We start from the raw sequence: 45806 nt of genomic DNA on the forward strand, positions 1-45806 counted from the left end.
GAAAGTGATCTGGAACCGTGGTGTAGTTGGCCTAACATGCCTGCCTGTCACGCAGGAGATCGCGGGTTCGAATCCCGTCGGTTCCGCCATTCTTATATGCTTCAGGGATGAGAATCCGGATTTGGGTTCGTCGGAGCATACACTTCGAGAGCATCTGCTTCGCAGTCTCGAACGAAGTGAGAGTATCCCGTCGGTTCCGCCATCTTTACAAGCTACTTTACACCTTGCCGGTGTAGCTCAACTGGTAGAGCAACTGACTTGTAATCAGTAGGTTGGGGGTTCAAGTCCTCTCGCCGGCACCATTTTAGTATTTTGCAAATCAAGGCTTGTAGAGTGTATAATATATACTTTGATGGAAATACTGAAATACTCATGCATTATTCATTTTACTTTATGGCGATCGTGGCGAAGTGGTTAACGCACCGGTTTGTGGATCCGGCATTCGGGGGTTCAATTCCCCTCGATCGCCCCATAGTTTCTTATTGGGGATTAGCCAAGCGGTAAGGCAACGGACTTTGACTCCGTCATGCATAGGTTCAAATCCTATATCCCCAGCCATTTACTATGAGTCATTAGCTCAGCTGGTAGAGCACCTGACTTTTAATCAGGGTGTCGAAGGTTCGAATCCTTCATGACTCACTTTCATATTTTGCGGTCGTGGCGGAATTGGCAGACGCGCACGGTTCAGGTCCGTGTGGGCTAACCCCCCGTGGAGGTTCGAGTCCTCTCGACCGCACCATATATTTGCGGAAGTGGCTCAGCGGTAGAGCATCGCCTTGCCAAGGCGAGGGTCGCGGGTTCGATTCCCGTCTTCCGCTCCAAATATATGCGCCCTTAGCTCAGCTGGATAGAGCGTTTGACTACGAATCAAAAGGCCGGGAGTTCGAATCTCTCAGGGCGCGCCATTATTTCCTTTCATATCGGGATGTAGCTCAGCTTGGTAGAGCACCTGGTTTGGGACCAGGGGGTCGCATGTTCAAATCGTGTCATCCCGATTTTTTGTTTTGCGGGTGTAGTTCAATGGTAGAACTTTAGCCTTCCAAGCTAATAGCGTGGGTTCGATTCCCATCACCCGCTTATTCAATACGGTGAAAGCCTTGCAAATAGCAGGGCTTTTTTATTTTATACTGGCATATCCGCTAACTTTGTTTGAGGAGCTTTTTGGAGGAGAGCTATAGGGCTCGGAACAAAACAGATTCATATATTGATCGGTGAAAGAGCCCCTTTTCTATTTTGCGTAGAAAAGGGGCTCTTTCATCTTTAATGGGTTGCTTCGAAAACAATTTAACAACTTTCGCCGTCCTGGGTCAATACCGTTCCAGAATGGTTTGTGTTTTCAGGCCATCGGCTGGGATCAGCCAGTTCTTGTTCTGGAGCAACTGCATCAACTGGCTGCGCAGACCAGATACAGCGGAGGTGTCAGCTGTCTTGAATGAAACCTCGACGACATTCTCGGTGCCTGTACCTGCTGCATTACGAATAGGCCAGACTTCAAGGGTAAGCTCCTGACCGTTCCATGTGCCTTCGTACCGCTGGAAGGTAATTGGGCCGTAGGCGCGAGCCTGTGACAGCTGTTGTTTGCCCCAGTTGGAGGCAGACCAGTTTTTTAATTTACCGGGGAGCTTGTCCAGCAGCAGGTTCAAAGCATCTTTTTCGGAAGGCAGCTGTGTTCCTGATGTTTTTGTATCTACTTTTTTTGTATTGGAGAAGCTCAGGGTTTGTTTGCCATATCCCCAGTCAATCTCGGCCTCATAGTTGTCATCCGATTGATCGAAGCCCTCCTGGTTCGCAAGCGTCAGCGCTGCATTAATATCTCCGTTAACGACAGGGTAACGTTTTTTGTAAGCCAGCTCGTAGTTGTTCTTGTCGTCCTTTTTGCGAAAACGAACATTCCATCCTGCTGCATCCAGTCCGAGAGCATTTGTGTCAAAGTACTCCACATTGATGTTTCGTGCTGTAGCGCCCAAACCAAGGGTCTGGATCACTTCGCTGCGGGGTGTACCATCGTTGTTTAATACAACCTCCGGCTTCGCCAGGAACTTCACTTCATAAGCAGGAACAGCATTGGCAGCAGCCAAAGCCGCCGGCGCCTCCAGAAATGTCAGTCCACTTCCCAGGGTGACGATGCTCAGCATCAACGAGGCGGTTACTTTTTTCCACTTTTTCAAAACCATTCACTCTCCTAATCTGGATTAACGTACAGACCCCACTTTACCTTCCGATGATCTGAGTGCGATTAACGGGGAGTGCACATTACGTTAACCCTGCATAGAGTTATTGAATGGACAGTTACAGTTTATATAGGTTCAACCGATAGGCTCTTGCTGAAGAGAGAAGGATTTCATACCGACCACTTCCTGAAGCACCTCTTTGAAACGGTTCATCTGAACCGAGGGAAGGCGGTCCTTGTTGTGCACCATGTAGATATGGCGCGGCGCCTGCTCTCCCGGGATGGGAAGCACCTGAATGATGCCTTGCCGCTCCTCCCACTGCACTGCCATCCGTGACATAAAGGAGATATGCCCGCCGATTAATACAAGCTGTTTAATCGCTTCGAGAGAATCCATCTCTACTGTACTCCTTAGCCTGACCTCGTGCTGCGTTAGCCAGTGGTTGGTTAGTCTGCGGGTACTGGATTCATCGCCGTGTAATGCAAAAGGAATGGATGCGATATCTTCAGGTTCTACAGAATCTCTATGTGCCAGTCCATGCTGCGGGGAGCAGATGAGCACAAGATCATCTTTGCAAAGTGTTTCTGCGTGAAGAATAGGCCCAACAAACGGCTCGGACGAGAGGATACCCAGATCCAGCTGATGCTGAATGACCATCTGTCTGATCACCGGAGCTGGCTTAACAGACAGCACAATTCGAATGCCGGGAAACTCTTGGGAAAACGTATGAAGCATAGCGGGCAGCAGATACGTAGCTGGAACATAACTTGCTCCAATATGAAGCGTGCCCCGGTACAGGCTGTCGTATTCCTTGACAACGCGGCGAGCCTCCTGGGTCAAGGCGTTGATTTTGACACAATAATGAAGCAAGGCTTGTCCGGCTTCGGTCAGAAATGTTTTTCCACTGCGGGATTCGAATAAACGGACCCCCATCTCTTCCTCCAGCGACTTCATATGAAAGGTAACGGTAGGCTGCTTGATGCCCAGGATATCGGCCACACTTGTCATATGATGATGTTTGTCGATCAGCTCTACAATTTGCAATTTGATCAGGTTCAACCTCTCCACACTCCTTAGTTCTTAAACTTCCCGGTATTTGTAATGATCGGCTGCTTTCGAAGAAAAATCGCATCGTATCTATCTATAGATTTAATCTATGAACATCAACAGAATTCATCTAAAAAGTTAATTTCCATTTTACAAACATGACAAACAACTCGCGAAAGCGGACGTTAGACTGAGAACAGTGCTAGAGAGACGCACATGAGGTAAGTAGAAGAGAGCAGCAAATGAGATTAGTACAAGAGGACAGGCAGGGATGCTTATGAAGCTGGAGTTAACGGGGATTCAAAAATCATTTCATCAAACGCCTGCACTACTGCCCACCAATCTGACGCTTGAACACGGAAAATTCACCACTTTGCTTGGCCCTTCGGGCTGTGGCAAAACGACACTGCTTCGCATGATTGCCGGGCTGGAACAGCCGGATGCGGGGGAGATTCGTGCGGATGGGGAGTACTTCTACTCTGCGGCAAAGCGGATCGATACGCCGACACACAAGCGTAATCTGGGCATGGTGTTTCAGGATTTTGCATTATGGCCGCATATGACGGTATATGAAAATGTAGCCTTCGGCCTGAAGGCCGGTAAACAGAAGTCCGATCTGCGGCAAAAGGTGAATGAAGCGCTCGGCATGGTTCGCCTGCAAGGCATGGAGGAGCGGTATCCACATCAGCTGTCGGGTGGACAACAGCAGCGGGTTGCTTTTGCCAGAGCAGTAGCTGTGAAGCCGGGTGTCATTCTGTTTGATGAGCCGCTGAGTGCACTGGATGCCGTGCTTCGGGAAGAGATGCGGATAGAGATGATGTCACTGGTGCGCGATATGGGATTGACTGCCTTGTATGTGACGCATGATCAGATCGAAGCGATGTCGATGTCGGATGAGATTGTGGTGATGCAGAAGGGACGGATTTTGCAAAAAGGGTCCCCGGAAACGATCTACTCAGCGCCGAGTGATGCTTTTGTCGCCTCGTTTATCGGAAAGTCCAACTGGCTCACGCCTGATGAATCTATGGTTCGGCCGGAACATGTGACCTGGAACAAAACAGGCCATGACGATCTGGGTTATTCCGGAGTTGTACTCAGCGTTAGCTATGTAGGCGAACGTTACGAGGTGCGTGTGCAGATCGAAGGATTGGGTATGTGGACAGCATATGCGAACCAAAGAGTACGCGTCGGGGAAAGCGTGCAGCTCTATGTATCGCCAGAACGAATCTGCCGGATGTATGATCAGCAGCAGCCTGGTCGTTCAGAGCTGGATCAACCGCATGATATGAATCAGGGTCCGGGTGGAAAACAGCGAGAAGTGATTGCCGCCGCCAACTAAAACGAAAGGTTGTTGTCACAGGTAACTAACGGGTGAAGTGGCCTAATGAATATAAAATGAGCTCGACACACTTGGAGCTTGTTCTAATATTTTTTAAACGAACTAAATAACAAACTGAAGGAGATGGCATAAACATGTTCGGTATGAAATCACGTAAAAAGAGTGCAACACTTCTATTAACAGCCGTAATGAGTCTCAGCCTGTTTGGATGCAGCACAGGGAACAATACGACGGGGAACGCGGCTCAGCCTGCGGGGGAAGGAAATGCAGCAGCGGCAGCGGAGTCTCCAACTAAAGCAGCAGGAGGCAAACTGGTATTGTACAGTGCAGGCCCGCAGAAGCTGGCGGACAATATCGTGAACGGGTTTACTGACAAGACAGGCATTGAAGTGGAGATGTTCCAGGGCACGACGGGTAAAATTCTAGCCCGTATGGAAGCAGAGAAAGCAAATCCGGTTGCTGACGTTGTTATCCTTGCATCTCTGCCTTCGGCACAGGCACTCAAAGCAGATGGCCTCACCCTTCCCTACCCGGAAGCCGCGAATGCGGACAAGCTGAACAAGGATTGGTCGGATGCGGATGGCAACTATTTTAGCAGCAGTGCATCGGCACTGGGCATTGTATACAACAGCAAACTTGTGACTACACCACCCAAGAGCTGGGCTGATCTGGCAACACCGACTTGGAAAGATGCCGTGAACATTCCCGATCCGACATTGTCAGGCTCCGCGCTCGACTTCATTACAGGTTACCTGAGTGCCAATGGTGAAAAGGGATGGGATTTGCTGAACGCCTATAAAGCGAACGGTGTAGCCATGGCTGGAGCGAATCAGGAAGCACTTGATCCCGTAATCACGGGTGCGAAAAGCATCGTAGCAGCAGGTGTGGACTATATGGCCTATTCCGCCAAAGCCAAAGGGGAACCGCTGGATATCGTATACCCTGAAGAAGGTACAGTGATTAGCCCAAGACCGGCAGCGATTCTGAAATCCAGTCCAAATGTAGAGAATGCCAAAGCATTTATTGACTACCTGTTGTCGGATGAGGCACAGAAGCTGGTTACAGATGCGTACCTGATTCCAGGCCGCGAAGATATCGAAGCAACAAACCGTGCCAATGTGAAGGATATTCCACAGCTGAAAGTGGATTGGGCTTGGATGAGCGAGCATGGGGATGAGATTGCAGCACGTTTCTCCGAAACTTTTAAATAAGTGAATAAAAAATACAGAAACGGTAGGCAACAGGTGATTCTGCTGTCTTGACGTGGAAAGTCATGTGAGGTGAGCGTAGTGAAACCTGTTGTAGCGGACAATAACCGTATATTTCGCAGAGTGGGAGTGGTGTTGGCGCTCTTTCTGCTGACGATTAGCATCGGGGTGCCGTTGTTACTCATCTTCTGGCAAAGCGTGTACCCGAACGGGCAGTGGGACTGGATGGCTCCGATTCGTACGATTACTGGGCATCATCTGTCCGGTGTGCTGTTGAACTCTGTCTGGCTTGGCATCTGCGTAGTGGCGGTCACAACGCTACTCGCACTGCCGCTCGCCTGGATGATGTCCAAAACCCGGATGGGGGAGCATCGCTGGGTCGATGTTATTCTGATGATTCCGTTCATGACCCCGCCGTATATCGGCTCCATGGGCTGGATTCTGTTTATGCAAAAGGGAGGATATCTGCAGCAGTGGGTGCCTTCATCCGCTAACTGGAGTGAGCTGTTCTTCAGCTTCTGGGGCATGGTGATGATTATGAGTCTGCACCTGTTCCCATTCCTGTATTTGCTGTTGCGGGATGCATTGATCCGCATCGGCGGGAATCTGGAAGAAGCGGGAGCCGTGCATGGTGCACATGCAGGATATCGGTTCAGACGTATTATTTTACCCCTGCTGTTGTCGTCTTACGGGATGGGCATCATGCTTGTTTTTGTTAAAACGATTGCGGAATTCGGCACACCTGCGACTTTTGGGCGCAAAATTGGTTATTATGTCATGACTTCTGAAATTCACAAATATATCTCCAGCTGGCCGATTGATTTCGGGAAGGCTACTTCGCTGGCATCGGTGCTGCTGTCCGTCTGTCTGGCGATGTGGTACATGCAGTCGGCGATCAGCCGCAAGTTCACGTATCGTCTGGTGGGTGGCAAAGGACAGCGTTCGAAACGTTATTCCTTGCGCGGCTGGGCAGGCTGGGTATGTGGTGCATATCTCGCTGTTCTTCTGATTCTGTCAATCGGCATCCCGTATTTCTCCATTATTGCCGCTTCTACGATGAAGCTGCGGGGAGCCGGGCTTGGGCTGGACAATCTCACACTGGAGCACTACCGCGAGCTGTTATCCTGGGGTTCAGTGAGCATGAAGGCGATCGGAAACAGTCTGGGGTTGTCACTAGCTGCTTCCACGGTGGCAGTGATTATAGGCACCGGTTTTGCGTTAGCCATTGGCAAGTCATCTTCGTTCATGCAGCGGGTCATTGATCTGTTCAGTCTGTTGCCCAACACCGTGCCAGGCATTGTTATGGTGGTCGGTCTGATTCTGTTCTGGAACTCGCCGTGGATGCCCGTGACGCTCTATAACACGTACGGTATGGTGGTACTGACCTATGTTGTGCTTTTCCTGCCGTACACCGTTCAATATGTAAAATCAAGCTTTACCCAGATCGACGGCACATTGTTTCAGGCGGGCCAGGTGTTTAGTGGTAAGCCACTGTACATTTTGCGGCGCATTCTCGTTCCACTGATTCTGCCCGGTATGCTGGCGGGCTGGATGATGACGTTTACGATTGCGACCAGGGAACTGGTCGGCTCGCTCCTGATTCTTCCGCCGTCAATGCAGACGTCGGCGACGTATATTTTTGCCCAATTTGAACAGGGTCAGGTGTCGCTTGGTATGGCAATGGCTGTCGTAACCGTAGGTATGACGGTGCTGATGCTGCTGGGGATTGAGATGTTGAATTCGAAGAGAAAGTGGAATGCATCATGATCAAACTGAACGTATGGGGCGGTGCGGGCGAGCACGGACGTTCCGCCTATTTGCTTAGCGGGAGCCGCTATCGGCTGCTGCTGGATTGTGGTGTAAAAAAAGAGGGCAACGGCGAATATCCGCTTATCGAACCGGAGGTTGTGCCACAGCTGAATGCGGTGCTGCTGTCTCATGCTCATGAGGATCATTCCGTGGCTATTCCTTTGCTCTATAAGCTGGGTTATCAAGGAGAAGTGTGGACCACACGCGAGACTCAAGAGCAGTTGACAACGTATTTTCGAGCGTGGAGAAGCCATATGGAACGTGCAGGTCATATACTGCCTTATGATGAGTCCGATGAGCAGCGTATTCGCTATCGATTTCTGGAGGATGAGGCGGAACGTGGCTGCTGGTTTGAATTGTTGCCGGGTTTATTTGCAATATGGGGCCGCAGCGGGCATCTGGCTGGTTCGGTCTGGTTCGGACTGGAGATGGAAGGCAAGCGCATAGTGTATTCTGGCGACTACACTTTGGAGTCTATGCTGCTTCAGGCGGACGATGTGGCTATAGGTTTCAGACAGACAGATCGGGAGCGAATTCCTTCCCTGCCCTCAGCACAGCTTGATCTGGCCATCATAGATGCTGCCTATGGCACGGACCGGGACACACAGGCAGACAAGCTCCGGCAGCTGGAGCAGGTCATTTCCAAGACACTTCGCTGCGGAGGCAAGGTGCTTCTGCCTGTGCCAGCAGTAGGCCGAGGACAGGAGATGATTCTTTGGGCGCGGCAGCACTTTTCCGATGTGCCTCTGGTTGTGGAGCAGAAGCTTGTAGAAGGCATGAAGCAGCTGCAAAGGGGCTCTGACTGGCTTAAAAAGCAGGGGGAGCGAGCAATAGGAGGCATGCCTGCTGAGAAAATTTCAGAGTTTCTAGGTGGAGAAGGCTGGAATAAGGTGGGCACTGCTGAAGAGCGCTCGAAATGCCTGAAGACGTACGGAGCCTCGTTATGGTTTATCCCGGATGGCATGATGCAGTCCTCGCTCGCACGCTGGTATCATGGAGAGTGGGCAACTAATGCGAATAATCTGATTCTGCTTACTGGACATACGGCTGGAGGTACATTTGCCCATCAACTGCTTGAAAACCCGCGGCAGTATGGTATGTGCAGCGTCAAAAAAGTTCGCTACAAGGTGCATCAAGGCTGGCAGGATGTAGAGCATATGTTAAACCGGATATCTGCCCGACATAACGTGCTTGTGCATACGGATCTGGCCGAGACAGAACGGCTGAGCCAAGGTCTGCTGGGTGGACTTTTTCGACCAGAAGCAGACATTGATCTGCTATCTCCTGGCGATGAATTAATCTTTTGAAGGTTAGCTTGAAAAGGAAGAGGTCCTTGCCTGAACGCAAGAACCTCTTTTTTATGTTCTCGGGTTTCACTTGTTGCTCCCGAACCTACAGTAGGAATTTTGGATGATTGCTATTTCGTTTCGCACGATCCGGCATGTTCTACAATTATATTCCACTCTTCATTTTCAAAAAGGATGTTGTTTTTATCCTCGAGTTCGCCGATCCGCACTTCAAGGATGACCATCCTGGTTTCAGCGAGAATAGAATAGACGCTCTCCGAAGTGATCGTGAACTGATTGCCGATTGTCACCTGGGTGACCTGTCCGTTAATAAGCAAGTGACCGCTGCCTGCAAGTACCGTCCACGCTCTACATCCTGCCCGGTGCCAGTGCAGCCCGATATGTTTGCCTGGCAGAACCGTTATGTTCAATGTGGTTACGGTTGTATTTTCATCTTCTATCGAGCTCTCTATGACACGATAACTGCCCCAGGTTGCTTCACCATACATCGGTTTTAGTGGCAAGCTACCTAACTGTGCTTTAATTTCATTTGAATTATTTTTGTTGGCAATGAGAATGCCGTCTGGACTTGCGGCAGCGATAATACCTGGCACACCAATAATGTGCATGGGGTAGGGAAGCTCATTAATAATATAGGAATCGTAGGAAGATTCAGAGATTCCACCATGTCCGAAAACATGGGAATCTAACTGGGCGCATAGCGTATCCCAGCTTCCGATATCCTGCCATACTCCCTTATAAGGCAGGACTACGGCCCGCTGCGCCTTTTCTGCAACATGCTTGTCAAAACTTCGTTCAGGCAACACTTCATACAAGGATGATAATTGATCATAATGAACCGGAAGTCCCATTTTTTCAATATGGGATATCATAAATTCGACGGTGAACGCGTATACTCCGCAGTTCCATAGTGCCCCATGTTGCAGTAGAGTTTCAGCAATGGCGGCTTCGGGTTTTTCTATAAATTGTGTTACTGGCGCATAAGCATTACGTTCTTCCCCACCCGGCAGGATGTATCCATACTGTTCTGAAGCATGTGTAGGCCTTGTCCCAATTAAAGCGATATCGGCTTGAGACTGTTTCAATATGTCCGGAAGTAATTGGAAGTTGCTGAAAAAATCTTCACCTGCGAACACATCGGCAGGCGCGATACAGATCACATCGTCATTTTTAGCCATTCGAAAGGATTGCAGATATAACGTCGCTAAGGCTGCGGCAGTAAAAGTACCTCGCTTATAAGGTTCCCCGATGACTGGTATGTTGCCTTGAGTATGTCGAGCCGTAATGTTTGCCTGATCCTGATGTGAAATAATGATCGCTGAATCTGTCAGGCATGAGCTGTCAAGCTGGCGGCATACTCTGCTGATCATGGATTCCCTACCTCCAGCGGGTGATGGAAGTATATCTACGAACAGCTTGGAGCGGAGCTCATTGGATAACGGCCAGAGCCTTTTGCCAGAGCCGCCGCACAGCAGTACGATATGCATAGGCTTCCTCCTTAAGCTCAGGGAGCTTTACTATAGATTTTGCGTTTATGAAAGGAAAGAGATCGATATTTAAGAGCCAGATGACGGATTTGTTGCTCTTTTAGCGAAGAAGCATTCATACTCAGACTTTTATTCATCGAACTTCGAAGGATCATGCTGCCCGGGTTTTTCGTATACATAAAATTGGCATACGTTTCATACTCGGAGAAACCAAACTGCTTCTTCTTGTTGATACTGGAGATGATCGCTTTGTACCATGGCAGCTTATGAATCGCTTCAATTTTTTGTTTCAGGGCAGAGAGTTTCGATTTTTCGAACAGCATATAATGGGTGACAAAAGAGCGGGGACGCGGAGCTTTCATGCCTAATAACTTATGGTAGGTATTGAAATATTCCGGCTGGCTCCAATCACGGCAGTAAAATACCGTTTTGCCTTCTACAATAAATGAATGAGGTTTAATCAGCACGGTATCCGCATCCATGACTAGAAAGTACTTTGCCTTCACAATGGAATCTCCGTTCATTTTGAGCAGCTGCTGATATAACCAGCCTGAGCGATTCCAACGGGAGGACTGGTAGTGTATCTCGTTTTGGTTATAGGCAGAACGGATCGCTCATTAACAAAAATGCAGTTTTTACGGGAGCAAAGTTTTTTGATTTTGGCGCTGACCGGAGAAACAATATATATGCTTCCGATGGGATGCTTTACGTAACGGCGAATGTTATCAATGACGAGGGGAAGGGTAGCCAGATCTTTCTCGATCGCTGGTATAAGAACATCAATCTTGGACGCAGCATTCAACTGCATTCCACGCTGAACGGACATCTTCTCAACTCCTTGCACATATCGTTATGACTTCTTTCATGGTATGTGTGCAAAAGGGTTTTGGTCAGGGCATGTGCTAATATACATTTTCACGAATAGGGGCTTTTGTAGAGGGTTCCTATATCGGTATGACATATAATGCATGCAGGATCTTGATCAAACAAACAGCAGGCTTTGATGCGGTTGCTGAAGGGAGAGCTTATGACATGGGTGTTGATAAATTGCAGCCATTAAGAAGCAAGTGGTTAAAAACAAAATTGATTATTAATAATGAGTCTATTAAACCGTTTATCCCAGACACACAGAAATATAACAAAACGAATCTGAAATCCATGATCAGTAAATATGGAATGGTCTATGTCAAACCCGAGAGAGGTACTTACGGGATGGGCGTCATTAAGGCCGAAATGGAAGATCATCAACATTTTGTCTATCAGCATGATCAAAAACGTCTGACTTTCAACAGCTTTGAATCGTTCTATACCAGTCTGACACGTTTGGTGAATAAAAGAAGCTATCTGATTCAAAGAGGAATCCATCTTCTTAAGCACAACAAAAGACGTTTTGACATCCGAGTCATGATACAGCTAAGCCCGACCAAGCAATGGGAAGCTACCGGAATCATTGGCCGACTGGGTCATCCAAAGAAAATCGTAACGAATTATCATAGTGGTGGTACACCGATGGATGTTCACAAGCTGCTAAACTCTCATGCATCCACCAAACGCAGGAATGAACTGGTTCAGGAGATGAATGAACTTAGCCTGCGCATAGCTCGTCATATGAAGAAAAAGTACTCGTATCTTAATCAAATTGGTGTGGATATCGGACTGGACCACAGTCTAAAACCCTGGATTATTGAAGTAAATGTCAAACCTGACCCATTCATATTCAATCAATTAAAGGACAAGACGATGTATCGAAAAGTCATACGATATCATCGCCATGCTGCGAAAAAACTAACCAAATAACAGACCGGATTTTTCATGAGAAATCGGCTGGAGATGGTTACCAGTTCGAAAGTCGCCAATGTGGCGACTTTTCGTATTATTAGGTCAGTAAAAGGTATCATGATTTCAAACGATTACAACGAATGGAGTTTATGTGAGAAGACCGGATTACGAGCATAGGCTGCGTAATCCGGTCTTTGTTATTTTTGTGCGTAAAACACCGCGAAATCCAAATATTTATACATACAGTCCGCTACACTAAATCCGGCTTCTTCTAACCAAACCAATTGATTCTCCAGCGTGGCGTTGATATCCACTTTGCGTCTTTCAATGGAAGCCGAGATGGCCTCATCTGACAGACCACTCCCATGAATCGTCTCCAACCAGCGCTGGCGGTAATAGGTGTCCGTATCAGGGGTTCTTCCCTGAACCTGGTCTGCGTTGATGAAGTGTCCACCAGGTTCCAGCAGCTTATATACAGTGCCAAATACGTGTTTTTTGTCAGCGTGGGTCAGATGGTGAATGGAGAGGGAGGAAATAATCATATCGTAGGAACTGGTGAAATTGTACTTCGAGTAGTCCCCAACCACATACTGCACTTGATTAACTCCATCAAATCTTCGACGTGCCCTTTCAAGCATTTGATCACTAATGTCGATCAGGGTTAATCGCGCGTTTGGATACTTTTGCAGTACCATTCCGGAGAGCAGTCCCGTTCCGGCACCCAGATCAAGAATACGTGGAGAATCCAGCGGGCTTTCCATCAGATCCAGAGTCATTCCGTAAAAATCATCAAAACAAGGGATAAGCTGCATTCGCTGCAAATCATAATCTTGGGCCACTCTATCAAACAGCTGCTTTACTGATAATTCCATTTACGCATCACTCCTTAGGTTTCTCCATATTTTACAAAATGATCGACATCAAAGGAAATATCAATTATGGATAAGTTCATAGGTTGGAACTATGGGCCCCAAGCGTCTGTCATGGATAATAACGTGTATGCGTATAAGGGGCTGTAATACTTGTAAGGCTTCGGGATGTAGTGGATTAAATGTGACGCATTTTGAGCTAGAATGATGTACATGGGTTTGTAATTAAGTTTCATTATATAATTGACTCGTGAAATTTTATGTCATATACTGAGTGAAATATGAGCAGGACGGGGCAGGAAAAGCATCCGGTCCAGGGGAGGCTGGAAAACAATATGGCTGTACGCAGGGAGATTGGCAGTTATCCGATGTGGGAAACGTATCGTTCTAAACGGGAGCATCTGGTGGTTGGGCTGATGTCGGGCACATCGCTGGACGGAACGGATGCAGCACTGGTACATATACAGACAGATGAGCACGGAGCGATGCAGCGACTGGAACTCGTTGATTTTATCTGTACGCCGTATACGAATGAGCTTAGAGAGGTTCTGATTCGTCTCTGTTCCCCTGATACAGCACGTGTGGATGAACTGACGACAGCTCATTTCGGTGTATCGGAATGGTATGCACATAGTGTGCAGCAGCTGCTGCAATCAGCTGGAATCTCAAGCCGTCAGGTCGATATGATCAGCATGCATGGACAGACAATCTGGCATGCGCCTGTGCCTGTTGCTTTTCCAAGCCCGCCCGGTATAGGAAATCTGAATGTAAGCTCTACATTGCAGATTGGGGAATGTGCTGTCGTGAGAGAGCGCACCGGTCTGCCTGTCATTGGCAACCTGCGTGCCAGAGATATGGCGGCAGGCGGGGAAGGAGCACCACTTACACCTTATGCGGATGCGTTGATGTTCCGCAGTGCTGCCGAGGGACGCCTGGTGCAAAATATCGGTGGTATCGGCAATGTGACTGTGCTCCCGGCAGGGTCATCGGAGGCGGAAGTATCGGCTTTTGACACGGGACCGGGGAACATGTTGATGGATGCGCTGGTTCGGCATGCTACGGGGGGAAGACAGCATTATGATCCGAATGGAAGTATGGCTGCCAAGGGAAACGTGAACTCCGAGCTGGCCGAATACTGTCTGAATGATGAATACTTTCGGCGGCAGCCTCCCAAGAGTACCGGTCGTGAAGTCTATGGTGTGGAGTACGCCAAGAAGCTCATGGCATTTGCAGTGACACACTCGATATCGCTGGAGGATATGCTGGCTACTGCGACCTGGCTCACAGCAGAGACCATTGTGCGTGCCGTGGAGGATTTTGTACTGCCCAAGACACGCATCTCGGCAATGCTCACCTGCGGTGGCGGTACATCCAATGACACGTTAATGAATATGCTCCGGCAAAGGCTGCCTGAAGCGATACGTCTGGAGCGAACAGCGGATCATGGTGTTCCCGATGAAGCCAGAGAAGCAATGGGGTTTGCGCTGCTGGGGCATGAGGCCCTGATGGGCAGAGTGAATACACTTCCAGGTGTGACAGGGGCAGCACATGGGGTCATATCGGGACATCTGACTCTTTAGTGACCACTGCATTGCCGATGTGCACTTGATTTCAGGTTAGACGCGGCCATTAATATAGGATAAAATGCATGTACAAAGATACAGTACGGAAAGGAGGAGCGGATGGAAGGCATGAAAGGTGGACTTGTACGTTTACGCGCATTACTGGATGATCTGACTCCGTCGGAACGAAAGATTGGGGCTTACATCCTTGAACACCCCCAAGAGACGGTGCAGTCTTCTGTTGCACAGCTGTCTGAACGAAGCGGGGGCAGTCCGGCAGCTATCATCCGTCTATGCAAATCACTCGGTGTAGCGGGTTTTCAGGAGCTGAAGCTCAAGATCGCGGGGGATTTACAGACAACCGAGCAATATCAATATACGGAGATTCGCCCTCAGGACTCCATGGAGAGTATTATCCAGCATGTGTCCTCGAACAATATTCAGTCGGTCAAGGACACGGTTCATATTCTGGACCCAAGGCTTGTGGAGCAGGCAGTAAATCTTCTGCATGAGGCCAAAAGAATTTTTTTCTATGGCGTGGGGGCGTCCAATCTGATTGCGCTGGATGCACATTACAAGTTCATGCGAATTAATCGTACGAGCTTTTCGTTCGCCGATCCACATATGCAGATCTCATCCGCAACGACGCTGCGGGAGGACGATGCAGTGGTATGCATTTCGTATTCAGGTGAGACCTCCAATGTAATCTCCTGCCTGAAGCATGCTCGTGAAGGCGGCGCAGCAACAATCAGCATTACCAAATGGGGCAATAACACGCTTAGCAGTTTTGCCGATGTTCCTCTGATGATTACGTCTACAGAAAGTGATATTCGCAGCGGAGCTACCTCTTCACGGATTGCCCAGCTGAACGTCATCGACATTCTGTACCTGGCTATTGCTAGCCGGGATTATAATCAGTCGGTGCAGTATTTGGAGAAGAGCAGACAGGCTATTCTTGAGCACAAATGAACAATAAGCTCGTCATATGAAAATAGTAAACATGAGAATCCCTTGCAGAGATATGCATCAGGGATTTTTTTGATGGGGAGCGCAGGGTTACGGTGAAAAATAAAATAAGAGAAGCCTTGCCTGTTGGCATGACTTCTCTCATCCTGTAACAGCTTGTCGGCGTAAGGAAAGCACGCCTGTATGCACTAAACGATCAGCCTGAGCCGGTAATGGCATGGCGTACAAACCCATCTGCATGCTCCAGCCGACGTGCGGCCTCAGCTGCATCGACATCAGCCATCAGCATCACGATGGCCGTTTTGACATGCCCGTTTGCGGCAGCGAAGGCCTGTTCAATGTCATTTTCCTTCGCGCCAGTTGCGAGCTGAATCATGCGTTTTGCGCGGTGTACCAGCTTTTCATTGGACGGATTCAGATCAACCATGAAATTGCGATATACTTTGCCCAGACGGATCATCGCTGTTGTTGTCAGCATGTTCAGAATCATTTTCTGCGCGGTCCCGGCTTTCATACGGGTAGAACCCATTACCACTTCCGGCCCCATGACGGCTTCAATGCTTACATCTGCCAGTGTGCTCATGGGAGTATCTGTATTGTTGCTTATTCCAATTACCCCGGCACCGATCTGACGGGCGTATTTCATGGCTCCGAGTACATAGGGAGTGCGCCCGCTCGCAGCAATGCCGACAACAATATCATTTGCGCTCAGTCCGTGTTCCGCCAGATCGGTTTCCCCGGCTTCCTCACTGTCTTCCGCACCTTCGACCGGATCTTTGACCGCCCGAAATCCACCGGCAATAATACCCTGCACCATGGAAGGCGGAGTGCCATAGGTAGGCGGGCATTCCGAGGCATCCAGTATACCCAGTCTGCCGCTTGTGCCTGCACCTACATAGAACAATCTTCCCCCGTTCTGAAAACGGGCTACAATCTGATCGGCTGCTTGAGCAATGACTGGAATCAGCGGCTGAATCAGCTCGCCAATCTGGCGATCCTCCCGATTGATCAATTCCATAATCTCTACTGAAGGCAGTTGATCAATATGATCTGTCTGCGGGTTAGGCTGTTCTGTCACTAATGAGTTAAGCGTATGATTCATCCGTAAGCCCTCCTTATCTTGTTTAGCCTGATTCAGCCAGACGAAATTTCTGTCTTGCCAGCTGTGCTGCCCCTACTGCCGGAGCAGGAGCATCTTCCAGGCAGACCACCTGCTGTGAATCGTATATGTCATTAAGCTGTTGTACAAACGTATCTCGAAACAGGGATGAATAGCGGAATATGGACCCGGAGAGTGCCATAGGAGCAGTATAGAAAGAAACGCTTTGCCGGATGAGCGCCAGGGCTGTATTGGCAAGCTGACGAGCCTCATCCATAAGAAGAGTACGAGCAGCCTCGTCCCCCGCAGAAGCGGCTTCTATTGCTAGACGAGCCATAGATGCTGTGCTGGATTTGGTCCATCCAGGTTGATAGACGAGCTGTTTCAGGTCGGTCACATGCTTCACCTGCAGTTCCTGCTGTACCAGCGAGGTCAGCGCCGTTGGAGGAAGAATCCCATCATGGCTCTGCATGACAGCTTGCAGTGTCCGCTGCCCGATTCGATAGCCGCTTCCTTCGTCTCCGAGCAGATGTCCCCACCCGCCTGCCCTGTGCACCATACCTTCCGGCGTAATGCCGTATACGATGGAGCCCGTGCCAGATATGGCGAGTAGACCATGCGGTTGACCAAGAGCAGCCATCAGTGCAATCTCTCCCTCTGTAACCACCCGGATTACACAAGCAGTATTGCTGCCAGCCGCTTTTTTCTTCTTCATCATATAGTCATGAACGTGAGCAGTGATCCATTGTCGCTCCTGATCCTCGGCAATACCTGACATTCCAAGACATATAGATTCACAACGCGACAAAAGTTCCATACGGGATGAAAATAGAAGATCCAGGATACGAAGCAGCTCGGCCATGGCTTCCTGGGGCGGCACACTGTGCGGGTTCGTTGCCCTGCCGCTGGCCGATGCCAGAAGGTCCCCATGTTCAGAAATGATTGCTGCATCAGTTTTGGTACCGCCTCCATCAATTCCTGCGTATACTCGCAACGTGCTCACCTCGTTAGGACTTTTTTTGTTTTTTTTTCATAGTATAGAGGTTGAATGTGAAAAAGTAAAATTAAATTTTATAATAAAAATTATTATTGAATTTTTATTTTACAGCTCATATAATGAATTCAATCAACAAATTTGGAAGGATTCAATACGATTGATGTTATTTAAATTGACGTCAACGTTGCATTTAACAAGATTAGACTTTGACGAGCGAACAGGTCGATCTTCGAGGGGGTGCAGGTTCCGGGTTTCGTGCTTAACTGAATCATCAGAGAGAGTTATTTTTGAGGAATCACTATGAGAGACATGGAAAGAAGACGACACGCAAAGGAGATGAAGGGTATGAAGAGGAAGGGTCTTGTTTTGGCAATGGTGTTAATGATGGTATGGATCACAGCTTGCGGTAACAAAGGCGGGGCGGCAACGAATGATCCTGATGCCAATGACACAGTAACGGTGTGGACATACCCGGTTCATGGAACATATGAGGATGATCTGAAGGACTTGATCGCCGACTTCAACAAGGAACACCCCAATATTACTGTGAAAACGGAAATGCTCTCCTGGGCTGAAGGCCCCAAAAAATTCGATGTCGCTTTGAACGCGGGTAATCCACCCGATCTCTACTTCCATAGTGTGGACGGTACGTATGTGAATACCGGGCTGGCACTGGAGCTGGACAGTTATCTGACCCCTGAGATCAAGGATGACTACATGCCTGGCACGCTGGAGCTTGGACAGATTCAAGGCAAACAGTACGGTCTGCCTCTCTATCAGTTCCAATGGGCCTGGGGCGGTAACAAACGTATTCTTGAGGAAGCGGGCATCGACTGGCAGGCGATTCAGAAAAATGGCTGGAGCTGGTCAGAGTTTAACGAAGCGGCTGCCAAGCTGACCAAAACGCTGGATAACGGAAGTAAACAGTATGCGCTGGTGACAGACGGTACTTCCCTGGATTTTATCGAAATGTTATCCCGTAACAATGGCATGATTGATGTTCTGGATGATAGTGGAAAGTTTCAGTGGAATGATGGACGTATCCTGGACACGCTCTCTTTTATCAAAAACCTGATGGATCAGGGTTACATGCCGAAGGAAACGGCGGCACTTGCACCAGCCAAACGTACAGACATGTTCTACGCAGGTGAAACGGCAATCATTTCGAAGGCCATTCCTTATTACGATGTCATGATTCAGAACCGCAACAAAGATATTGATGCAGGCAAGGTGCAGGGAGAGAAGATTGATTTTGTACTGCTGCCTGTGCCGCACAATGACAATCAGCCTGCGGCAACCACGATGGGCGGCGAAGGTTATGTAGCCTTCAAGCAGAAGAAGGACAAGGGCGAGCAGCATGCCAAAAATACGTTTCTCGTCATGGAGGCGCTGAGCGGAGCCAAAGCGGGTAATTCGGCTAACGAGTTGGCACTTCCTTTTGTAAGACAATCTCAAGCCGATCTGTTCAAAGGCAAGGAGCTGGGGCAGCAGTTCAATCTGGATGCAGCCAAAGAGATGGCGAAGCACATTGCCATGCCGGTAGTGCTCAAGCTGGACATCGACAAGGCTTCACAGCAAAAGCAGTTCAAGGAGCAAGTGGTGAAACCTAACATTCAGGCACTGTTCTCGGGTGAGAAGACACCAGAGCAGATTGCGGAAGACTTCAAAAGCAAAGGTCAGCAAATGTTTGGGCAATAAATAACTTCGCAGTGACACATTGATTCGGAGAGGAGGATTCGCCATGCAGACCGCCCTTGCGCCGGAGCCTGCACCCCGGCATTCCCGGGTTGTCCGGTTCTGGCGAGATTACGGGTGGGCGTATTTGTTTATTTTGGCGCCTGTCCTGCTGTTTCTCATTTTTACACTGTATCCCGTATTAACGGCTCTGGTTATGAGCTTTCAGAAATACAACATTATGAATTCCACCTGGGTGGGACTCGATAATTACCAACGTCTGGTGAAGGACGAAACCTTCTGGAAGTCGATCAAAAATACAGTCATTTTCACGGTTGGAACGGTACCTGTCAACATCCTGATTACATTTGTGCTCTCGTATTTCATCTTCCAGATGAAAAGCAAATGGCAAACGTTCTTCAAAGCCACCCTGTATCTGCCCGCGGTAGCATCGGGTGTAACCATCTCGATCGTATGGCTTGCGATCTTTGATCCTACGGATTCCGGTCTGCTCAACCGTTTCCTCGGTTTTTTCGGTCTTGATCCGGTGATCTGGCTTGGTCAGTCGGGTACGGCCCTCTTTTCACTCATTCTGATGAACTGGCTTGGATCGCACGGTGCGGGCATTATTCTGTATCTGGCTGCGATGGGAGGCATACCGAAGTCGCTGTATGAGGCCGCGGATATCGACCATGCAAGCGGATGGACACAGTTCAGTAAAATTACGTGGCCTCTTCTGAAGCCAACTACACTCTATTTGCTCGTAACCGGAGTGATTACGTCCTTTCAGGTGTTTATCTCCGTATATCTGATGACCCAGGGCGGGCCGAACTTTGCAACGACAACCATTGCGTATCTGATCTATGAGACAGCCTTCAAGTTCTATGAATTCGGACTGGCTTCGGCACAATCCTTTGTGCTGGCGGTCATTATTATTGTCATCTCCGTTATTCAATTCAAGTATTTCTCCAGTGATATCGAATATTAAAGATGAAGTGAAAAGTATTTACCTGTTAAATATGGATTTCATTAGGCATCCGGGGGTGAATTCAACGTATGAAATCAACACGAAAAACGATGCTGCTTGTCATCGCATCCGTTCTGCTGGCCATTTGGGCACTGATCACCATTATTCCGATGTACTGGATGCTGGTCGGGTCCGTTCAGGATACAACGATGTCGGCTTCGTTTAAACCACAGATGATTCCTGAGCAGCTATCCCTGTCGCCATATGAACGTTTTTTTGCCAAAACAGATGCATGGCGCTGGCTCTATAACTCGCTGCTGATCTCGGTTATTTTGACAGTGACCAATGTGTTCTTTGCTTCGCTGGCAGGCTATGCATTCGCCAAATTGAAATTTCCGGGAAGTCAGGCCGTATTCTGGGTGCTGCTGGGTACGATGATGATTCCTGCACAGGTCACGCTGATTCCGCTATACATTCTGATGGTCAACGTATTTGACCTTGGCGACACGTATATTGCGATTATTTTGCCGGCAGCGGTCAGTGTAGGCAATATCTTTCTGATGAAGCAGTTCATGTCCACCTTGCCGACTTCGCTCATTCACGCGGCCCGAATCGATGCGTGCAGTGAGTTCGGCATCTTCTGGAAAGTGATTCTGCCGATGGCAAAGCCAGGCATTGCGGTGCTGGCGATTTTCACTTTTGTCGCCTCGTGGAACGAATTTTTCTGGCCTTTCCTGATTACCAATTCAAATGAGATGCGCACGGTGCAGGTTGGTCTGGCCTCGTTTGTCTTTGCCGAATCCACTGACTTCGGTGCGATGATGGCAGGAGCAACGATCGGCGCCCTGCCGATGATTATTCTGTTTTTCTCACTTCAGCGTTACTTCCTGCAAGGAATTACGATTGGTGCGGTAAAGGGGTAACCGATAAGTGAATGTTGACTGTGGAAATATGCTTGCTGATCGTACATTAGACGTACATCTGAGTGCAGGCCGTTCAGGGACAGTGACAATGTAAAAGGGGGATCAACCTATGGCACGCGTGGAGTTTCGCCAAGTGCGCAAAGAGTTCAAAGACGACCATAAAGGAACGTTCACGGCAGTCGCCGGTTCGGACTTCGTTATAGAGGACAAGGAATTTGTTGTGTTTGTCGGCCCTTCGGGCTGCGGTAAAACGACCTCACTGCGGATGATCGCAGGGCTTGAAAAGCAAACCAGTGGAGATATCGTCATCGGGGATCGCATTGTGAATGATCTGCATCCCAAGGATCGGGATATCGCCATGGTATTCCAGGATTATGCGTTGTATCCGCATATGACCATTCGGGAAAATCTGTCCTTTGGTCTGAAAAATCTGAAGAAACCGAAGTCGTATATTGATGAGCAGGTGAGAAATGCGGCATCGATTCTGGGTCTGGAGGCCATGCTGGAACGCAAGCCGCGTGAATTATCCGGGGGGCAGCGCCAGCGTGTCGCTGTAGGTCGGGCCATTGTTCGTGATCCGCAGGTATTCCTGTTCGACGAGCCGCTCTCGAACCTCGATGCCAAGCTGCGTGTACAGATGCGGGTAGAGCTGGGCGAACTGCATAAAAGGCTGGGCGCAACGATTGTGTATGTTACACATGACCAGGTCGAGGCGATGACGCTCGGGGAGCGGATTGTGGTGATGAATCATGGAGACATCCAGCAGGTTGCATCACCGAAGGAACTGTATGCCAGTCCGCGCAATATGTTTGTAGCCGGATTCATCGGCTCGCCCGCCATGAACTTTATTGATGCACATATTGAAGGCACACAAGTCAAGGTGGAGGGTGCATCCTTCACGCTGTCAGAGAATGTCTTGCAGCGGTTAAGCGCATATCAGGGCAAAAGGGTTATTCTCGGACTGCGTCCTGAACATATTTTTGGCGATGATGTAGCACCCAATATTCCGCAGGACCATATGCTTCAGGCACGAGTGCAGGTCGTGGAGCATCTTGGGTCAGAGAATCTGATTTACTTCCATCTGGGAAGCCGGACGGTAACAGCGAAGGTTCATCCGGAGACCCATGCTTACGTGGGCATGGACAAAACGTTTGTGCTGGATATGCGTAAAGCCCACTTTTTTGACCCGGAGACCGAGATGGCGATTGGACGAGAGGAGAATACCCATGCGCAAACTGAGTGAAGTGCTGGTCAAATCAGGGGTGGAGATCTATCGCGATATTATTCCGGTGGCATTGTACAGCGTGGGCAGCTCCGTGCTGCTTGTTCCCATTCTTATGTTTGCTCCGATTCCGGTGGCTGTGCTGCTGCTGGTTGTCATCTACATGCCGCTCCTGTTTGGTGTCTGTTATGCGGTATATCATCGGCTGGAGCGGAAAGAGCGCCGGAACGGAATGCGCGATATGTGGGAAGGCACGCTCAAGGGGCTGCTGCCTGGTGGTGTGACGGGTCTTTTGTTTGCACTGCTTGGTTTCATCCTCTGGTCAACCTGGTGGTATTATGGCGGGCAAGGCAGCATGGCGGGCATAGCCGTAGGCATGTTCCAGACGTTCTTTGTCATTCTGGCGTTGATCTCACAGTTCTATACCTGGCAGCTTGTTCTGCAAAAAGGGATGGGCACTCTTCAGGCTATGGGAGAAAGTGTGAAGCTGTTCTTTCGGTATCCGGGGTATACAATTGCAGCCTGTTTCCAGGCAGCATGCCTTACGGCACTGCTTATGCTGACGGTTGTGGGGTTCGGAGCTTTATTCGCTGGCATGTTTGCCATCTATCAGCATAAGGTCACCCTCAATCTGATTGAGCCGGAAGAGGAGCCCGTTTCCTCCAGAGGTAACGATCATCAGCAAGCAGGCTGGTTAAGTGAAGGTCATGTATCATGAGGGTGAAAACAGGCGTAGATGTGCTGGCTGGGGGAGGCGCGCATCCCTGGTTATCCGGTGGTGCCCGAATCGGCCTGGTGACCAATCCGACAGGCATCACGGCAGATTTTATCTCTACGGTGGATGTATGTGCAGGACTTGCGGATGCCAGACTGACAGCCTTGTATGCATGTGAGCATGGGCTGACCGGAGAGCTGCAGGCAGGTGTACCTTTTGCAGATTCAGAGCACCCGCGTTATGGTATTCCGGTCTACAGCCTGTACGGTACACACAAAAAGCCGCTGCCCTTCATGCTCGCAGATGTAGATACGGTTTTATTTGATATCCAGGATGTGGGTGTGCGGTATTATACGTATGCCTCAACGTTATTTCAGATGATGGAAGCATGCGGCGAGGCGGGGAAACGGTTGCTGGTGCTGGATCGCCCCAATCCGCTCGGTGGAGTAGAAGTGGAAGGCGGTATACTGAAGCCGGGATACGAATCCTTCGTAGGTGCATGGACAACTTCAATCCGTACCGGCATGACGATTGGTGAGCTGGCTCTGCTTGTCAATGCCGAGCATTCTGAGCCATGCTCGTTACAGGTTCTGGCTATGGAGGGGTGGCGGCGCAGGATGACTTTTGCCGAAACGGGTCTGCCCTGGATGATGCCTTCGCCAAATATGCCCACGGTAGATACTGTGCGTGCGTATGCCGGAACATGTCTGTTCGAAGGCACCAACGTATCGGAAGGCCGGGGGACGACAAGGCCCTTTGAATGGATTGGTGCTCCTTGGATCAACGGTGAGCAGCTGGCAGAAGCGATGCAAGCACATGGATTGCCGGGCGTTCATTTTCACCCGATGTATATGACTCCGGCTTTCTCCAAGCATGCAGGAGAGCTGTGCGGGGGTGTGCGAATATTTGTTACGGATGAGAAGCAATTCCGTTCAGTCGAGACGGGTCTGCTGCTTTTACACGAGATAGCATCGGGTTATGCTGAGCAATTTGAATGGCTTGAACCCCCGCGTAAGGGCTCCAGATATTTTATTGATTTGCTTACCGGGAGTGCAGAGGTTCGGGAGGTCATTGGTGACCCTGACCGCTTATCCCGTTTGATGGCAGAGTGGCGTGAGCAAGAGCAGGTATGGCGGGAACGCCGCAGACCATTTTTGATCTACGATTAGAGATGCAGGTGTGAATCAGTAAAGACGAGTACAGGGAAGTACAGGGAAGTACAGGGAAGTGCAGGGAAGTACAGGGAAGTGCAGGAGAGTAAAGATAGGTAGGAGAGATAGGACAGATAGATAGGTAGCATAGGTATAACCCGCTTGGGGTGAAGGATTGATGTTGATGTTCATGGGAGGAGGGCATGTATGCGCAGCTTGAAAGATACGGTGAAGCAGAGACTTGGGCAGATGAGCCTGCGTGACAAGATTGGACAGATGCTGTTATGCGGGTTTCACGGAACAGAGCCGGAGGGCGAGGTAGAAAAGCTGCTTCGGGGTTATCCGATTGGAGGCGTCGTTTATTTTGCAAGGAATGTTGTTTCACCTGAGCAGGTCGAGCGGCTATCAAGCGGGCTCCAAGATATTGCACAGGCCAGTGGCACTGTGCCGCTATGGATAGCCATTGATCAGGAGGGCGGCATGGTGGCCCGAATTACACAGGGCATCGCTCTGATGCCGGGACAAATGGCAATTGCTGCTGCCGGATCAACGCAGGATGCCTATGAGGCGGCGCGTATCAGTGGAATGGAACTGAAATCCATGGGCATCAACATGAATTTTGCACCTGTGCTTGATGTGAACAATAATGCGAACAACCCGGTCATCGGTGTGCGTTCCTTCGGAGAGTCGCCGGAAGCTGTTGCGGAATTCGGTGCAGCGACAATCGGAGGATTTCAGAATGCGGGCATAGCCGCTACTGCGAAGCATTTTCCGGGCCACGGTGATACGGATACAGACTCCCATCTCGATCTTCCCGTTATCACTCATGACAGGGCGCGGGTTAATCAGGTGGAGCTTGCACCGTTTCGTGCAGCAATCGTGGAAGGCGTAGATGCAATGATGTCTGCTCATATTTATTTTCCGGCACTGGAGCCGGATCGTCTGCCCGTAACGTTGTCCCATTCGGTACTAACCGGGCTGCTGCGGAAGGAGCTTGGATATGAAGGCATCATTGTGACCGATTGTATGGAGATGAATGCGATTGCGGTTCACTATGGCACAGTCGATGCAGCGGTGCTGGCGGTTGAAGCGGGCGCAGATATGGTGCTGATCAGTCATACGGCGCAGCTGCAGATGGAGGCCTTTGCCGCTTTGGAGAATGCAGTGAGCAGCGGGCGGATCAGTGAGCGCAGAATCAATGAGTCGGTGAAACGACTGCTGACATATAAAGCGAAGCGCGGGCTTCTGGAGATGGAAAGTAGCACAGCGATAGAGGCATCCATTGCTAAGACTAGCAATGTGAGCGGGAAGCAGGAACCAGAAGAGCAGCATCGGATGGATGAGGAGAACAATATGACGTCAACGACTGCTCCGGGCGAAAAGCCTTTTATTCAGTCGATGAATGCAATGGACGCAAAGATCGATGACGAGCCATTATCTGATATGGAGCAAGTAACCGATATGGAGCCAATACCTGTTATGAAGCCTCAGAGTGCTTTAGCATCATATCTTGCCTCGTTTCGGCGTAATGACCCACTGCATCATGAAGTTGCCCGGCGAATTAGTGAAAAGAGTATCACACGTGTGAGGGACACACAGCATATGCTGCCGCTGAAAAAAGAGCGCACACTGGTGATCACTGTAGCGGCAGAGGTGACAAGTATTGCCGATGAACAGCTGGATGGGGCGGCAACCCTTGGAGCGGCGCTGTCTGCTCAAGGTCTGGATGTGGTGGACCTGATAGTGGCAGCGGATGAAATTGCGATCTCCTCAGCTCGGCTGCTTCAGGCCGCAGAAGCGGAGGAGATCAAGCAGATTGTGGTTGGCACATATAATGCAGGCAGTCCTTCCGGGGACCCGCAATGTCGACTGATCGGTTGGATTGGCCAGCTTGGCAAACCACTGGCTGTGGTAGCGCTCCGCAGTCCGTACGATCTGCAGAAGCTTCCTGATGTGCAGACGTATATCGCGGCGTACGAGAGCCGCCCGCTTGCCATGAGCAGTGCAGCCAAAGCGATGATGGGGCAGATTCCATTTGAGGGGATACTTCCCGTGTCGCTAGATTAACCAAGCCCTGCTCGTTCGATGCTGGCAGCTGACAAGTGAGCGAACAAGCGGCATCGAAGAATGCAGACTGTACAGTAGGGCATAAGAGTAGAGTAGGGCGTGAAGAGCACAGAGTAGGGTGTGGAAAAACCATATAGTAGGGCGTGGGAGCATATAGTAGGCAGTGGAGGAGTATATGGCAGGGAGCGCAGGAGCATATAGTCGGGTTATGTATACCCTCCATGATCTCGATTGTGTCCATGCACATCTGGAATAAGAATCACAAAGGGACGAGGCGCAGTATGCTTCGTCCCTTTGCGTTGTTTGATGCTCACCATGTCATCTTCGACTCTAACGAATCCTAGAAACGTTATTTGGGCCATATCAGACGGTTTTATTTTCTAACGAATCGAGGAAACCTTATTTCGGGTGGTTGATGTGAAAATAGGCGTCAATCTTGTATTTTTAGCTAAATAAGGTTGCTGGGAATCGTTACAGTTTCAGAAAGGCCAATATCGCTCCAATAAGCTCATCTGGATTCGTTAGAGAGGAAGGGGGAGTTGGCTATCCTCGTCCTGAATTTACGTTCATCGTAGTTAAGAGCCAGAAAGGTGTAAAGTGAAGGCGTCAGAGCTACCTTCTCCCAACTCAATTCGTCAACTTGTTAACCCTTTACTTAAAGCCTCATGTGGGCATGAGACGAATGGATCATTACAGCTGCAAAGCCTTGGCGGTACGCACCTCTACTTCGTCCAGAAGGGAGGTCATATCCATGCCCGCATGATTGCCAAGCAGAATGATGGTGATATCGTCAGACAGATTCCGTGAAAATGCTGTGGAGAAACCGCCGCCGCTTCCATTGTGGAAGACGGTGCGTTTGGGTCCATTTTCCTTGAGAATCCAGGCGTAGCCGTAATTTTTATCGGAGTAGGGCTGGTACATCGTTTCGATTGTATCCTGACTCAGAATCTCGTTAGTGTACAGTGCGCGATCCCATTGGAGCAGATCATCTACAGTGGAATATATGGTTCCCGATCCCGACTGGGATACATAATATGGCGCGGTAACCCAGGCATTATCCTGCTGAACAAAACCGCTGTTCGTATGCACCGTGCGGGAGGCTTCACCCGAATTGTTCATGCCAAGCGGGCTGAAAATAGTCTGCTGCACATAATCGGCATAGCTCATGCCAGATACCTGTTCCACAACGTACGCTAGTAAAACGTATCCACTGTTGCTGTATAAGTACGCGCTGCCAGGTTCGAACTTCAACGTTTTGTGACGAATTTCCTCCACGGTCTCCTCAAGCGTAACATCCTCACCACGGCCAAATGCAGACGGCAGCCCTGAAGTCTGCGATAGCAGCATATGCAATGTGATCTGATCTCCCTTAGGAATGCCTGAAATATAGGTGGAGATTGGATCCTGTACATCCAGTTTTCCTGCTTCAGCCAAGCTCAGGATGGAAGCTGCAGTGAATGATTTACTCAAAGAGGCAATACGGGTTTTCTGATCCGGGCGATTCAGCGTTTGTGCGTCAGCAAGCCCGTAGCCCTGTTTGAGCAGTATTTCCCCGTTTCGTGCAATCAGAGCCATCCCTGGATAGTTGATCTCGCGCAGATACGTGTCCACGCTGACAACGTCTGGCTCGAGCTGGCTTACTTGATCCGTCACGATATTAACGCTCATCTGACCGGTTGCAGTCCGCTGGACCTTGATATCCGCCTTGAGCGCGTTCGCCATAGCACGTACCGGGACCATCAACGTACCGTTAACGTTACGCGAATGGACTGGAGCCGTCAGGGAAACCTGATTTACGTGAATAGATGTGCTGCCGGTCTGGAGTACGAGCTTGTCCCTTCCGACCATTATTGTCGCTGTTTGAGTATGTGAATCCCACTTCAGAGTGCCATTGACCGATTGAACGACATCCCGTAAAGGAACGAACGTTGTACCTTGAATGATAAGAGGTGCATTTTTCCAGAATTGCTGTTCGCCATTCACTTCAATGTGCACGGCTTGTGTACTCTGTGCTGCGGATGCCGTACCTCCAGCCTGCCCGAGCACCGGAGCAGCGCATAGAATAAGTGCGAACAAAACACGAATCATAGATGAACAGATGCCGGATACCGATTGCTGTGTGTGTAACTTGCGTAAAATGTAAATCCTCCCCTTCCAAGTGTTTCATGTAAAACCAGCATATGTGCATTGTAAACGATCTCTACAAGGGGGTCAAAACGAGGTGTTTTCTTAAAGAAGAGCAAATGATTAAAAATGTGAATATTTATTTTTGATACATAATGTTTCGAGATGTACTTTCCGATAAAGAGAGTTGAACATAAACATGGAGGATTAGTAGAAATGAAGAATAGGTTTAAAACACAATTCGCGAAGAAGAAAAAGCTTCGAACATGGTTCACATTAACAGTAAAGAAACGACTGATCGCCGTATTGCTGTTGTTCCTGATTGTGCCCAGTCTAAGCGTGGGCTGGCTGGCATATATGAAGGCTGCAGATCAGGTCAAGATGGAGATTGTTCGATCTGCACAGGCCAAGACAGAAATGCTGAGTCTGCAAATCGATCAGATGTTAAGTATGCAGAAGGATAATGCGATGCAGATCGCATCAGGCATTACTTCGGAGGACGTTATTAATAAATCACCTGCACTTCAAGCACAGATGGACCGAATGTCGAAAAATCATAAAGAACTCGGTGTGCTTACAGCCGGAGCAGAGGATGGGAGCTGGATGAAATCACCCGATCCCGGAAGTCAAATTTATGATCCTCGTGAACGCACATGGTACAAAATGGCGATGTCACAATCGGAACCGGTTATTTCTGATACCTTCCAGTCTGTCACTACAGGGGAATGGGTAGTGACGGCGGCAGCCAAACTGGCAGATGGCAATGGTGTATTTGGCGCCAATGTAAGTCTGAATCATCTGAAGGAGACGGTTGACCAGATTCATATCGGCAAAGCCGGCAAGCTGTACATGCTCGATAATGGAGGGAAGTTCTTATTCCATTACAAATTTGAATCCGGCACGCAGTCTGATCAAAGCTACATTAACGAGATGTATACCAAGGATCGGGGAACCGTGAAATATACATATGACGGTCAAGCGATGGAAGCTGTATTCTACACCAATCCGGCAACGGGGTGGAAAATTGTTGGCGAGATGATTCCCTCTGAAGCAGCAGAGGCAGTGCAACCCATCTTGATCCGTACAATAACCCTGGTGGGATCGGCGGTTATTGTGGGCCTCATACTGCTTATCTTCATTATCCGCAGCATTCACCGTCCGTTACAGCAGATAACACAAGCTGCAGCTCAGGTAAGTGCGGGTGATTTGACAGTGCGGATAGGTTTGCGGCGCAAGGATGAATTTGGGCAGCTTGGCGAGAGTTTTGATAAAATGACATCCTCCCTGCGCAATGTGCTTGGCGAGGTTCATGATACCTCAAGTCAGCTGGCGGCATCCTCGGAAGAGTTGATGGCAAGCTCCGAGCAGACCTCCAAAGCTACCGAGCAGGTAGCCGAGTTGATGCAGGATGCAGCCGCAGGAACGACAATGCAGAATGAAAGTCTCGCTGCCACCGAGCAGCTGGTTGGCGAGATGTCCCTAGGGGTTAAGGAGATCGCAGCAAAATCAGAACAAACCGAGCGCATAGCGGCAGAGACCTCCACTAAATCGGAAACGGGCATGGTAACTGTACAGGAGGCTGTCTCTCATATTGAGCAGGTTAACGATGAGAGCAAAGCGATGGAGGCTGTCATCCACGATCTGCGGGCAAAAAATGATGAAATTCTTGAGATTGTGGCTGAAATTACGGCAATCGCAAAGCAGACAAACATTCTGGCACTGAACGCCTCTATTGAAGCTTCGAGAGCCGGGGAGCATGGACGCGGCTTCGCCGTGGTGGCAAACGAGGTGAAATTGCTGGCGAACAGTTCGGGTGCTTCCGCAGAGCGGATTAATGAGCTTATGCGGGAGATGTACGAGAAAACAAATGCCGTTCAAGCTGCTTTTGAGCGTACAGGCGAAGGCATGGTGAAGAGCTCGCAGATGATTGCGGATGCAGGAGAAGCTTTCCGAACAATTCGTGATGCGGTACAGATGGTAGCGGCACAGGCCGAAGAGGCGGCAGCAGCTTCTCGTCAGATCGATCAAGGCATGGGGCATGTGAACAAAGCTGTACACGATACGATGGTTCTGTCGAACCGAATCGCTGGGGGCACCGAGGATGGCTCGGCGGCAGCTCAGGAGCAGCTTGCTACGATGGAAGAGGTTGCGGCATCGTCAGCGGCTTTGTCACGTATGGCAGAGGATCTGCAAAGCGTAATCGATCGGTTCAAGCTGTAGCAGCTGTTCCCTTGAGACAGAATGGCATTGTAATTATGTAAAATAATAAAAGGAAAAAGACAGCGATCTGTCTTTCCATGCATCTAAAGACTGCCGGGATTCGTACCTCGAACCCGCAGTCTTTTTCTTTTGCCGAGAGATATGCGTGCTTGTATCTAGTCACTAAGTCAATTAAGTTTGACAATAAACAAACTAAATAATAATATATCTATAAATAAATAAACAAATGGGTTAGAGAATGAGGGGCGAATGATGAAAGCATCCGATTCCAGATTGCAGACAGCTTCGTTAGAAGAAATCAAACGCGGATATGTGGAGGAAGCTGAGGTCTATACATGTGTTTGCTGCGGGTACGAGACGGAGGCTGGAATTATTTATCCCGAAGAGGGTGTGCTGTATGAAGCACAGCGGTATATGCGTGTTCATATTGAAAAGGCTCACGGGTCGGTATTCGAATATTTGCTGGCGCTGGATAAAAGCGTAACAGGACTGTCCGATGTACAGCGGGGCCTGCTGGCCCAGTTCTATGAAGGGAAAAAAGACGCAGAGGTGCAGCAGGCACTGGGCATCGGGAGTGCATCTACGATTCGGAATCATCGGTTTGTTTTGAAGGAGAAGGAGAGACAGGCCAAGATTTTGCTGGCGTTGATGGAGCTGCTCAAAAATAAGGATCTTCATGCACCGGCAGCATGGGTATCCCCTGTCATGAAACAAGGGCATATGATTGATCATCAGTCATTCGATGTATCAGAAGCAGAACGGGAAGAGGTGCTGCAGAGTTATTTCCCGGAGGGCACAAACGGTCCTTTAACGACGTTTCAGATGAAGCAGAAGCATAAGTATATCGTGCTCACGGAAATAGCCAAGCGATTCGAACCACAGCGCACCTATACAGAAAAGCAGGTCAATGCACTTTTGCAGCAAGCTTATGATGATGTTGTAGAGATTCGAAGGTATCTGGTGGATTACGGACTGCTTGAGCGGGAGCCGGATGGCAGTCAGTATTGGCTGGGCAGTGCTGCGGAGCAGCAAGGCAATAGCCGAAGGCCAGCGACACGAGCGGAAGATGCAGAGACCAGGAATACAGAGCAGCAGGGGAAACGGCATGACTCGGAAATGAAAGCACATAAAGGAGAGAAGCATATGAATCGGCGCAAGGAGTTACAGGAGCAGGCCAAAGAGGTCAAAACAGAAGCAGGAGTGTATCAGATCCGAAATGAACGAAATGGTAAGGTGTATATCGACAGCACCCTTAATCTGAAAACGGTGAATGGGCAGCGGTTTATGCTTCAGATGGGAAGCCATCTGAACCGCCGTTTGCAGGCAGAATGGAATGAATATGGCGAGAGTGCTTTCGTTATTGAGGTGCTGGAGGTGTTGAAAAAAGATGATAACCCCTTCGCCGATCCGAAGGATGCACTCGCTAAATGTCTGAATAGCTGGTTGGAGAAGCTCGAACCCTATGGAGAACGCGGCTATCATGGTGATCCCAAACCATCCGCTGAATAGAGCTTAAGGAAGAATTGGCATACAGGCTGAAGGACCGTTTGATGAAGAATGTTGCCTGAAGGACCATACGAAGACAAGAAGCCTACTCAGGCGAGTTTCTTCAACAAGAAAGCCCCTTTGCCGACGCTGCGGCAAAGGGGCTTTGTACTGATGTGCCCGGCAGGGGCGTGTCCATATAGCGGTGGACGTCAGCTACAGCTTGAATTGTTCAACCAGCTTCTGAAGCTTGTGAGCAAGATGGGCAAGTGAATCGGCAGAGGAGGATATTTCCTGCATGGAGGCTACTTGCTCTTCCGTAGCGGCCGAAATATTTTCCGTCCCGTCTGCATTGGTTTCCGATATGTTATGAATCTGATCAATGGACTGTACTACTTCTGCTGTGCTGGCCGACATCTGTTCTGAAGCTGCCGCGATGTTCTCCAGCTGCTGATTAACTGTTCCAACCGCTTCACTGATGCGAACAAAAGCTTCATCGGCAAATTGCACTGCTCGTATGCCGCTATCAACGTCTTTTAACCCCAGCTGCACATTTTCATTGGCTCTGGAAATTTCCTGCTGGATGGACGCGACCATGCCAACAATTTTCTGACCGGATAGACTGGATTGCTCCGCCAGCTTGCGGACCTCACTAGCAACAACGGCGAAGCCGCGTCCATGCTCGCCTGCACGGGCTGCTTCAATAGAAGCATTAAGTGCGAGCAGGTTGGTCTGGGCTGCGATATCGGTAATAACCGATACCATCTCACCGATTGAACTGGAGTGCTGATCCAGTCGTGTTGCCGTTTCGGCAATGCCTTGAACGAAATGCTGGATGGAGTCCATCTCAGATACGGCCGTTTTGATCGTTGCATTACCTTGCTGTGCGAGTTCACTAGCCTGCAGAGCGGCCTCGGATACTTGCTGCGTACTGTTCGTAACTTGGCCAACCCCTCCGGCAAGCTCGTTCATCTGCTGGGCGGTATGCTTCAGGCTGCTGGCTTGTTTCTCAATTCCTGCTGCGGACTGCTCTGTGATCAGGGCCACCTGCTCTGTAGCTTTGGTTGTCTCGGATGAATTGATGGCGAGCTGTGCGGAAGAGGTGCTCAGTTCGTCTGCGGTATCACGCACATCCTGAATAACCGTACGCAGAGATTGACTCATTTTGTTAAAGCTGTTGCTGAGTTTACCGAATTCATCCTGTCCTTTGACGGCCACTTCGATGTTCAAATTGCCATCACTGATTTCATTCGAGGCATTCACAAGCCGGCTGAGCGGACGGGTAATCGACTGTACAATCCAGAAAATAATGATTGCGCTGATCACAATAGCCACAGCGATAACGACAAGTGTAGTATACAGAATAGGACGAACAGTTTCTGTCACTTCGTCATTATCAATAACGCCGACAACGGTCCAGCCTGTTGTTTCATTGTTGACAAAGAAGGCATGTTCGTTTTTGCCGTTCAGTGTGTATTGAAGTTCGCCGTTTTTCTGTTCAAAAATTTGTTTATAGGGCTCCATCGTGCCCTCTGTACCCGGCTTTTCAGTCGGATGTACGATGATTTTATTCGCATTATCAATAATGTAGATGTATCCTCTTTTCCCGATCTTCGTTGAATTAACTGTCTTGGAAAGAGCTTCAAGGGATAGACTGACCGAAACGACACCGTGACCATCTTTGGTCGTCTGTGCAACCGAGGCAACAACGTTACCCGTATTGCTGGAGATGTAAGGCGTGATTACAGTGGGGTTATCTTTGTTCTGTGTAGCAGCCAGGAACCAGGGGCGTTCGCGCGGATCATATCCTGGTTTGTTTACAGCAGTCACCGGGGAATTGATATACACACCTTTATCCGTGCCGACAGAGGCAAGTTCCACATCAGAATGGGTGTCCTTGTATGCATCAAGTAAAGTACGTATCGTCTTGGTTTCATCCCCCTGAACAGGGCCGACATTGCCCGCATCAAGCTGACTTGCCAGAAAATCGACATTTTTGCGAGTGGCACCAATAATCTGGTCAATGGTCTGGTTGAGCACACTAACGCTGCTGCTCGCATTTTCAAACATTTTTTCCTCAACCTTGGCATCCGCTGTCCGGAATGAAATAATACCCAAACTGATGGTCGGGATCAGCAGCACGATGGCAAAAGACAGCATCAGCTTCTCTCTCATCTGCAACGTTCGCTTCCCTTTGGACTGCTTCATTTTTTTCATACCCAATCTCCCCTGTCTCTCCCGAACTTACATAATATGTGGTATATTTCTAAGTTAATGCGATACGATTCTGAATCCAAAGATTCTGTAGTCATACTCAGGAATCTTTGCATTTGAATGGCATGTATCGTTATATATCGGCTGGTCTTGATTGAAATTAGAGAGGAGTTGCCCCGAAATTGAATCAAAATGCATTAACTTCATCTGGACATGAGCCTCATGTCGAAACCAAGGATGATGCAACTTTTATGCAGGGAGTACGGGACTGTATCCCTACACTGCTCGGATATTTGAGTATTGGCTTCGCAGCTGGAGTTATCGAGATGACTGCCGGTTTGAGTTTTGCGGAAACGGCACTGTTAAGTCTTGTGTTATATGCAGGATCGGCCCAGTTTATTGCAGCAGGCATGCTTGCTTCGAATGGGTCTGCGGTAGCGATCATCTTCACGATCTTTTTTGTGAATCTTCGTCATCTGCTGCTCAGTGCAGCTGTGTCTCCTTATTTCAGGCATCTGACACCTTTTAAAAATATGTGGATCGGCTCGCTGCTTACAGATGAGTCTTTCGGTGTAGCCATGACACGTGCAATTGGCAGAACAACGCTTAGTGAACGCTGGATGCATGGATTGAACATTACGGCATACTTGAACTGGTTTGCTGCCAATATGGCAGGTGCTTATTTTGGACGCTGGATAACGGACCCGGACAGGCTGGGTCTGGATTATGCGTTGCCAGCTATGTTTATAGGTTTGATTGTGCTTCAACTGGTTCACCGCAAAAGTAAAAAAATACATATCAATGTAGCGATCATTGCGGTGATTTCTGTCATCCTGGCAAGCATGGCCTCACTTGGCAGCATGAGTATTATTGTGGCAGCAGTTGTTGCAGCAACGATGGGAGTGTTCATGGAACGATGGAAGTAAGATGGGATGTATTCTGGATTATTATGGGCTCGGCCTTGTTGACGTTTATTCCGCGGGTGCTTCCGCTTATGCTGTTTAGCAAAATACAGATTCCGGTGTGGCTGCTGCGCTGGCTCGAATATGTGCCCGTAGCGGTTATGGCATCACTCATTGGTCAGGAGCTGTTTATGAACGGGAACGAATGGGTTCCCATCACCGAAAATGCTGCTTTGTGGGCAGCACTGCCCACTGTCGCCGTTGCCATCTGGACCCGAAGCTTGTTAGGAACAGTTCTGGTTGGCATTGTTTCCATGATGATTTTGCGTTACTGGATGGGCTAGGTATTTTCGATGAAAACGCTATTTTCTAATGTGGCTGAAAGGGATAAGATGGAGACAGCGGTGTTGGAAAATCCATTTTACATATGAAGGGAACGATAGCCACGATGCAGTCAAGTCCATCTACGATTTTGTTTCAAGGCGATTCCATTACAGACGGAGGAAGGTCACGCAATGAGGATCTGAATCATGTTCTAGGCCACGGGTATGCGTATCTGATCTCAAGCAGGCTGGGAATGGATCTGGCAAACAGACGCAAAACGTTCTACAACAGAGGCATCAGCGGAGATCGGGCTTCCGATCTGTATGCGCGCTGGAATGAAGATGCTATCAGTCTTAAGCCGGACCTGATCAGCATTCTGATCGGGGTTAACGATGCCTGGCGTTCAATGAATGGTGAAGCTAAAGGGTATACGGATCGTTTTGGCCGAGCGTACCGTCATCTGCTTGAGGAAACACGGGAAGTGATGCCGGATACCGGGCTTGTGCTGATGGAACCCTTTATTCTGAAGACGGGAGCAACCGTTGATCAATGGCCGGCTTGGCAGGAGCGGATCAGCGAATATCAGGAGCAGGTCCAACAGCTGGCTGAACAATACGGGGCCGTCTATGTTCCGCTGCAGCAATCGTTTAATGAAGCTTTGCAGCAGGCGGATGCGTCCTACTGGTTATGGGACGGTGTTCACCCGACGGCAGCTGGACACGAGTTAATTGCTCGCCAGTGGTTGTCCGTGGTACAGGATTCTCCATTAGCCGTTGTGTAGCGGGGAGGAAGCTAGTTCGCAGCACATGTTGTTAGAGTTCTGTATTATACTCCATAAGTAAGCGTGGTGAATGCTGTGCAAGGCTCCAATCACGAAATCAAAAATGAACAGGAATATAGGCATGTCGAAACAAGCTGTGCCGGGAATGAAGCCGAAGTGAACGGTTGGCCCGACGAAGAGAGGCTTCAGCAGATGATACATCCGAAGCGAAATTACCGTCAGAAGAACCGTATCTTGATGGCGGATCGTATCGGAGAAAGGCTGCAGCAGCCTGAGCTGGCTAAAGTGTTCACAGACCTGAAGACATATGGAGAGCTGGCATTAAACGAACCGCTGCCACCTCTGACGTTTGCACTGTTTCGGCAGTTCAGTCAGACAGGAGAGCGCACAGCTTACGAGAACGCATATTTTGATCGGCGCGGCAGACTGGCTGCTGTGGCGCTGCTTGCTCTCGTTTCGGATGAACCCCGTGTGCTGCATACCCTTGAAGAGATGTTGTGGGCGGTATGTGATGAGTATACATGGTGTCTTACGGCACATCTCGGAAATGGTGAAGCAAGGCAGGTTGAAGGCAACATCGACCTTTTCGCCGCAGAGACCGTTCATATGCTCGCCGAGATTGCGGTTATTCACGGCAGGCATCTGGACCCTCTGGTGCTTGAGCGAATCCGTGTCGAGGCTGAACGCAGAATTTTCACCCCGCTGTACAGAGAAAAACGCGAGTATCACTGGCAGACGGCAGAGCACAACTGGTCAGCAGTCTGTGGAGGGTGCTGCGGGATGGCCGCTATGCTGCTGCTTGAGGATGAGGTGATGGTGCGAGAGTCCATCCGGCAGACGATCGGCTGTATGAATGCATTCCTGAGAGGCTATGGCGAGGATGGCGGCTGTGCGGAAGGCATCGGATACTGGGTCTACGGCTTCGGTTATTTTGTCTATTATGCCGAGATGTTACAGGACTACAGCGATGGAGCGTTGAATCTGCTGACAGGCTCGAAGATCGCTGCAATTGCGGCTTTTCCACTGCGCATTCATCTGTCGGCAGGTATATTTGTCAATTATTCGGATAGTGCGGAGCGTGAAGAGATTCCAGCGGGGCTCCTGTCACTCTTGGCCGCCAAATTTGAGCTGCCAGCAAATCTGCCCCTGTTCATCCCGCGGCTGACAGATGATCCTTGCCGCCGCTGGGCACATCTGCTGCGGAACGTGATGTGGAGTGATCCGGCATTGTCAGTTGTACATGATGGAGCCGGTGCTCAAGCCCAGGCGAACGAAGGGGTTATTTTACATCAGCTGGGGTGGATGGTTGCCAAGAGTGTACTTCGTGTACCGAAGGTATGCCATGAAGCTGACAAGCTGCACGCAGAAGAAAAGCAGGTTCAAGCGGCATGTTCCTTCAAAGGCGGGCATAATGATGAGCCGCATAATCATAATGATCTGGGACAATTCATTATTCATTGTGGCGGCGAAAATATAATATGTGACCCGGGAGCAGGGTTGTATACTCAGGCATACTTTGCCCCCGGACGTGAGCAGCTGTTTCATATCTCTTCATCCGGGCATAATGTGCCGCTTATTGACGGATGCGAGCAAAGCCCGGGCAGGCAGGCCGAAGCTCATATGCTGAGGTGCAGGCTTGAGCAGGATGGAAGTGAACTTGAGGCAGCGCTGGACCTGACACTCGCTTATCCAGAGGTGGCGTCACTCCGGCGATATACACGGGAACTGTGCTGGAGGATCGAGAAGCATGATGCCGGGATCGGGGATTATACCCGAAATGCCAGCAGAAGCGACTGGAATGGGAACATGGACGAGCACAACAAGGTAGCGATTTTACGGCTAACAGACACATTTCAATGGAAAGCGAGCACAGTGTCGGATGATGCACAATATTCGGTGGATGAGTGCTCCCCCCGTCCTTCCCGTGTAGTTGAGCGCTGGATCAGCCGCATAAATCCTGTTCTTGAAAAAGAGGGCCAGCTTCTATGGCACGCTGCGCAAGCTAATGTATATATGGTCTATGATGCAGCCCGGTGGCATGTTTATACCGAACCTATACACACCTTAGATCATGATCACAACCCGGTTACATTTTACCGTACGTCGCTGGTATGGAACGAAGTCGGCGGAGCTGTAACGAATGAGGAGAGCAGAGGAAAAAGCAAAGTCAAAGGAAAGGGCGCTGAAGATGCTGCAATTATATTAGATACAGATACAAGTGCAGATATAGATGATATGGATGGAGCGGCCTCGCTTGAGATTGTTTGTCAGGTGCATTTTGTCATTGAGCCGCATAAGGCAGAAACCGAGGTGAGTGAAGGTGAGTAATTATACAGCTGCATCAGCTTATCCGTGGAAAACAGCATTGGAGCAGTACCGTATGTTGGCAGCTGAAGCGGGCCCTGCACCTGCTGAGGGCTGGAATCGGGAGCGCAAGCTGGCCCTTGTACAACAAATTGTGTGCGCTTACAAAAAGGTTCAGGATCATGATGGAGCTATTATTGATCCGTACTCGGGAGCAGAGAGGTACTATTCTACACCTGCCTATGCCATGGCAGCAGCAGTTCTGGTGGATGCGGGGCAGCTCGAACTACTCGATTCCGCAGCGGCAGCTCTGTCACATAGCATTGATGCGGTGGTGAAGGGCAGTGCACCCGACCATCACCCGGATTTCTTTCCCGTGTTGATGATGCGGGCGTATATGCTGCTCAAGTCTCATCGGCCTGAGCAGGCGGTCATCTGGGCTGAGGCTCTGAGGACGATTGATCCCGAAGAAGATTATGTATTTACGATGAGCAAGATGAACAATGCCAATCGCATGATTAACTGGAATGCGATTATGATCTCGGGAGAATATTTAAGGTGGCGTGAACAGCTTGCGAGTGCCAATACAGCCTGGATGGATCGTTATCTGGAGACCTATCACCTGCCGCGGTTTACTGCGCTCGGGTTGTATCAGGATGGACCACTGGATCGACCCAATAGTCCTTTTTCCTATGATATCGCTACCCGCTATCACCTTGGAGTAATGCTCGATGCAGGATATGAAGGAGCTGTCGCAGATGCCTTGCGAGAACGGCTGCGTGACGGTGCGTTCAGCTCGCTGCTCATGCTGTCTCCGCTCGGAGAGATTCCGCCGCGGGGACGCAGCTCGCAGCATCAATGGAATGAAGCGGCGGCGGCATATGTCTGCTCGCTGCATGCTGCACTGGCGAGTGAAGCTGGCGATTCAGTTATGGCAGGAGCGTTTACCCGGGCGGCCAATCGCTGCTTTGAAGCGGTGGAGCGCTGGCTCATGCCGGACGGTCGTCTGAAAATCGTACGCAATGAATATGCGCCAGAGCAGCGACACGGATACGAAATTTATACGAATCATACCTGCTATAACCTGTGGACGGCGGCGGCACTGGCTCATGCTTGTCTGCGTGACCCAGGTGAAAGCATAATTCCAGCTTATCTTCCTTCCGAGATCGGGAACAGGGTGCTGCAGACGGATGGCTGGTTTGAAACTCTGCTGGCTTCCGTGCCCGGGCAGCAGATCGTATTGCACACCGCTCTGAATGATCCATATACCATCCCTGGACTGGTACGAATACAACAGGCAGGCTTGCCCGGGTTAATCGGTCCGTCAGCAGCCGGTCATGCGCAGGCAGGGTTTACGGAGTTTGCCGAGGGCGTTGTTCAGCCTTTGAGCTACTGCCCTGCATGGATGACACCCGATGGGGTCTGGCATAGTCTGGCCCAAGGCATACCGTCCGGCAGCGAGTATGACCGCGATGCAGGAATAGACCCTGCCAGCGGCGGCGGTTCAGTAGTGTATGAGACGGAGGCTCCGATCGCGATAGCGGAGAATGAGTCCGGGAACAAGCTGAATAAAGCAATGGCGGGAAGCGGTGTGAAGGCAGCGGAGAGCGCTGGGGAGAACGCTTTTCAGATCACCTGGAAGGGGCCTTTACCCGGTATAAGTGCTGTTCGTGCTCGCTATGTGCAGCGAGCCGATCAGCTGACTGTGACGTATGAGTTTGAAGGCAGGATTGAAGCGGCCGGAGCACTCATTCCGCTAATGTACAGCGATGGGCAGGAGAAGGCTGTCGTTACGCACACCGAGCGAAGCGTACGTACTGTGTACCGCGGCGCATACGTCGAATCTGAAGTGTGTGATCCGGGGGCGAGAGTCATGCTCGATCCGCAACCCGTTGCTTCACGCAACGGGTTGCTGAAACAGGCGCGGATGGAGGCACATGGTGTACAGCAGCTGACCTTTACTGTTCGATTGGGACGCGTGTAACACGTGAAAAGCTTACTGAGATAGAGTGCGGGGAAAAGTGACAAAAAGGAGACATGTTGTTGATGACGCTTGTATGAAGCGGAGCGCTGCGTGCTGGAAGTTGTTCTATGTAAACTTTAAAGGAGCAGGCAGAAGAAAACGGGAAAAACGGGGTTGAAAGCTTTCTGGAGGAAGACTGGGGATAACAGCAACTGGAAGTGTGAAGTGGTCATACTCAGAAGCGGGAGGGGCAGTAACATGAAAACATCAACATCGGTATTATGGGTAGAAGCAGCATGGAGACGGGCAGCTGACAAAACGGTTCGCAACGCCAAGCGAATTCAGGATACTTTTCCCCATACTTCACAGCAGGGAATGTACGATCAGAATGATCCCGATTGGTGGACAGCCGGTTTCTGGCCCGGCTTGTTATGGCTGGTGTACAGGGATGCTCCGCAGCATGAGTCGGCTGCGGAGCTGCGGCGCATTACCGAGAGCTGTGAGCAGCAGCTCGAAGGCTGTCTGCGTGATCCCGACCTGGTGGATCACGATCTGGGTTTTATCTGGCTGCTTAGCGGCGTAGCCAGCTATCGCGAGACAGGCAGTGCGGAGGGGCGCCGCCGCGGCTTGCTTGCCGCGAATCTGCTCGCCGCCCGCTTTCATGTGCGCGGTGAGTTCATCCGCGCCTGGAACTTCAGCTCGTCAACGATGGATACGCGCGGCGTAGCCATCATTGACAGCATGATGAACCTGCCGCTGCTCTACTGGGCCTCCGAGCAGAGCGGCGATCCGCGCTTCCGATGGCTGGCGGAAGCGCATGCGGACACCGTCGCGCGTGAATTCGTACGCGCCGACGGGTCCATCTGCCACGTGGTGGAGTTTGATCCACACACGGGGCAGAAGCTGCGGGAGCATGGCGGCCAAGGCCATGCTCCCGGGTCCGCCTGGGCGCGGGGCACCGCCTGGGCGCTGCACGGGTTTGCGCTGTCTTTCCGGTATACGGGCGAGGCCCGATATCTGGAGACAGCGGAGCGAGCGGCCGATTTCTTCCTCGCCATGCTTGGCGAAGACATCGTGCCGGTGTGGGATTTCCGCGCACCGGCGGAGCACCGGGCGGCGTGGGATTCGTCCGCAGCGGCTATTGCCGCGAGCGGACTGCTTGAGCTCGCGAAGCTGTCGCCGCGCGGGCAAACCTACGCTGCCGCAGGAGAACGCATCGTCCGCGGCTTGTATGAGCACTACAGCTCCGCCGAATTGGCGGCGGAGGAAGGGCTGATCCTGCGGGGTACGGTGCATTACCCCGAAGGACGGGGCATCAATGTGCCGATTATTTACGGCGATTATTTCTATATGGAAGCGCTGGCGAAGCTGCGTGGAGACAAGGGTTTATTTTAACAGAGATAAACAATAGGGGGGGGCTGAATGTCATTTCCGACACACATCGTTTCATCAGGCGGCATTGTAGAAGACGGGCAGGGGAATATTCTCTTAGTCAAAGCCCATGATGATGGTTGGGTGTACCCTGGCGGGATCACCGAAGCTGGAGAGAACCTGATCGATGTTGTAATTCGTGAAATCAAGGAAGAGAGCGGAATCATTACGAGGCTTATTTTGAACTCTAATGGCTCCGTAAACTATATCGAATACACTACTGCGACCTCGACAGAGCTGGATGTGAAGCTCCAGAGACATGTATAGATACAAGGGGAATGATATAGTTAGATGTTCATCTTTCATCTTGAATGTGTGATTAACCGCCCTTGGCAGGGCGGTTATATTTTGTTTTGCTGTATTTTTTGGCTGAAGTCACTTCGTACATTCCCGTTTCAGAATCACAAAATCTGCCGAGGACTGCTCGGGATAGCGCTGACGTATAATCTCATGCACCTTGAACTCGGGATAATCAAACAGATAATGGAACAGGTTGCGATCCTGAATTGTTCGTACTCCTGAATCACCCTGCTCCCTCAGTCTCGTATAGAGCACAACCCAGTGGGTAGAGGTGTGGAGCACATCATGCAGGGTTCGGCGAAAATCTGTTTCATCCGTAATGTGATAGAGCACATCCAGACAAACGGTCAGATCCGCTTGCAGAAAACCACGGTTGACCCAAAGACCTGGTCTATATACCATGAAGCTCTTCGAAGGATCATCAGCGTACATGGAGGCACAGTGTTCTACCGAGGCTGAAGCCACATCCATACCGAGATATTCGCCATAGTCCATATATTTCAATTGGTTTCCATCACCGCAGCCAAACTCGATAACACGACGAATGCCCTCACGCTGAATTAATGCATTGACAACCTCGGCTTTGAATTCAGCCAGCACTCCGTATGAACCCCTGCCGGATGTGTCACCCTTCCGATAAGTCTGCTCCCAATATTCGATGTAATCAAAGGATTGATTCAATCTGTGACCTCCCTTTTCAATATAGAAATATCCCCAGTGTCTCTAAATCCAGATTAGTTAGATGATCGAGTAACATGAATTCCCATATAATTACCTGAAAATTTCCTGAAAGTCTAAACATCTGGAAAGCCTTTGCCGACATTATATAGTAGGAATAAAATGACGAATATCGGAGGGAAATGATGTTAAAGCCAAGATTGACCAAGTACATGGCAATGATGCTGGTGTTGATGCTCACTATTTCCAACGTAGGCTTGGCCGCTGCGGCAGAGAAGGAACTGTCCAAAATTGTAGTTTCCAAAAATGAAATGTCGCTCGAAGTCGGCGATTCCGGGTCGGTGACGGTAACGGGAGTATATTCGGATAATACCTCAGCGAACGTTACGATCAGCTCATCCTGGACGAGCAGTGATACTTCGGTAGCAACTGCATATAATGGCTCGATTACAGCCAAAAAAGAAGGCACAGCAACAATTACAGTGGCGTATCAGGGCCAAACTCAGCCTGTTCAAATTAAAGTAACGAAGAAGGTTAAAGCCCTTTCGAAAAGTGTGCAAAATCTTGAGCTCCGCACAGGGGAAAGCAAAGACATCGCCTTGACTGCGACGTACAGCGATAATACAACGAATAACGAGGCAGCGAGCAGTGCCGAATGGTCGACAAGTGACGAGAAGGTTGCCACCGTTGTTAACGGCAAGGTTACTGGACAAAGCGCGGGAACGGCTGTCATTACTGCCAAACTGGGAAGCCAGAGCGTAACCTTGGACGTCAGCGTAGAAGTGGTTAAACGTGTAGACGTAGACAAGAAGCAGGTGAATCTGCTGCTCAACAAAAGTGAAGTTGTGAAATTGACGGCTACTTATCCAGACGGGACAACGAAAGATGTAACCGATCTGGCGGAATGGACGTCGAGCAATGAGAAGGTTGCCGATGTGCTGAAGGGCAATATTACAGGTTACTCGGCAGGCTCTGCTATTATTACAGGGAAATATGGTACCAAGTCCGTATCAGTAGATGTGGATGTAGATCAGACGAGCAAGCTGAGCGTAGAGAAACAGAGTATTTTCTTCCGCTTGAGCGAGAGCAATAAAACAGCCAATGTTGTTGTGACGGCTTCATATCCAAACAGCAGTGATGTGAATGTAACCGATCAGGCGACATGGACATCCAGCAACGAGAAGGTTGCGACTGTGTTCAAAGGCCAAATTACGGCAGTGAGCGCTGGATCAACGACGATCAAGGCAACCTATAGCGGTAAAACGGTGGAAGTCGCCGTGGATGTTGATACTGCGAGATATCTGGATATCAAAGATGTGAATGATAAGCTTGCCATGAGTGTTACAGGTGACAACAGAACGAAAAAGCTGACAGCGAATGCAGAATACATTGATGCGAGCAAGGAGGATGTTACGTCCAAGGCGACATGGACATCCAGCGATGCAGAAATCGTATATGTATCGGGTGGCGAACTGATCGCTTATAAATCGGGTACGGCTACGATTACAGCAGCATATGGCGGTAAAACGGTGAAATTCACAGTCAGCGTAGACGTTCCAGACAAGTATGAGATGGACAAAAAGAAAGCAACCGTAGCTGTAGGTGGAACCACTTCTGCCAAAGTGCTTGCACTGTACGGTGAGACCTCCAAGGATGTTTCCGAGGATGCAACCTGGAGCAGCAGCAGCGAGAAAATCGCCGAGGTAGACAGCAAAGGGGTTATTACAGGTGTAGCAACAGGGAAAGCGACGATTACAGCTAAAATTGAAGGTAAAACGTTGACACTCCCGGTTGAGGTGGGTATGGCAAGCGGTCTGGAGGCAGATGTAAACTTTGTTGTGCTTTCGGCAAAAGAAACTCAAACCGTTATTCTGACAGGTACAGACGGTGACGGTAATACAAAGGATGTCACAGCAGATGCGACCTGGAAATCCAGCAATGCCCGGGTAGCGGATGTAAAAAAAGGCGTGATCACAGGGAACAGCAGCGGTAAAGCCAACATTACGGCTGAATACGGCTCCCAAAAAGTTACGATTCAGGTTGAAGTCGATGTAATCTCACGAATCACAGCTTCTGAACCTGCACTTTCCCTCAAATCAGGCGATACGGTTGATCTGACAGTAACGGCTACCCTGAGTGATGGCAGTGAACGTGATATTACGGACAAGGCCGAATGGAAAACGAACAGTTACAAGGTTGCTCAAGTGACCAAAGGTAAAGTAAAAGCATTAAATTCAGGGAAAGCCAAGATTACAGCGAAGTATGGCGGCAAAACGGTGACGATTGCACTGGATGTAGATACACTGAAATATTTGCAGACCGACAAAGTCACATTGACGATGAAGGCTGGCGATAAAGCGACAGTTGTGGCTACAGCAACGTACGTGGATGGAAGTGAGGCTAATGTATCCAAGCCAGCACTTTGGACATCCTCCCGTATTGCGACAGCTTCCGTTAAAGATGGTGTGATTCAGGCGAATGGTAAAGGGAAAGCAACCATTACGGTCTCCTATGCAGGGGTAAAAACAAAGGTTACGGTAGTGGTTGAAGCGAAGTAACTTTGCTCTTCAATTGTTATCATGTAAAGTCAAAAAAGGTGATATCCGCATTCGGGCGGATATCACCTTTTTGTAGTGCGCCCGGCACGGGCGATAACTTGGCGGTGAAAGTCCGCTACAGGCTTGGCAGTAGGAACTGTTAGCCAAGGGCAAGGGTGTCCGT

33 protein-coding genes, 10 tRNA genes and 1 pseudogene are annotated in these 45806 nt (G+C 49.8%); 34 read left to right on the top strand and 10 right to left on the bottom strand.

The genetic code is table 11. The features are described 5' to 3' along the window. The first annotated feature begins 11 nt into the window (after positions 1–11). The 10 genes from HNR77_RS27075 to HNR77_RS27120 all read left to right on the top strand — a co-directional run bounded on the left by HNR77_RS27075 (position 12) and on the right by HNR77_RS27120 (position 1077). Positions 12–89: transfer RNA gene (locus tag HNR77_RS27075), tRNA-Asp, on the top strand. 137 nt (positions 90–226) lie between these two features. Then, a tRNA-Thr gene (locus HNR77_RS27080) sits at positions 227–302 on the top strand. Positions 303–396: 94 nt separating this feature from the next. Beyond that, positions 397–472: transfer RNA gene (locus HNR77_RS27085), tRNA-His, on the top strand. An 11-nt stretch (positions 473–483) separates the two neighbouring features. Then, positions 484–558, top strand: a tRNA-Gln gene (locus tag HNR77_RS27090). 8 nt (positions 559–566) lie between these two features. After that, a tRNA-Lys gene (locus HNR77_RS27095) sits at positions 567–639 on the top strand. A gap of 12 nt (positions 640–651) precedes the next feature. Then, positions 652–739 (top strand) — tRNA-Leu (locus tag HNR77_RS27100). A gap of 7 nt (positions 740–746) precedes the next feature. Continuing rightward, positions 747–821, top strand: a tRNA-Gly gene (locus HNR77_RS27105). 7 nt (positions 822–828) lie between these two features. After that, positions 829–905: transfer RNA gene (locus HNR77_RS27110), tRNA-Arg, on the top strand. 16 nt (positions 906–921) lie between these two features. After that, positions 922–995 (top strand) — tRNA-Pro (locus HNR77_RS27115). Positions 996–1006: 11 nt separating this feature from the next. After that, positions 1007–1077, top strand: a tRNA-Gly gene (locus HNR77_RS27120). A gap of 230 nt (positions 1078–1307) precedes the next feature. On the opposite strand, the gene HNR77_RS27125 is transcribed toward HNR77_RS27120, so the two are convergent. Beyond that, positions 1308–2174: a hypothetical protein gene (locus tag HNR77_RS27125; RefSeq protein WP_260410942.1), complete on the bottom strand. Its 867-nt coding sequence runs from the start codon at positions 2172–2174 to the stop codon at positions 1308–1310. Between the two features lie 132 nt (positions 2175–2306). Then, the gene (locus tag HNR77_RS27130; RefSeq protein ID WP_184190857.1) at positions 2307–3230 is read right to left on the bottom strand and encodes a LysR family transcriptional regulator; all 924 of its coding nucleotides are present in this window, start codon (positions 3228–3230) and stop codon (positions 2307–2309) included. Between the two features lie 265 nt (positions 3231–3495). Between HNR77_RS27130 and HNR77_RS27135 the strand changes: the two genes are divergently transcribed. From HNR77_RS27135 to HNR77_RS27150, 4 genes are all read left to right on the top strand, one after another. After that, positions 3496–4557: an ABC transporter ATP-binding protein gene (locus tag HNR77_RS27135; protein WP_260410943.1), complete on the top strand. Its 1062-nt coding sequence runs from the start codon at positions 3496–3498 to the stop codon at positions 4555–4557. A 134-nt stretch (positions 4558–4691) separates the two neighbouring features. Beyond that, a complete protein-coding gene (locus HNR77_RS27140; protein ID WP_184190859.1) occupies positions 4692–5768 on the top strand; it encodes an ABC transporter substrate-binding protein in 1077 nt (358 codons plus the stop codon). A 78-nt stretch (positions 5769–5846) separates the two neighbouring features. Continuing rightward, complete coding sequence (locus HNR77_RS27145) at positions 5847–7532, top strand: ABC transporter permease (protein ID WP_184190861.1); 1686 nt, start codon at positions 5847–5849, stop codon at positions 7530–7532. After that, on the top strand, positions 7529–8881 hold the full coding sequence (locus HNR77_RS27150) for an MBL fold metallo-hydrolase (protein ID WP_184190862.1): 1353 nt from the start codon (positions 7529–7531) through the stop codon (positions 8879–8881). The genes HNR77_RS27145 and HNR77_RS27150 overlap by 4 nt, the downstream gene beginning before the upstream one ends. 110 nt (positions 8882–8991) lie before the next feature. Here the strand turns inward: HNR77_RS27150 and HNR77_RS27155 are convergent, their stop codons facing one another. Together HNR77_RS27155 and HNR77_RS27160 are read right to left on the bottom strand one after the other, a co-directional pair. Further along, complete coding sequence (locus HNR77_RS27155; RefSeq protein ID WP_184190864.1) at positions 8992–10368, bottom strand: sugar phosphate nucleotidyltransferase; 1377 nt, start codon at positions 10366–10368, stop codon at positions 8992–8994. Positions 10369–10385: 17 nt separating this feature from the next. Then, positions 10386–11194, bottom strand: a pseudogene (locus HNR77_RS27160) (DUF6492 family protein). Positions 11195–11346: 152 nt separating this feature from the next. Here HNR77_RS27160 and HNR77_RS27165 point away from each other — a divergent pair. Beyond that, a complete protein-coding gene (locus tag HNR77_RS27165; RefSeq protein ID WP_260410945.1) occupies positions 11347–12165 on the top strand; it encodes a YheC/YheD family protein in 819 nt (272 codons plus the stop codon). Between the two features lie 179 nt (positions 12166–12344). Here HNR77_RS27165 and HNR77_RS27170 read toward each other — a convergent pair whose 3' ends face one another. Further along, the gene (locus HNR77_RS27170; RefSeq protein ID WP_184190866.1) at positions 12345–13019 is read right to left on the bottom strand and encodes a class I SAM-dependent methyltransferase; all 675 of its coding nucleotides are present in this window, start codon (positions 13017–13019) and stop codon (positions 12345–12347) included. A gap of 332 nt (positions 13020–13351) precedes the next feature. On the opposite strand from HNR77_RS27170, the gene HNR77_RS27175 reads away from it, so the two are divergent. Next, positions 13352–14596: an anhydro-N-acetylmuramic acid kinase gene (locus HNR77_RS27175; protein WP_260410946.1), complete on the top strand. Its 1245-nt coding sequence runs from the start codon at positions 13352–13354 to the stop codon at positions 14594–14596. 111 nt (positions 14597–14707) lie between these two features. Then, a complete protein-coding gene (locus HNR77_RS27180; protein WP_184190903.1) occupies positions 14708–15547 on the top strand; it encodes a MurR/RpiR family transcriptional regulator in 840 nt (279 codons plus the stop codon). 193 nt (positions 15548–15740) lie between these two features. Here the strand turns inward: HNR77_RS27180 and murQ are convergent, their stop codons facing one another. Together murQ and HNR77_RS27190 are read right to left on the bottom strand one after the other, a co-directional pair. Further along, a complete protein-coding gene (murQ, locus tag HNR77_RS27185; protein ID WP_184190868.1) occupies positions 15741–16646 on the bottom strand; it encodes an N-acetylmuramic acid 6-phosphate etherase in 906 nt (301 codons plus the stop codon). A 22-nt stretch (positions 16647–16668) separates the two neighbouring features. Beyond that, positions 16669–17637, bottom strand: coding sequence for an N-acetylglucosamine kinase (locus HNR77_RS27190; protein WP_184190870.1), 969 nt, complete (start codon positions 17635–17637; stop codon positions 16669–16671). 348 nt (positions 17638–17985) lie between these two features. Here HNR77_RS27190 and HNR77_RS27195 point away from each other — a divergent pair, with 348 nt between their 5' ends. The 7 genes from HNR77_RS27195 to nagZ all read left to right on the top strand — a co-directional run bounded on the left by HNR77_RS27195 (position 17986) and on the right by nagZ (position 26359). Next, positions 17986–19338 carry an ABC transporter substrate-binding protein gene (locus tag HNR77_RS27195; protein WP_184190871.1) on the top strand — a complete coding sequence of 451 codons (1353 nt, stop codon included), beginning with the start codon at positions 17986–17988 and terminating at the stop codon, positions 19336–19338. 43 nt (positions 19339–19381) lie between these two features. Beyond that, positions 19382–20302: a carbohydrate ABC transporter permease gene (locus tag HNR77_RS27200; RefSeq protein ID WP_111271865.1), complete on the top strand. Its 921-nt coding sequence runs from the start codon at positions 19382–19384 to the stop codon at positions 20300–20302. Positions 20303–20370: 68 nt separating this feature from the next. Beyond that, a complete protein-coding gene (locus HNR77_RS27205) occupies positions 20371–21204 on the top strand; it encodes a carbohydrate ABC transporter permease (RefSeq protein ID WP_184190873.1) in 834 nt (277 codons plus the stop codon). A 109-nt stretch (positions 21205–21313) separates the two neighbouring features. Next, complete coding sequence (locus tag HNR77_RS27210) at positions 21314–22447, top strand: ABC transporter ATP-binding protein (protein WP_145406372.1); 1134 nt, start codon at positions 21314–21316, stop codon at positions 22445–22447. Next, positions 22431–23144, top strand: coding sequence for a hypothetical protein (locus HNR77_RS27215; RefSeq protein ID WP_184190909.1), 714 nt, complete (start codon positions 22431–22433; stop codon positions 23142–23144). The genes HNR77_RS27210 and HNR77_RS27215 overlap by 17 nt, the downstream gene beginning before the upstream one ends. After that, entirely contained in the window at positions 23141–24310 is a 1170-nt protein-coding gene (locus HNR77_RS27220) for an exo-beta-N-acetylmuramidase NamZ family protein (protein WP_184190875.1), read from the top strand. Before HNR77_RS27215 ends, HNR77_RS27220 begins: the two co-directional genes overlap by 4 nt. 189 nt (positions 24311–24499) lie before the next feature. Further along, complete coding sequence (nagZ, locus tag HNR77_RS30470) at positions 24500–26359, top strand: beta-N-acetylhexosaminidase (protein WP_260410947.1); 1860 nt, start codon at positions 24500–24502, stop codon at positions 26357–26359. A gap of 690 nt (positions 26360–27049) precedes the next feature. Here nagZ and HNR77_RS27230 read toward each other — a convergent pair. After that, a complete protein-coding gene (locus HNR77_RS27230; protein ID WP_184190877.1) occupies positions 27050–28447 on the bottom strand; it encodes a serine hydrolase domain-containing protein in 1398 nt (465 codons plus the stop codon). A gap of 252 nt (positions 28448–28699) precedes the next feature. Between HNR77_RS27230 and HNR77_RS27235 the strand changes: the two genes are divergently transcribed. Both HNR77_RS27235 and HNR77_RS27240 read left to right on the top strand, forming a co-directional pair. Further along, on the top strand, positions 28700–30703 hold the full coding sequence (locus HNR77_RS27235) for a methyl-accepting chemotaxis protein (RefSeq protein WP_184190879.1): 2004 nt from the start codon (positions 28700–28702) through the stop codon (positions 30701–30703). Positions 30704–30955: 252 nt separating this feature from the next. Then, on the top strand, positions 30956–32212 hold the full coding sequence (locus tag HNR77_RS27240; protein WP_184190881.1) for a DUF2087 domain-containing protein: 1257 nt from the start codon (positions 30956–30958) through the stop codon (positions 32210–32212). Positions 32213–32404: 192 nt separating this feature from the next. Here HNR77_RS27240 and HNR77_RS27245 read toward each other — a convergent pair whose 3' ends face one another. Beyond that, positions 32405–34405 (bottom strand): methyl-accepting chemotaxis protein, encoded by a 2001-nt coding sequence (locus HNR77_RS27245; RefSeq protein WP_184190883.1) that lies wholly within the window; start codon positions 34403–34405, stop codon positions 32405–32407. A 248-nt stretch (positions 34406–34653) separates the two neighbouring features. On the opposite strand from HNR77_RS27245, the gene HNR77_RS27250 reads away from it, so the two are divergent. The 7 genes from HNR77_RS27250 (at position 34654) to HNR77_RS27280 (ending at position 42374) form a co-directional block, all read left to right on the top strand. Further along, positions 34654–35328, top strand: coding sequence for an AzlC family ABC transporter permease (locus HNR77_RS27250; protein WP_184190905.1), 675 nt, complete (start codon positions 34654–34656; stop codon positions 35326–35328). Further along, a complete protein-coding gene (locus tag HNR77_RS27255) occupies positions 35319–35648 on the top strand; it encodes an AzlD domain-containing protein (RefSeq protein WP_184190885.1) in 330 nt (109 codons plus the stop codon). Before HNR77_RS27250 ends, HNR77_RS27255 begins: the two co-directional genes overlap by 10 nt. A gap of 104 nt (positions 35649–35752) precedes the next feature. Continuing rightward, the gene (locus tag HNR77_RS27260; RefSeq protein WP_184190907.1) at positions 35753–36409 is read left to right on the top strand and encodes an SGNH/GDSL hydrolase family protein; all 657 of its coding nucleotides are present in this window, start codon (positions 35753–35755) and stop codon (positions 36407–36409) included. 63 nt (positions 36410–36472) lie between these two features. Continuing rightward, positions 36473–38737 carry a heparinase II/III domain-containing protein gene (locus tag HNR77_RS30715; protein ID WP_184190887.1) on the top strand — a complete coding sequence of 755 codons (2265 nt, stop codon included), beginning with the start codon at positions 36473–36475 and terminating at the stop codon, positions 38735–38737. Continuing rightward, positions 38730–40697, top strand: coding sequence for a glycosyl hydrolase (locus HNR77_RS27270; protein WP_184190889.1), 1968 nt, complete (start codon positions 38730–38732; stop codon positions 40695–40697). Before HNR77_RS30715 ends, HNR77_RS27270 begins: the two co-directional genes overlap by 8 nt. A gap of 237 nt (positions 40698–40934) precedes the next feature. Further along, positions 40935–42071: a glycoside hydrolase family 88 protein gene (locus HNR77_RS27275; protein ID WP_184190891.1), complete on the top strand. Its 1137-nt coding sequence runs from the start codon at positions 40935–40937 to the stop codon at positions 42069–42071. A 27-nt stretch (positions 42072–42098) separates the two neighbouring features. Further along, positions 42099–42374 (top strand): NUDIX domain-containing protein, encoded by a 276-nt coding sequence (locus HNR77_RS27280; protein ID WP_184190893.1) that lies wholly within the window; start codon positions 42099–42101, stop codon positions 42372–42374. Between the two features lie 108 nt (positions 42375–42482). Here HNR77_RS27280 and HNR77_RS27285 read toward each other — a convergent pair whose 3' ends face one another. Then, positions 42483–43088 (bottom strand): class I SAM-dependent methyltransferase, encoded by a 606-nt coding sequence (locus tag HNR77_RS27285; RefSeq protein ID WP_184190895.1) that lies wholly within the window; start codon positions 43086–43088, stop codon positions 42483–42485. Positions 43089–43270: 182 nt separating this feature from the next. On the opposite strand from HNR77_RS27285, the gene HNR77_RS27290 reads away from it, so the two are divergent. Continuing rightward, entirely contained in the window at positions 43271–45643 is a 2373-nt protein-coding gene (locus HNR77_RS27290) for an Ig-like domain-containing protein (RefSeq protein WP_184190897.1), read from the top strand. Positions 45644–45806 lie beyond the last annotated feature (163 nt).

The organism is Paenibacillus sp. JGP012 (assembly GCF_014203995.1).
Classification (GTDB): domain Bacteria; phylum Bacillota; class Bacilli; order Paenibacillales; family Paenibacillaceae; genus Paenibacillus; species Paenibacillus silvae.

Excerpts from the sequence above, each read along its gene's own strand:
- HNR77_RS27125 (WP_260410942.1), bottom strand. The coding sequence starts at position 2,174 with ATGGTTTTGAAAAAGTGGAAAAAAGTAACCGCCTCGTTGATGCTGAGC.
- HNR77_RS27135 (WP_260410943.1), top strand. The coding sequence starts at position 3,496 with ATGAAGCTGGAGTTAACGGGGATTCAAAAATCATTTCATCAAACGCCT.
- HNR77_RS27140 (WP_184190859.1), top strand. The coding sequence starts at position 4,692 with ATGTTCGGTATGAAATCACGTAAAAAGAGTGCAACACTTCTATTAACA.
- HNR77_RS27150 (WP_184190862.1), top strand. The coding sequence starts at position 7,529 with ATGATCAAACTGAACGTATGGGGCGGTGCGGGCGAGCACGGACGTTCC.
- HNR77_RS27155 (WP_184190864.1), bottom strand. The coding sequence starts at position 10,368 with ATGCATATCGTACTGCTGTGCGGCGGCTCTGGCAAAAGGCTCTGGCCG.
- HNR77_RS27170 (WP_184190866.1), bottom strand. The coding sequence starts at position 13,019 with ATGGAATTATCAGTAAAGCAGCTGTTTGATAGAGTGGCCCAAGATTAT.
- HNR77_RS27175 (WP_260410946.1), top strand. The coding sequence starts at position 13,352 with ATGGCTGTACGCAGGGAGATTGGCAGTTATCCGATGTGGGAAACGTAT.
- HNR77_RS27180 (WP_184190903.1), top strand. The coding sequence starts at position 14,708 with ATGAAAGGTGGACTTGTACGTTTACGCGCATTACTGGATGATCTGACT.
- murQ (WP_184190868.1), bottom strand. The coding sequence starts at position 16,646 with ATGAATCATACGCTTAACTCATTAGTGACAGAACAGCCTAACCCGCAG.
- HNR77_RS27195 (WP_184190871.1), top strand. The coding sequence starts at position 17,986 with ATGAAGAGGAAGGGTCTTGTTTTGGCAATGGTGTTAATGATGGTATGG.
- HNR77_RS27200 (WP_111271865.1), top strand. The coding sequence starts at position 19,382 with ATGCAGACCGCCCTTGCGCCGGAGCCTGCACCCCGGCATTCCCGGGTT.
- HNR77_RS27205 (WP_184190873.1), top strand. The coding sequence starts at position 20,371 with ATGAAATCAACACGAAAAACGATGCTGCTTGTCATCGCATCCGTTCTG.
- HNR77_RS27210 (WP_145406372.1), top strand. The coding sequence starts at position 21,314 with ATGGCACGCGTGGAGTTTCGCCAAGTGCGCAAAGAGTTCAAAGACGAC.
- HNR77_RS27215 (WP_184190909.1), top strand. The coding sequence starts at position 22,431 with ATGCGCAAACTGAGTGAAGTGCTGGTCAAATCAGGGGTGGAGATCTAT.
- HNR77_RS27220 (WP_184190875.1), top strand. The coding sequence starts at position 23,141 with ATGAGGGTGAAAACAGGCGTAGATGTGCTGGCTGGGGGAGGCGCGCAT.
- nagZ (WP_260410947.1), top strand. The coding sequence starts at position 24,500 with ATGCGCAGCTTGAAAGATACGGTGAAGCAGAGACTTGGGCAGATGAGC.
- HNR77_RS27230 (WP_184190877.1), bottom strand. The coding sequence starts at position 28,447 with ATGATTCGTGTTTTGTTCGCACTTATTCTATGCGCTGCTCCGGTGCTC.
- HNR77_RS27235 (WP_184190879.1), top strand. The coding sequence starts at position 28,700 with ATGAAGAATAGGTTTAAAACACAATTCGCGAAGAAGAAAAAGCTTCGA.
- HNR77_RS27240 (WP_184190881.1), top strand. The coding sequence starts at position 30,956 with ATGAAAGCATCCGATTCCAGATTGCAGACAGCTTCGTTAGAAGAAATC.
- HNR77_RS27245 (WP_184190883.1), bottom strand. The coding sequence starts at position 34,405 with ATGAAAAAAATGAAGCAGTCCAAAGGGAAGCGAACGTTGCAGATGAGA.
- HNR77_RS27250 (WP_184190905.1), top strand. The coding sequence starts at position 34,654 with ATGCAGGGAGTACGGGACTGTATCCCTACACTGCTCGGATATTTGAGT.
- HNR77_RS27255 (WP_184190885.1), top strand. The coding sequence starts at position 35,319 with ATGGAAGTAAGATGGGATGTATTCTGGATTATTATGGGCTCGGCCTTG.
- HNR77_RS27260 (WP_184190907.1), top strand. The coding sequence starts at position 35,753 with ATGCAGTCAAGTCCATCTACGATTTTGTTTCAAGGCGATTCCATTACA.
- HNR77_RS27275 (WP_184190891.1), top strand. The coding sequence starts at position 40,935 with ATGAAAACATCAACATCGGTATTATGGGTAGAAGCAGCATGGAGACGG.
- HNR77_RS27280 (WP_184190893.1), top strand. The coding sequence starts at position 42,099 with ATGTCATTTCCGACACACATCGTTTCATCAGGCGGCATTGTAGAAGAC.
- HNR77_RS27290 (WP_184190897.1), top strand. The coding sequence starts at position 43,271 with ATGTTAAAGCCAAGATTGACCAAGTACATGGCAATGATGCTGGTGTTG.